42 protein-coding genes (1 of these 42 running past the window's edge) are annotated in these 57,671 nt (G+C 66.9%); 25 read left to right on the top strand and 17 right to left on the bottom strand.

Features of this window, described 5'->3' with window-relative positions:
- A partial coding sequence (locus AC1DV7_RS10295; RefSeq protein ID WP_477597026.1) for a helix-turn-helix transcriptional regulator occupies positions 1-466 on the top strand: 466 nt, incomplete at its 5' end.
- Positions 467-920: 454 nt separating this feature from the next.
- Here AC1DV7_RS10295 and AC1DV7_RS10300 read toward each other — a convergent pair.
- The 3 genes from AC1DV7_RS10300 to AC1DV7_RS10310 form a co-directional block, all read right to left on the bottom strand.
- Positions 921-1,517 (bottom strand): GNAT family N-acetyltransferase, encoded by a 597-nt coding sequence (locus tag AC1DV7_RS10300; protein ID WP_477597027.1) that lies wholly within the window; start codon positions 1,515-1,517, stop codon positions 921-923.
- Positions 1,518-1,527: 10 nt separating this feature from the next.
- Positions 1,528-3,570 (bottom strand): gluzincin family metallopeptidase, encoded by a 2,043-nt coding sequence (locus tag AC1DV7_RS10305; RefSeq protein WP_477597028.1) that lies wholly within the window; start codon positions 3,568-3,570, stop codon positions 1,528-1,530.
- A 75-nt stretch (positions 3,571-3,645) separates the two neighbouring features.
- Positions 3,646-4,407 carry an SDR family NAD(P)-dependent oxidoreductase gene (locus AC1DV7_RS10310; protein ID WP_477597029.1) on the bottom strand — a complete coding sequence of 254 codons (762 nt, stop codon included), beginning with the start codon at positions 4,405-4,407 and terminating at the stop codon, positions 3,646-3,648.
- Between the two features lie 111 nt (positions 4,408-4,518).
- On the opposite strand from AC1DV7_RS10310, the gene AC1DV7_RS10315 reads away from it, so the two are divergent.
- The 7 genes from AC1DV7_RS10315 to AC1DV7_RS10345 all read left to right on the top strand — a co-directional run bounded on the left by AC1DV7_RS10315 (position 4,519) and on the right by AC1DV7_RS10345 (position 18,583).
- Complete coding sequence (locus AC1DV7_RS10315) at positions 4,519-5,244, top strand: ZIP family metal transporter (RefSeq protein ID WP_477597030.1); 726 nt, start codon at positions 4,519-4,521, stop codon at positions 5,242-5,244.
- A 601-nt stretch (positions 5,245-5,845) separates the two neighbouring features.
- The gene (gene nrdR / locus AC1DV7_RS10320) at positions 5,846-6,358 is read left to right on the top strand and encodes a transcriptional regulator NrdR (RefSeq protein ID WP_477597031.1); all 513 of its coding nucleotides are present in this window, start codon (positions 5,846-5,848) and stop codon (positions 6,356-6,358) included.
- Positions 6,359-6,503: 145 nt separating this feature from the next.
- The gene (locus AC1DV7_RS10325) at positions 6,504-9,440 is read left to right on the top strand and encodes a vitamin B12-dependent ribonucleotide reductase (protein WP_477597032.1); all 2,937 of its coding nucleotides are present in this window, start codon (positions 6,504-6,506) and stop codon (positions 9,438-9,440) included.
- Positions 9,441-9,643: 203 nt separating this feature from the next.
- On the top strand, positions 9,644-12,454 hold the full coding sequence (locus AC1DV7_RS10330) for a hypothetical protein (RefSeq protein WP_477597033.1): 2,811 nt from the start codon (positions 9,644-9,646) through the stop codon (positions 12,452-12,454).
- Positions 12,455-12,457: 3 nt separating this feature from the next.
- The gene (locus tag AC1DV7_RS10335; RefSeq protein ID WP_477597034.1) at positions 12,458-13,963 is read left to right on the top strand and encodes a hypothetical protein; all 1,506 of its coding nucleotides are present in this window, start codon (positions 12,458-12,460) and stop codon (positions 13,961-13,963) included.
- A 13-nt stretch (positions 13,964-13,976) separates the two neighbouring features.
- Positions 13,977-15,998, top strand: coding sequence for a site-specific DNA-methyltransferase (locus AC1DV7_RS10340; protein ID WP_477597035.1), 2,022 nt, complete (start codon positions 13,977-13,979; stop codon positions 15,996-15,998).
- Complete coding sequence (locus tag AC1DV7_RS10345) at positions 15,995-18,583, top strand: DEAD/DEAH box helicase (RefSeq protein ID WP_477597036.1); 2,589 nt, start codon at positions 15,995-15,997, stop codon at positions 18,581-18,583. The genes AC1DV7_RS10340 and AC1DV7_RS10345 overlap by 4 nt, the downstream gene beginning before the upstream one ends.
- A gap of 39 nt (positions 18,584-18,622) precedes the next feature.
- On the opposite strand, the gene AC1DV7_RS10350 is transcribed toward AC1DV7_RS10345, so the two are convergent.
- The 6 genes from AC1DV7_RS10350 to AC1DV7_RS10375 all read right to left on the bottom strand — a co-directional run bounded on the left by AC1DV7_RS10350 (position 18,623) and on the right by AC1DV7_RS10375 (position 24,313).
- Positions 18,623-19,066 (bottom strand): helix-turn-helix domain-containing protein, encoded by a 444-nt coding sequence (locus AC1DV7_RS10350; protein ID WP_477597037.1) that lies wholly within the window; start codon positions 19,064-19,066, stop codon positions 18,623-18,625.
- The gene (locus AC1DV7_RS10355) at positions 19,063-20,226 is read right to left on the bottom strand and encodes a hypothetical protein (RefSeq protein ID WP_477597038.1); all 1,164 of its coding nucleotides are present in this window, start codon (positions 20,224-20,226) and stop codon (positions 19,063-19,065) included. The genes AC1DV7_RS10350 and AC1DV7_RS10355 overlap by 4 nt, the downstream gene beginning before the upstream one ends.
- A 5-nt stretch (positions 20,227-20,231) precedes the next feature.
- Positions 20,232-21,002, bottom strand: a complete 771-nt coding sequence (locus tag AC1DV7_RS10360; protein ID WP_477597039.1) for an AAA family ATPase — start codon at positions 21,000-21,002, stop codon at positions 20,232-20,234.
- Positions 20,999-22,507 (bottom strand): Mu transposase C-terminal domain-containing protein, encoded by a 1,509-nt coding sequence (locus AC1DV7_RS10365; protein ID WP_477597040.1) that lies wholly within the window; start codon positions 22,505-22,507, stop codon positions 20,999-21,001. Before AC1DV7_RS10365 ends, AC1DV7_RS10360 begins: the two co-directional genes overlap by 4 nt.
- A gap of 107 nt (positions 22,508-22,614) precedes the next feature.
- Complete coding sequence (locus AC1DV7_RS10370; RefSeq protein ID WP_477597041.1) at positions 22,615-23,241, bottom strand: PD-(D/E)XK nuclease family protein; 627 nt, start codon at positions 23,239-23,241, stop codon at positions 22,615-22,617.
- A gap of 727 nt (positions 23,242-23,968) precedes the next feature.
- Positions 23,969-24,313 carry a hypothetical protein gene (locus AC1DV7_RS10375; protein WP_477597042.1) on the bottom strand — a complete coding sequence of 115 codons (345 nt, stop codon included), beginning with the start codon at positions 24,311-24,313 and terminating at the stop codon, positions 23,969-23,971.
- Positions 24,314-24,533: 220 nt separating this feature from the next.
- Between AC1DV7_RS10375 and AC1DV7_RS10380 the strand changes: the two genes are divergently transcribed.
- Positions 24,534-25,556: a hypothetical protein gene (locus tag AC1DV7_RS10380; protein WP_477597043.1), complete on the top strand. Its 1,023-nt coding sequence runs from the start codon at positions 24,534-24,536 to the stop codon at positions 25,554-25,556.
- On the opposite strand, the gene AC1DV7_RS10385 is transcribed toward AC1DV7_RS10380, so the two are convergent.
- The gene (locus AC1DV7_RS10385; RefSeq protein WP_477597044.1) at positions 25,531-26,031 is read right to left on the bottom strand and encodes a hypothetical protein; all 501 of its coding nucleotides are present in this window, start codon (positions 26,029-26,031) and stop codon (positions 25,531-25,533) included. The two genes, AC1DV7_RS10380 and AC1DV7_RS10385, sit on opposite strands and share 26 nt — an antisense overlap.
- Positions 26,032-26,273: 242 nt before the next feature.
- Between AC1DV7_RS10385 and AC1DV7_RS10390 the strand changes: the two genes are divergently transcribed.
- The 4 genes from AC1DV7_RS10390 to AC1DV7_RS10405 all read left to right on the top strand — a co-directional run bounded on the left by AC1DV7_RS10390 (position 26,274) and on the right by AC1DV7_RS10405 (position 30,106).
- Complete coding sequence (locus AC1DV7_RS10390; protein ID WP_477597045.1) at positions 26,274-26,624, top strand: hypothetical protein; 351 nt, start codon at positions 26,274-26,276, stop codon at positions 26,622-26,624.
- Positions 26,624-26,974 (top strand): hypothetical protein, encoded by a 351-nt coding sequence (locus AC1DV7_RS10395; RefSeq protein WP_477597046.1) that lies wholly within the window; start codon positions 26,624-26,626, stop codon positions 26,972-26,974. The genes AC1DV7_RS10390 and AC1DV7_RS10395 overlap by 1 nt, the downstream gene beginning before the upstream one ends.
- A 166-nt stretch (positions 26,975-27,140) precedes the next feature.
- Positions 27,141-27,467 (top strand): hypothetical protein, encoded by a 327-nt coding sequence (locus tag AC1DV7_RS10400; protein WP_477597047.1) that lies wholly within the window; start codon positions 27,141-27,143, stop codon positions 27,465-27,467.
- A 443-nt stretch (positions 27,468-27,910) separates the two neighbouring features.
- A complete protein-coding gene (locus tag AC1DV7_RS10405; protein WP_477597048.1) occupies positions 27,911-30,106 on the top strand; it encodes a DUF262 domain-containing protein in 2,196 nt (731 codons plus the stop codon).
- Between the two features lie 32 nt (positions 30,107-30,138).
- On the opposite strand, the gene AC1DV7_RS10410 is transcribed toward AC1DV7_RS10405, so the two are convergent.
- Complete coding sequence (locus tag AC1DV7_RS10410; RefSeq protein WP_477597049.1) at positions 30,139-33,252, bottom strand: DEAD/DEAH box helicase; 3,114 nt, start codon at positions 33,250-33,252, stop codon at positions 30,139-30,141.
- A 154-nt stretch (positions 33,253-33,406) separates the two neighbouring features.
- Between AC1DV7_RS10410 and AC1DV7_RS10415 the strand changes: the two genes are divergently transcribed.
- Both AC1DV7_RS10415 and AC1DV7_RS10420 read left to right on the top strand, forming a co-directional pair.
- Positions 33,407-33,865, top strand: coding sequence for a hypothetical protein (locus AC1DV7_RS10415; protein ID WP_477597050.1), 459 nt, complete (start codon positions 33,407-33,409; stop codon positions 33,863-33,865).
- A 55-nt stretch (positions 33,866-33,920) separates the two neighbouring features.
- Entirely contained in the window at positions 33,921-34,772 is an 852-nt protein-coding gene (locus AC1DV7_RS10420) for a HEPN domain-containing protein (RefSeq protein ID WP_477597051.1), read from the top strand.
- A gap of 89 nt (positions 34,773-34,861) precedes the next feature.
- Here AC1DV7_RS10420 and AC1DV7_RS10425 read toward each other — a convergent pair whose 3' ends face one another.
- Positions 34,862-35,914, bottom strand: a complete 1,053-nt coding sequence (locus AC1DV7_RS10425) for a DNA cytosine methyltransferase (RefSeq protein ID WP_477597052.1) — start codon at positions 35,912-35,914, stop codon at positions 34,862-34,864.
- 131 nt (positions 35,915-36,045) lie between these two features.
- On the opposite strand from AC1DV7_RS10425, the gene AC1DV7_RS10430 reads away from it, so the two are divergent.
- The 5 genes from AC1DV7_RS10430 to AC1DV7_RS10450 all read left to right on the top strand — a co-directional run bounded on the left by AC1DV7_RS10430 (position 36,046) and on the right by AC1DV7_RS10450 (position 43,756).
- A complete protein-coding gene (locus AC1DV7_RS10430; protein WP_477597053.1) occupies positions 36,046-36,522 on the top strand; it encodes a very short patch repair endonuclease in 477 nt (158 codons plus the stop codon).
- Between the two features lie 40 nt (positions 36,523-36,562).
- Complete coding sequence (locus tag AC1DV7_RS10435; protein WP_477597054.1) at positions 36,563-39,691, top strand: ATP-dependent helicase; 3,129 nt, start codon at positions 36,563-36,565, stop codon at positions 39,689-39,691.
- 58 nt (positions 39,692-39,749) lie between these two features.
- The gene (locus tag AC1DV7_RS10440) at positions 39,750-41,423 is read left to right on the top strand and encodes a hypothetical protein (protein WP_477597055.1); all 1,674 of its coding nucleotides are present in this window, start codon (positions 39,750-39,752) and stop codon (positions 41,421-41,423) included.
- Positions 41,424-41,504: 81 nt separating this feature from the next.
- The gene (locus tag AC1DV7_RS10445; RefSeq protein ID WP_477597056.1) at positions 41,505-41,807 is read left to right on the top strand and encodes a hypothetical protein; all 303 of its coding nucleotides are present in this window, start codon (positions 41,505-41,507) and stop codon (positions 41,805-41,807) included.
- 380 nt (positions 41,808-42,187) lie between these two features.
- Positions 42,188-43,756 carry a hypothetical protein gene (locus tag AC1DV7_RS10450; protein ID WP_477597057.1) on the top strand — a complete coding sequence of 523 codons (1,569 nt, stop codon included), beginning with the start codon at positions 42,188-42,190 and terminating at the stop codon, positions 43,754-43,756.
- Between the two features lie 485 nt (positions 43,757-44,241).
- On the opposite strand, the gene ung is transcribed toward AC1DV7_RS10450, so the two are convergent.
- On the bottom strand, positions 44,242-45,285 hold the full coding sequence (ung, locus tag AC1DV7_RS10455) for a uracil-DNA glycosylase (protein WP_477597058.1): 1,044 nt from the start codon (positions 45,283-45,285) through the stop codon (positions 44,242-44,244).
- Positions 45,286-45,504: 219 nt separating this feature from the next.
- Positions 45,505-47,412, bottom strand: a complete 1,908-nt coding sequence (locus AC1DV7_RS10460) for a TY-Chap domain-containing protein (RefSeq protein WP_477597059.1) — start codon at positions 47,410-47,412, stop codon at positions 45,505-45,507.
- 472 nt (positions 47,413-47,884) lie between these two features.
- Between AC1DV7_RS10460 and AC1DV7_RS10465 the strand changes: the two genes are divergently transcribed.
- The gene (locus AC1DV7_RS10465; RefSeq protein WP_477597060.1) at positions 47,885-48,892 is read left to right on the top strand and encodes a TY-Chap2 family putative peptide chaperone; all 1,008 of its coding nucleotides are present in this window, start codon (positions 47,885-47,887) and stop codon (positions 48,890-48,892) included.
- Between the two features lie 102 nt (positions 48,893-48,994).
- On the opposite strand, the gene AC1DV7_RS10470 is transcribed toward AC1DV7_RS10465, so the two are convergent.
- The 3 genes from AC1DV7_RS10470 to AC1DV7_RS10480 all read right to left on the bottom strand — a co-directional run bounded on the left by AC1DV7_RS10470 (position 48,995) and on the right by AC1DV7_RS10480 (position 53,116).
- Positions 48,995-49,360, bottom strand: a complete 366-nt coding sequence (locus AC1DV7_RS10470) for a hypothetical protein (RefSeq protein ID WP_477597061.1) — start codon at positions 49,358-49,360, stop codon at positions 48,995-48,997.
- Positions 49,357-51,837, bottom strand: a complete 2,481-nt coding sequence (locus AC1DV7_RS10475; RefSeq protein WP_477597062.1) for an ATP-binding protein — start codon at positions 51,835-51,837, stop codon at positions 49,357-49,359. The genes AC1DV7_RS10470 and AC1DV7_RS10475 overlap by 4 nt, the downstream gene beginning before the upstream one ends.
- 985 nt (positions 51,838-52,822) lie before the next feature.
- On the bottom strand, positions 52,823-53,116 hold the full coding sequence (locus AC1DV7_RS10480; protein ID WP_477597063.1) for a hypothetical protein: 294 nt from the start codon (positions 53,114-53,116) through the stop codon (positions 52,823-52,825).
- 224 nt (positions 53,117-53,340) lie between these two features.
- On the opposite strand from AC1DV7_RS10480, the gene AC1DV7_RS10485 reads away from it, so the two are divergent.
- From AC1DV7_RS10485 to AC1DV7_RS10500, 4 genes are all read left to right on the top strand, one after another.
- Positions 53,341-55,179 (top strand): DNA sulfur modification protein DndB, encoded by a 1,839-nt coding sequence (locus tag AC1DV7_RS10485; protein WP_477597064.1) that lies wholly within the window; start codon positions 53,341-53,343, stop codon positions 55,177-55,179.
- Positions 55,180-55,283: 104 nt separating this feature from the next.
- Entirely contained in the window at positions 55,284-55,874 is a 591-nt protein-coding gene (locus AC1DV7_RS10490) for a pentapeptide repeat-containing protein (RefSeq protein WP_477597080.1), read from the top strand.
- A 722-nt stretch (positions 55,875-56,596) separates the two neighbouring features.
- Positions 56,597-56,875, top strand: a complete 279-nt coding sequence (locus AC1DV7_RS10495; RefSeq protein WP_477597065.1) for a hypothetical protein — start codon at positions 56,597-56,599, stop codon at positions 56,873-56,875.
- A 304-nt stretch (positions 56,876-57,179) separates the two neighbouring features.
- A protein-coding gene (locus tag AC1DV7_RS10500) for a DUF4352 domain-containing protein (protein WP_477597066.1) crosses the window boundary here: on the top strand, positions 57,180-57,671 show its 5' portion. 291 nt of this gene lie beyond the right edge of the window; only the first 492 of its 783 coding nucleotides appear in the window; the start codon lies at positions 57,180-57,182; its stop codon lies off the right edge, out of view.

A 57,671-nucleotide genomic window follows, 5' to 3' on the forward strand; every position in this document is an offset into this window, starting at 1 on the left:
GGCGCACGACGCAGCCGGGGCGGTGCGGCTCGCGGCAGGCGACCCGGCCGGGGCGCTGTCGCACCTGCGTGAGGCCCGGCGCGCCTGGACCGTGCTGCGGTGCCCGTTCCGGGTGGCGCGCTCGCAGGGCCAGCTCGGTCGGTGCCTCGCCGGGCTCGGTGACGCCGAGTCGGCGAACCGCGAGCTGACGTCGGCGCTCGCGACCCTGACCGACCTGGGGGCGGCCGCCGACGCCGAGGCGGTGCGGCGGCTGCTCGGTCCCTCGCAGCTGCCCGGCGGCCTCACCGAGCGGGAGGCCCAGGTGCTGAGGCTGCTCGCGTCCGGACGCAGCAACGCCCAGATCGCCGCCGAGCTGGTCCTCAGCCACAAGACCGTGGCCAGGCACCTGAGCAACATCTACACCAAGCTCGCGGTCACGACCCGGACGGCTGCGACGGCCTACGCGTTCGAGCACGAGCTGGCCTGACGGCGGGACACCCACCGGCCCGTTCCTCGGTGGGTGGAACGACCCACGGCGTCGTCGAGACAGATGGGCCGCTGAGCCGATGAGGCCGCACGCCCCGCGCTCGTACCGTCGGACCCATGGACGCCACGGTGCCACTGCTCGCGGGGACGGTCTCGACGACCGTCTTCGCCGGGAGCGTGCTGCCGATGCTCGTCAAGGCGGTCCGAAGCCGGGACCTGTCGTCGTACAGCCTGGCCAACCTCGCGCTGGCGAACGTCGGCAACCTGGTGCACTCGGTCTACGTGTTCAGCCTGCCGCCCGGACCGATCTGGGTGCTGCACTCGTTCTACCTGCTCAGCACCGGCCTGATGCTGGCCTGGTACCTGCGCTGGGGTCGCGCGGGAGCCCTGGACGCGGACGCAGACGCAGACGTGGACGCGGACGGGGTCGCCGCGCCCGCGGCGGGCGCAGACGGTCAGGTCAGGGTGCGGCGCATGACCAGTCGTGGCAGCTTGCTGGCCACCGCGTCGGTCGTGCCGACCACCTCGAACCCGGCCTTCTCGAACATCGCCCGGGTCCCGACGAACGCCATCGTGAGGTCCATCCGTGTGTCGCCCGGGTCCACCGGGTGGGCCTCGACCGCGGGCGCGCCGTTCGCCGCGGCATACGCCACCGCACCCTCGATGAGCGCGTGGGTGACCCCGCGCCTGCGGTAGCCCGACCGGACCACGACGCACACGATGCTCCACACCGGCAGGTCGTCGACGGGGAGCATGAGGGTCGAGCGGGCCAGCCGGGTGATCTCAGCGCGAGGGCCGATGTTGCACCAGCCGACGGGCTCGCCGTCGAGGTAGGTCACGACGCCGGGCGGGTGGTCGCGCTCGCAGAGGGCACGCATCGCCGTCTCGCGCGCGGTGGGGCCGGTGCCGCCGAGATCCTCGACCTCCTTGAGCGTGAGGCGATGGGACAGGCACCAGCAGTGCGTCGGGCGCCGGTTCTTGTTGATGACGTCGGCGAAGTCCTCGAACCGGTCCGGCGTCACGGGATGGGTCTCCCACTGCTCCTGGGCCATGGTCCCCCACTCAACCACCGCCCGGTGTCACCGGCCCGGACTCGTTCGCGGACGACAGGTCGTGCGTGGGGACGGTGACGGCGAAGGCATCCCAGCCGGGCTGCGGCGGGACGGGGTCCGGACGTGGCGCCCGGCGACGCCAGACCACCACCGCGGTCAGCACCAGCAGGAGGAGGACGACCAGGGCGCCCCCGACGACGGCCAGGCCGACCATCCTTGCCCTGTCGAGGTTCTCGCGTGCCGTCGCCAGCGCCGTCTCCGCCTCGGTGAACTGCAGGTCCTCGATGGCGGCCTCGGCGTCGGCGACCGCCTGGTCGGGTGACGCGACCGTGGCGCCGAGCCGGGTCAGGAGCCCGGGCCGGCTCACCTCCGACCGCACGGTGTCGTAGGCCCGAGCCTGGCCGACGAAGGTCGCGAGCTGGGCGGCGACCTGCTGGTACTCGTACGGCTCGTTCGCGACCTGGTAGGCCGTGCGCAGCTCGGCGGTGCTCAGGTCGGCCTCGGCCGCGACCCGCTGTGCGCGCACCGCCGGAGCGGCGAGTTCGCGGACTTGCGTTATCGCGGCGGTGGCAGCCGGGAAGTCCCAGTCGGTCATGGGCGTGCGGACCCCGAGCGGCAGGGCCCAGTCGCCGTCGAGCCCGTCCGCCTCGGCGTATGCCGCGCGGGCGGCCGCGCGCGCAGGGATGGCCTTGGCATCCTTGGCGCCGATCACCCACGTGGTCATGACCGAGCGGGTCTGGGCGTTCTTGCCGACCACCTCGAACAGGTCGTACGCCTGGCGCCAGGTGGAGGGAGGCGCAGCGGTCGTGATGTCCCCGGGCGCGTCGTAGACGGTGGCCTTGGTGGTGAGGGCACGCACCAGCGCGGGGCGCGAGGAGGGCGTGCTGCCGTCCATGAGCGCGTGCATCGCCCGCCAGGCGGCGGGGTAGCCGTAGGCCTCGCTCCGGGTGGCGACGCCGAAGCTGCCGGGCCACTCGGCGAGCGGGAACGCGCCGGGCTGGCCCGGGCGCACGGTCGGGTGCGGGCGGTCCGTCACCGAGGTCGCCGCGCTGATCCGGGTCGCGAGCTCCTGGGCCAGGCCCTCGGTGAGCCAGCGTTCGGCGAGGTTGTCGTAGTTGGCAAAGGCGTGCGAGAGCTCGTGGGCGAGCAGGGCGGCGTCGAGGTCCTCGGACACCCGGATGTGGCCCCTGTCGTAGCTCCCGTCCCAGCCGTACACCTCGCCGCTCAGGTCCTCGGTGATGGTGGTCTGCTCGTTCGGCCACTGCTGCCCCGACACCTCCTCGAGCGCGCGGATCGTCGCCGGCAGCCGGTCCGCGATGTGCTCGGCCCAGGCCTTGTCACCGGGGAAGCCCACGACGTCGAACGAGTCGTCGCCCACCGTCACGGTGCTCGTCGCCGCCTGGGCCGGGTCGCGCAACGAGGCCCTGCTCCACAGCCCGAACGGCCCGCCGCCGACGGCCACCGTGGTGCGCAGGTCGCCCGTGGAGTCCTCGGAGTCCTCGGACGGCAGACCGAGGGCAGCCTCCATCGAGCTGGGGGCGACCAGCTCCACCCGCGCCATACCGGGGTCGCCGGGGGAGTAGACGTCGAAGGCCGCGTACCCCTTGCCGACGCGGGCCCGGGTCTTCGCGCGAGGCGGGCCGCCCTTGATCGTGTAGGTGACCCGAAGGTCCCTGCTGACCCCGTAGCGCAGGGGCTCGGGAAAGGTGATGCGGGCGAACTGCTCCCCGCCCACGCGGACCACGGACACCGCCAGGGACGCCCCGGCGGAGGTCGCCCGGAGCCCGCTGCCGCCGTCGGGCAACCAGAGGGAGTAGCCGGTCAGGACGGTGGAGCCCCGGGAGGTCGGCGGAGTCACGTTCGTCAGGGACAACCGCTGTTCGACCTCTATCGGCGCACCGACGGCCGACACGACGAACCGGGCCTGGCCCCTCTCCACCAGCCCTTCCGCCGCCTGGGCCGGTGTCCCGGCGACAACTGCCGAGCCGGTCACCATCAGCGCGGCGGTCCCGACCGCCAGAGCAGCGCGCCGAACTCTCGCCCCTGACCTCATGCGGGGAGTATCACCGGGGCTGCCGGGACCGCGCCCCGCTTTCCGGACGATCTTGGCCGGACGGCGGACCTCGGGTCAGCGGGCGAGGTACCCCCCGTCGATCGGGTAGTAGGTGCCCGTGGCGAAGGAGGCACCGTCGCTGGCCAGCCAGGCGACGAGCTCGGCGACCTCCTCCGACTCACCGAGGCGCTGCAGCGCGTGCTGCGACTCGAGGAACTGCAGGGCCTCGGGGGTCAGGCTCTTCTCGACGAGCGGGGTGCGGATGAAGCCGGGTCCGACCGCGTTGACCCGGATGCCGTCCACAGCGTGCTCCCACGCGGCGGCCTGCGTCATGCCGACCACCCCGTGCTTGGCCGCTGTGTACGCGCTGGAGTTTGCGAATCCCACCGCGCCGAGGATCGAGGCCATGTTGATCACCGACCCGCCGCGTCCACCGGCCTTCATGGCGCGGATCGCCGCACGCTGGGTGTAGAAGACGCCGTCGAGGTTGACGCCGATGACCTTGTGCCAGCCCTCGTCGGAGTACTCGCCGCTCGGGTTCTGCTCACCGCCGATCCCCGCGTTGCAGACGGCGATGCTGACGTGGCCCAGCTTGTCGACCACGTCGGCCATGGCTGCATCCACGGCACTGGAGCTGCTGACGTCGACGACGGCACTGTGGGTGCGGCACTCGAACGCCTCGAGCTCGCCCAGCACCACGTCGATGGCGCCCTGGTCGAGGTCCCAGATGGAGATGTCCGCTCCTGAGCGCGCGAGCACGTGGGCGCAGGCCCGGCCGATGCCCGACGCTCCGCCGGTGATGACGGCAACCTTGCCGCCCAGTCCGTAGGTGTTCATGGGAGTCCTCTCGATGGGGTGCCTCCAGCGTCATGGCCGGTGGGGGTCGCGAGTAGGGTCCAAAGGCCCGGGGTGCCCAGGGCGTCGAGGTGGTCGAGTTCGGAGGCGTGGATGCTCGAGGCAGGGTTCTGGGGGTTCGTCGGCGGCGCGGCGCTGCTCATCGGCGCGGCGGCCGGCATCTGGCTGCCGACGTCGAAGCGCGTCATCGGCTGGGTCATGGCGGTCGGGTCCGGGGTGCTGGTCAGTGCGCTGACCTTCGAGCTGGCCGGCGAGGCCTATGACAAGGCCGGGGGAGTGTCGACCGTCGTCGGGCTGCTCGCCGGGTCGGTCGTGTTCTTCCTGGGCGACTGGTGGATCGACACCCGCGGCGGGCACCGGCGCAAGAGCCCGTCCGGGCCGCAGGCCGGCGCGGCCGGGACCGCGCTCGCGCTCGGGGCCCTGCTCGACGGCATACCGGAGTCGGCGGCGATCGGCGTGAGCACGATCGGCGGTGGAGGTGTGGGCGTCGCGGTCGTGGCCGCGGTCTTCCTGTCGAACATCCCCGAGGGGCTCTCGTCGTCGGCCGGCATGAGGTCGGCCGGACACAGCGCCCGGTTCATCATGGGGATGTGGCTGGCGGTGGCCGCGGCGTCGACGGTGGCAGCCGCGCTCGGCCGGGTGCTGCTCGACGGGTCGGACCCGGCGGTCGTCGCGACCATCCAGGCGTTCGCAGCGGGAGCGATCCTCACGATGCTCGCCGACACGATGGTCCCCGAGGCGGTCGAGCACGCCGGCCGGCTCGTTGGGTTGCTCACCGTCGTGGGGTTCAGCGCGGCGTTCCTGCTGTCGATGGCCTGAGCGGCGGGTCCCGCCGCAGGGAACGCCCTGTCCGCGCCCCTTCGCGGACAGAACGCCCTGCGGCGGCAGTCCTGCTACAACCCCTGAAGCAGGACTGCCGCGCCGTCCGGCGAAAGGCTCGAGGCCTTGGCCGGTCCCCGCGAACGGTGCCCTGCAACCCCTCGATGGTCGCGCCGCGGGAGCCGGAGCGGTTCCACCAAGTGGCGTAGAGAGCGGCTTGGGGGTGGGAATCGGGGGACCCACCACATGTGGGGACGGGCCATCGCTCCAGACACCAGATCTGGGTGCCTCTGACGTCCCACCAGTCACACCAGCACCAGTTTCGGCGTGTCGCGCCGAGCCGCCACAGGCGCCTGACCTGCGGCGTTGCACACTGCACCATCAGTTTGGGCGATCCGCTTGCGTCGCAGGTCACATAGAGGCAGACTATCCCTACATCTAGTGGTTACACGGCTGTAGTTCGTCCACATGTAGTGCACAGGGCGAGGCCAGTTCTCCACAGCTTGTCCCCAAGAGGTCCACATCCTCGTCCCCAGAGCGGGCCCCGCGCACACCACGCGGGCCGCGCCGAGGGGCCGTCCAACCAGGGAGGAGAGCCCGCATGCACTGCCCGTTCTGCCGGCACACCGACTCCCGAGTCATGGACAGCCGCACGACCGACGACGGCAGCTCGATCCGCCGGCGTCGCCAGTGCCCCGAGTGTGGGCGTCGCTTCACCACGATCGAGACCGCGAGCCTCACGGTGACCAAGCGCTCCGGCGCGAGCGAGCCGTTCAGCCGTGGCAAGGTCCTCGCCGGTGTCCGCAAGGCCTGTCAGGGCCGCCCGGTCACCGAGGACGACCTGGCAATCCTCGCCCAGCGGGTCGAGGAGTGCATCCGCCAGCAGGGGCAGGCCGAGGTCGAGGCCCACGAGGTGGGCCTGGCGATCCTCGGACCGCTGCGCGAGCTCGACGAGGTCGCCTACCTGCGGTTCGCCAGCGTCTACCAGGCGTTCGAGAGCCTCGAGGACTTCGAGGGCGCCATCACCTTGCTTCGCGCCGAGCGCGACGCCACCGGCACCGAGCCAGAGCCTCGGTCCCGACCACAGACCCAGGCCGGTATGCCGCCCGGCTGAGACCGCGGCATACCGGCCTTCCCGCAGGGGACCTTCCCGCAGGGGACCAGGGCACAGAAGCACCACCGGGCACTGTCAGTGCCCCGCAGGACAATGGAAACAACCTCAAATCACGCATCACCAGGGGCTAGGGAGGCCACCAGAAATGACTGAGACCGCAGGTGCACGTGCAGGTGCACGAAAGAACGCCGGCAAGGGCGGCGTCAAGGTTGAGCGGATCTACACCACCCCTGGTGTGCACCCGTACGACGAGGTGACCTGGGAGAAGCGCGACGTCGTCCAGCAGAACTGGAAGACGGGCGTCACGATCTTCGAGCAGCGCGGGGTCGAGTACCCCGACTTCTGGTCGGTCAACGCCTCCACGATCGTCACCACCAAGTACTTCCGCGGCGCCCTCGGGTCGCCCGCGCGTGAGCAGTCCCTGCGCCAGCTGATCGACCGGGTCGTCCTGACCTACGTCAAGGCGGGCAAGGACCATGGCTACTTCTCCAGCGCCGAGGACGCCGAGATCTTCGAGCACGAGCTGACCTACGCCCTGCTGCACCAGGTGTTCAGCTTCAACTCGCCGGTCTGGTTCAACGTCGGCACCAAGAGCCCCCAGCAGGTCAGCGCCTGCTTCATCCTCGCCGTTGACGACTCGATGGACTCGATCCTCAACTGGTACAAGGAGGAGGGCAAGATCTTCCAGGGCGGCTCGGGCGCGGGTCTCAACCTGTCGCGCATCCGTTCCTCCAAGGAGCTGCTGTCCTCCGGTGGCACCGCGTCCGGCCCGGTCTCGTTCATGCGTGGCGCCGACGCGTCCGCGGGGACGATCAAGTCCGGTGGCGCGACCCGTCGTGCGGCCAAGATGGTCGTCCTCGACGTCGACCACCCCGACATCATGGAGTTCGTCGAGACCAAGGCGCGCGAGGAGGACAAGATCCGCGCGCTGCGTGACGCCGGATTCGACATGGACCTCGGCGGCAAGGACATCACCTCCGTCCAGTACCAGAACGCCAACAACTCGGTCCGCGTCAGCGACGAGTTCATGCGCGCCGTCGAGGAGGGCAAGCCGTTCGGGCTGCGCGCCCGCCAGACCGGTGAGGTCATCGAGGAGGTCGACGCCCGCGAGCTGTTCCGCAAGCTGGCCGAGGCCGCGTGGGAGTGCGCCGACCCGGGTCTGCAGTACGACGACGTCATCAACGACTGGCACACCAACCCCGAGACCGGCCGCATCACCGCGTCCAACCCCTGCTCCGAGTACATGTCGCTCGACAACTCCTCGTGCAACCTGGCCTCGCTCAACCTGCTGAAGTTCCTCAAGGACGACGACACGTTCGACGCCAAGACCTTCCAGAAGGTGGCGGAGCTGGTCATCACGGCGATGGACATCTCGATCTGCTTCGCCGACTTCCCGACCGAGGCGATCGGCGACACCACCCGCGACTACCGCCAGCTGGGCATCGGCTACGCCAACCTCGGCGCGCTGCTCATGGCGACCGGTCACGGCTACGACTCCGACGGTGGCCGTTCGCTCGCCGCGACGATCACCTCGCTGCTCACCGGTGCTGCCTACAAGCGTTCCGCCGAGATCGCGGCCGTGGTCGGCCCGTATGCCGGGTACGCCCGCAACGCGGACGCCCACAAGCGGGTCATGCGCAAGCACCAGGCTGCCAACGACCAGATCCGCACGCTCGACACGATGGACAAGTCGATCCACCAGGTCGCCACCAAGGCGTGGGACGACGTGGTCAAGCTCGGTGAGAAGAACGGCTACCGCAACGCGCAGGCCTCGGTGCTCGCGCCGACCGGCACCATCGGCTTCATGATGGACTGCGACACCACCGGCATCGAGCCCGACTTCTCGCTGGTGAAGTTCAAGAAGCTCGTCGGTGGCGGGTCGATGCAGATCGTCAACCTCACCATCCCGCGTGCTCTGAAGAAGCTGGGCTACACGGGCGAGACCATCGAGGCGATCGTCGAGTACATCGCCGACAAGGGTCACGTCATCGACGCTCCCGGCCTCAAGACCGAGCACTACGAGATCTTCGACACCGCGATGGGTGCGCGCTCGATCAGCCCGATGGGCCACGTGCGCATGATGGCTGCGGTGCAGCCGTTCCTGTCCGGTGCGATCTCCAAGACGGTCAACCTGCCTGAGGACGCCACGGTCGAGGAGATCGAGGACGTCCACATGCAGGGCTGGAAGATGGGCCTCAAGGCGATCGCGGTCTACCGCGACAACTGCAAGGTCGGCCAGCCGCTGTCCGATGGTGGTTCGACCGCCAAGGACGCTGCGGCGGACAAGGTCACGGCTGCTGCCGAGGCCAAGGTCGAGAAGGTCATCGAGTACCGCCCGGTGCGCAAGCGCCTGCCGAAGCGTCGTACCTCGCAGACCACCTCGTTCGCGGTCGGTGGCGCCGAGGGTTACCTCACCGCCGGCACGTACGAGAACGGCGAGCTGGGCGAGATCTTCCTCAAGTTCGGCAAGCAGGGCTCGACCCTGGCCGGTGTGATGGACGCCTTCTCGATCGCGACCTCGGTGGGCCTGCAGTACGGCGTGCCGCTGGAGACCTTCGTCGAGAAGTTCACCAACCTGCGCTTCGAGCCGGCCGGTATGACGGACGACCCGGACGTGCGGATGGCGCAGTCGATCATGGACTACGTGTTCCGTCGCCTGGCGCTGGACCACATGGACTTCGAGACCCGGTCGTTCATGGGCATCCACACGGCCGAGGAGCGGGCGCGTCAGCTCGAGACCGGTTCGTACGAGCTGCCGTCCGTGGACAACGAGTCCGACGAGGAGCTCGAGGACGAGCTCGAGGGCTTCAGCCAGTCGGCTCCGGTCTCCAAGCCGGCCGCCGCTCCCGCCGCTCCCGCGGTCGAGGGCAAGGCGCTCGACGCCGAGGCCGTGAAGTCCGGTGCTGGTGCGGCTTCCGCTCGCGAGGTGTCGGTCGAGGTGCACTCGTCCGCCGAGCTCCTGGAGAAGTTCCAGGGCATCTCCGCCGACGCCCCGATGTGCATGACCTGCGGCACGAAGATGCGTCCCGCTGGCTCCTGCTACGTCTGCGAGGGCTGCGGCAGCACCAGCGGCTGCAGCTAGTGTGGTCGGTCAGGCAATGACTCGCTAAGGCGGTCATCGCTTGAACCCGAACGGTCAGCAATGTCCTGACTTCGGTCACGGCGACATATCGAACGCTAGTGCGGGGCCTTGGACTATTCGTCCAGGGCCCCGCACTTTGTCTGTACGGACCACTTCCGCAGCGACGGCCGGTGGTGCGATAACCACCGACGTGCCCCGAATAGTTGGTATTCATCCTCATTCGCCTGCGGGAGAACTGTCAGTCGGCTAGGTTCAATGGGACGGTTTTCGAAGGGATTGGTGTGGGGAGCAAGTCGCTCGGTGGTGGTTCGAGTGCTGTGGCGGCGTCCTCACACGCAGCCTGCGCACGGTTCCGCGGGACCGACCCGTTGATCACCGGAATGAGTCGCCGCGGTCTTGCCAAGGCCGTGGGCTTTCACGACGAATACGGCGGGATACCCGACGCGCGCTGGATGAGGGCGATGACGTTCGAGCGACTTGTTCGCGACGAACGGTTCGCCAGCGAGGTAGCGACCACCGCTGTCGGTCGACTCGAGCTGGCCCGGCCGGCCTCAGTCGTCATCGCCAACGCGAGGGTGAATGTCGATCGAACGGCACAGCTTCTCGCGGCCGCACATCGGAGAGCAGTAGACGACAGTGCCGCAACAATGCTGCACGGTTTGGCCGTACCCTTTGTCGGCTTCGAGAACGAGCGCGCAACCGACGTGAAGCCCGACTTTGCCGTCGTCGCTCCCCAAACGGGCAACGCGGACGAGAGGCCAACGAGAAGTTGGCTCATCATGGGTGACGCCAAGGACTATGAACGGGTTCGGTCCCGGATTGACGACGCACGCCTGCTGAAGGGATTCCTCCAGGTCGCGCTGGGAGCTGAGTCGGCGCGGAGCTGGTCACAGCTGCCGGTCGACATGGACGTCCACGACTTCGGCGCCCTCGCCGTTCCGCGTAACGCCTTCCTTCAGCCTGAGGCCCTTGTCGAAGACCTCTCGGACCATCGGGAGGAGGTGCGCATGCGGGTCGCCGAGCGACGACGTGAGGCGTCGTCAGTCGTGTACGACGAAGACCACACACCCCTCGTCGAGCATGTCCGCCACCTCCGGGCCACGTTCGACCCTGCGACCTGCGCTTCGTGCACCCTGTTCTCCTTCTGTCGCAATGAACTGCGCAGGTCGAAGGAGCCGACGGACCTGCTCATCGAGATCGGTGTTCCCGTCCACGAACGCATCCTGGTGGCAGGGCTTGTTGACGGTGGCGACGACACTGGCCACGGGTCTCCCTCAACCCGAGCTCGCGTCCTGGCCACCGTCCGTGGCATCCCAGGGTCGACGGGACAGGCACGAATCGACCAAGCGGGCGCCGCCGGCACAGTGAACGTCGTCATAGCTAAGTCCGATAGCGCCGCGCTTGGTGTGTACGGAATCGCGACCCAGCGCGTATCCCTCAACGGTGCCGCCGACTGGCAAACCACGGTCTTCGATGATCCCCAGAGCTCGGCTACGCGCCGGTCCATCATGCGAATCCTGGGCAAGGACCTGACCGCAGTGATGAAGGACCGCAGGCAGGCGAATCCCGCTGAGCCGGAGCCGGTGCACCTGGTCGTTCCGGACAAGGCCACAGCCGACGTTCTCGCCTCGATCGCGGACAACCTCGCAGGCATAGAACTGAGTCGACTCCGGTGGACGTGGGACAAGCACCAGGGGCGCACGCCGCTCACCTTCGACGGAGCCGAGGCGCAGATTCCAGTGGCCCTGACGGAGGGAGAGCGAACAGCGGTCTCATTCCTGCTCGAGGAGGACCGCGCCCGGTCCCTGTCTCTGCGATCACCCGTCGTCGATCTGCGGGCGGCACTCGCCCGACATGTGGTCGCGGGTGGGCCCGAAGCGAGTTCGCTGCGTCTGGACTACCTGGTCCCATGGGGCTCGGTTACTCCCGGCACGCCGATCGACCACCGGTCGCTCAGCGACTCGATCGAGGGCGAGGACCACACCCCGGGCGCACGGCTGACCAACAGAAGATCCAATGCCATTCATCTCGCGTTCGTTGGTGCGAGAGGCGCCGAGGCGAGGCCAGCCAGCCCCGCCGAGTACGACTCATTCGTGCGCGACGAACTCCACTACAAGACCGAGTGCTTCGACACAGCGCTGGCGGCACTGGCGCGGTTCACCGACTCCCGGCTTCGCTCCGTCTACCGCGCGATCGAGGGCGACGCACAGGCAGTGTGGCGACGGCGTCTGACCCTGCACGCGTCGGACCTCGTTCGCTTCGGCCGAACCTACAGGCACTGGCGTAACTCCCTCGTGCCCACCATCGAGGCCGACTCGCGGTGCGCCAAACAGCTGCTCGCTCTGGCCAACCCGCAGGCCGCCCTTGAGTCCGCCAGGGACGCCGGCACGCGCGACCTCGCCGCTGCGAGGGTGAAATCCGTGTCGCCACTCGTGGTCGAAATCGACTCCCGTCGAATCGGGGACGGCGATCGGATCGTCCTGCTCCACGTCAACGAACGGAGTTGCGTCGAGGAGGGTGCAGTCGATGTGAAGTTCCAGAAGGGCAGTTTCAAGCTCGCCGGGCTCTCACTCGGCCCTCTATCAGCCATCGACTCGGAACCTCGGCTCTTCCACTGGAAGCCAGGGCTGGAGCCGAACCTGAGCGTGGGGGACGAACTAGTCGTCGCCAACGTCGCCTGGTTTTCCAGTTTGCAGAGCAACACTCAGCTCAACGTCGAGCGACCCAAACCGGATGAGGTATCGGCGCCAAAAGCCGACTGTACCGACGCCGCCTACGCCGACGATCCGGCTGGCCACCAGTACTGCTGTCGCCCCCATGAAATCGCCGAAGCAGAGTGGGCCGACACCCTCGCCGGGCGGCGCGCCCGCGGGGAGTTGAACCCCCAGGTTTGGCCCCCAGTCGTCGACTCGGATGCCTTCGAGGTCAGCGCGACGGGTGCTTCGATCGGTGTCAGTACAGCGGGCGACAACGTGCCGGCACCCGAAGACGTGACCTTGGACGATCTGGAGTAGTCGATGGACGTTCACCTCACTCCGCCTGCGCAGCCAGCCCCCGATGCCATCCACCATGCCCGTGCCGCCGCCCTGAACGGCGCAGTAGCCGAGGAGGCGATGGGACAGCTTCGCGACGCGTTGTCAGGATCGGCGGACCTCGAGCGCATCCTGCTCAAGGCGGCTGCCGGGGCGGGCAAGTCGTATGTCCTCAAACGCCTTGTCGCCGACGCAATCGACCACCCACGCTGTCTGCGTGTGGGCGTTATCGCCTTCCAGAACCGACAACTCTGGCCGATCGCTGCCTCCCTCGGGCGCGAGCTGCGCAAGGACCGCGTGTGTCTGTTCTCCAGCCACAGTGCGTACGACAAGATCCCGGACGACGTGCACGAGGCCACCACCGTCGCGACGACCTCGTCACACATCCCGGATGACTGCGTTGTCGTGCTCGCAACTGCTCACAGGCTCGGCGCCATGGGGGAGAGGAGGCGTCTCGTCGACCACCTCGGCACCGGGTCCAACGGCACCGAGCCATTCGACGTCTTGCTCGTCGACGAGGCGTGGCAACTGCCGCACCACCTGTTCGACAAGGTCGCGACTCTCGCGCCCATCGTCGTCGGAGTTGGTGACGTGGGACAGCTTCCACCGATCGAGATCGGCACCAACCCGTGGCGCGGAGACCCGGGCTACAACCCCTACCGTGCGTGGCCAACCGACTTCGACAACGACGAGCACACCTGGTCCACCGAGCTGCCCGCAGTGTGGCGTCCCACCGCCGAGCAACTCCCCCTCTGGAGGGCCTTCTACCCCGAGTGGGGCGAGCTCAACTGCGTAGCCGCACCGGGCGATCGAGTGGTTCACGTGGACGGATTGAGTGGAGCCGCCAGCACGATCTGGGCTCAGGTAGCTTCTGGTGTGCCGCTCATGCTCGAGGTGGACGGACTCCCAGAACCTGAGGCGCCGGATGTTGACCTCCCCCTCATGGGCTTCGTCGAAGACCTACTGGACGACCTGTTCGATCGGGGCTTTGAGCTGACGCAGGCGATCTACGACGACGCTGGCTCCCCGACCGGTGAGGTAAGAAGGGCGACGCCGGGTGACGATGCTGGCGACCCGCTGGTGGCCATCCTCGCAACGCGCAATCAAGCGGTGGAGGATGCCACTGACGCGGTCGAGAGGATCAGGAAGAAGCACGGCCTGACCGAGAAGGACATCCTCGCGTCGACCGTTGACTCATGGCAGGGGCAGACCAACGGCATCACGGTGGCGCTTCACCCCCTCACCGGCGCCTCCCAACTCGACGAGTTCAACTCCGCGTTTGGCCGGCTCGCGGTTACCTGTACCCGTGCGACCCATGGTCTGTTGGTCGTCTCGCGGCCGGGACTCGACCAGCTACTCAGCGAGGCCCCTGTAAGGCCCGGTACGCCGTTCGGAGAGCCCGGTAACCGCCAGCTTCCCCGGCAGACACACCAGCGCATCCTCGCCGCATTCACTCGCGGGACCGTTACCGTCTCTCAAGCACCGAACTGAAGGAGAAGCCACCTTGTCACGGCTCAACGATCTGCTGCGCCAGGTCGGACTCAACAACGAAGCACTTGCAGCCGACCTTCAGCGCGAGGTGGCCGCTCTTGCCGATCGACGTTCCTTCGGCCTGAACTTCGAACGGCACGTACCGGAGGCGGTTGAACTTCCCGGTCGTCCCATTCGGCGGGGTGACAAGGTCCGCTGTCTCCCTGAGCGCGGTCAGCAGCCAACAATGGAAAACGAAAAGCTCTACCGCGTCACGAACATCTACACCGAGGACGGCGAGCGGTGGAGCAACATCGTCGCTCTGGACGACCCCGAAGACGAGTGGTCGGTGCTGGTGGGTGAACTGGTCGTCGTGGCCGAGTTCCGTGACCCGATCTACCCCGGGCTTATCTCCACGGGAAAGGTCGAGCAAGGTGGCGACAAGCCGTTTCACACCGTCATCAACGCCGAGAACTACCACGCGCTACAGGCCCTTCTGTTCACGCATCGGGGCAAGGTCGACTGCATCTACATCGACCCGCCTTACAACACGGGCAACGAGGGTTGGATCTACAACGATAAGTATGTCGCTGACGACGACCACTACAAGCACAGTAAATGGCTAGCCTTCTTGGAACGGCGCCTGGAGCTTGCCAAGGAGCTCCTGAAGCCGACTGGGGTGATCGTCGTGGCGATTGGCGACGAGGAACATCATCGTCTTCGGCTTCTCATGGATCAAATATTCGACGAGCAGAACTTCATTTCGGACGTCGTTTGGCAGGGGGGGAGAAAGAATGACTCCCGCTACGTTTCGAACGGTGCTGACTACATGCTCATCTACGCTCGCGATGAATCAGCGCTTCAAGCCGCTGGGGTTCGCTGGCGCGAACAGAAGCCGGGCTTGGAGCTAATGCTCGCGGCCGGTGAGAGGGCATGGGCGGAGGCAGCGGGTGACCCGACGCTAGCGACGCAACTATTCCGCAAGGAAATCCGCGCCTTCAAGAATAGCGTCGAGCCAGCGGTCTTTAGGTACGACCAGATTGATGACGCTGGGCGCATATTCCAGGCTGACAATCTGGGCAGCCCTACTCCTCGGCCAAACCTCCGGTACGAGGTGCTTCATCCGGTAACGCGTACGCCAGTCAAGATGCCACCCAATGGCTGGCGGTACGACGAAGCTGTCATGGCGCGGCTCATCGCCCGAGACGGGGTTGTCTTCGGACCAGACCACGCGACCACCCCCCGGATGAAGAGCTTCTTGTCGAATCAGGAAACGCGGGTGGCTTCCTCGAGTTTCGAACTGTCGCGGATGCCAGGCTCGAAATACCTCGAGCGCGTTCTTGGGGATCGCCGTTTCCCGAATCCGAAAGACCATAGCGTCCTTATGCGTTGGTTGCGGATGATCGTTCCCCAGGATGGGATTGTTCTTGACTTCTTCGGCGGTTCAGGATCTACAGCAGAAGCCGTCATGCGTCTCAATGAAGAGGACAGTGGAACGCGCTGTGCCATCCTGGTCACCAATAACGAGATTGCGGCTGGGGACTTTCGCAAACTACGCCAGTCTGGTCTTAGGCCGAGGGATGCAGGCTGGGAAGCATTCGGTGTCCACGAATATGTGACTAGACCCCGACTAAGCACAATCGCTACCGGAGTTCGTACAGATGGAACGACTTTCTCAGACGGGCTTAGCCAGAACCTCGAGTTCTTCACGCTGACCTACGAGGCGCCACTGCGCGTCGCAAGCCACCGGGATTTCGAGCGCATCGCTCCGCTGCTGTGGATGCGCGCGGGGTCTCGAGGGCGGCGCATCGATGACGTGACACAGGGGTGGGACGTCGCGGAGGCTTACGGGGTACTGGCTGACCTCGATCAGGTCGATGTCTTCGTGAAGTCGGTCATGGAGCAAGACCGGCTGGATCTGGCCTTCATCGTCACGGATGAGGATCGCCTCTTTGCGTCGGTGGTGCGCGAACTCCCCGACCATGTGGAACCGGTCCGGTTGTACGAGGCATATTTGCGAAACTTCGAGATCGAGTCCGGGCGGGGTGCGCGATGAAGTTCACGCTGCACGGCTACCAAGCGAATGCGGTAGATCAGGTGCTTCGCCGCCTCGATCAGGCGAAGACGATCGACGATCGGGACGGTCAGCCCACCTCGTTCTCCCTTACGGCGACGACGGGCGCGGGTAAGACAGTCATGGCTGCGGCCGTGATCGAGGCGCTCTTCTACGGGAACGAGACCCTTGATTTCGACCCAGACCCGGGCGCCGTGGTTATCTGGTTCTCGGATGACCCGAACCTCAACGATCAGTCGCGTGGGCGGTTGATGGAGGCGTCGGACAAGTTGCGCTTCACAGATCTCGTGACAGTTGCGCCTCCGTTCGCACGGCCGAAACTCGAGGCCGGGAAGGTGTACTTCCTCAACACCCAGCGTTTGGGAAAGAACTCCCTGCTCACCCGTGGCCACGACGAGGACCCCGAAGCTGAGTCCCTCCCCGGGATGGCTGCTCAACCTGACCTTCAAGGGTGGACGATCTGGGAGACGATTGCCAACACGATTAACGACGACGAGCTGACCGTCTACCTGGTCCTCGATGAGGCACACCGCGGCTTCAACCGGACCACTGCGGCTTCGGAAAAGCCGACGATCGTCCGCAAGCTCATCAGTGGGCACGCCGGTTACCCACCGGTTCCGATCGTGTGGGGAATCTCGGCGACAATCGAACGGTTCCAAGACGCGATGGCGGCCGCCGACGCCGATCGAACTCGTCGCGCGCTGGATTCGGTGATCGTGGATGGATTCGCGGTCCAGGAGTCGGGCCTCGTCAAGGACAACATCGTTCTCGACATCCCGGCCGAGGCCGGTGACTTCGACACGGTCTTGGTCAAGCGCGCCGCTCGCAAGCTCCGTGAGTCCACCGAGCGCTGGGAGACCTACGCCAAGTCACAGAACGCCGCTGATGTGGTGCGTCCGCTGCTGGTCTTGCAAGCGCCGAACACTCCGGATCCGGACCAGATCGGGCGTGCGCTGGACGCGGTCTTCGAGGAGTTTCAGGAGCTGAGCGGTAATGCGGTGCGTCATGTGTTGGGCGACCACTCGACCCAGACGTTCGGCGGGTGGGAGGTCGACTGGATCGAGCCGCAACGCGTTCAGGACGAGCACCGGGTGCGTGTCTTGGTCGCCAAGGACGCGATCTCGACCGGGTGGGACTGTCCACGCGCCGAGGTGCTGGTGTCGTTCAGGCCGGCCAGGGACCACACGCACATCACCCAGCTGCTCGGGCGCATGGTCCGCAACCCACTCGCCCGCCGCATCCCGGGGGACGACAAGCTCAACTCGGTCGACTGCATCCTGCCCTTCTTCGACCGAACGACCGCTGGCAACGTCGTCCGGTTCCTAACGGGTCAGATCGAGCAGGTCGATCGCCCAACCCGAAGGGCGATCATCGAGGAGTGCCTGCTGGTGCCGAATACGGCGCTCGGGCAAGGCGTGTGGGCCTGCTGGGATGCACTCCCCACGATGACGCTCCCGCAGCGTGGTGCGTCGCCGGTCAAGCGCCTGACGTCCCTGGGACTAGCCCTGTCCAGCGACGGGCTTCGCGCCGGCGCTCTCGAGGACGTCAGGACGGAGATGCACAGCATCCTGGATGACGAGAGGAACCAGCGCGGACATCAGGTGAAGAAGGCTGCCAACGAGGTTTGGGCGGTGCGGGGACAGTCCATCGCGGGCCGCGCCGGGCAGGCTTACCTGACGTACGAGGAGTTCGAAGAACGCGCCGACGACCGCGCGATCCAGGTCGCATTCGCGGACGCAAAGAAGGCGTTCGGCGGCGACATCGCGCAGTCCTACGTCAACCATCTGGCTGACGTGAACGACGACGACGATGGGGATCTGCGCGACGCGTTCGTCCTGACGTCCGCTCTGGCCACCGTTCCCGCCGTGCGGGAGCGGGTCGACCGGGAGGCGGACGATCTTGCAACGCGGTGGTTCCGGGAGTACGACGCCAAGATCGCGGGTCTGAACGACGACCGTCAGCAGGAGTACGAGGTGATTCGCGCTCTGGCCACGGAGCCTCAGCTCGGTGAGCTCAAGCGCCCGCGCACAAGGGTCGAGGACTACATCGAGGTCGTTGAAGGCGAGCAGCTGGTCAAGGCGCCCCTCGTGGCCCGGCACCTGATGGCTGACGATGACGGGCAGTTCCCGTTGGGCTCGCTGAACAAGTGGGAGCGCGAGCTGGTCCGCAAGGAGCTGTCGCGGAAAAACTCGGTCGGCTGGTACCGCAACCCGCCGCGGCAGGCGGTGGACTCTCTCGGGGTTACCTACCGGGACGAGGTGGGCAACTGGCGCTCGATGCACCCGGACTTCGTGTTCTTCAACGAGGTCGACGGTGCGGTGAAGGCGTCGATCGTGGACCCGCACGGGCATCATCTCGAGGACTCGATGGTGAAGCTGCAGGGCTTGGCGAAGTTCGCGGCGGAGTTCGGAGACGGGTTCGACAGAATCCACGCGGTGACCAAGGTGGGGCTGTCGTGGCGGATCCTCGACCTCAAAATCGGGTTGGTTCGCGAGGCGATTCTCGGCGGCCGGAAGTCTCCGTTGGAGATGTACGAGTCCGACGTGGCCATCGAGTACGACCTCTGACACCCGGGCTACTGCGGTGGGCGTGGGCGACCTCACGATCTAGGGGAGGTCGTCCACGTCTGAGAGGTTGTGGGCAGCTGTCGGTGACAACCGCAGGCCGGCAGCGGTGGATGTGCGGACGAGTCCCGCCTTGAGCAGTGTGGGAAGGACCGTCTGGCGTTCGAGCCCGGACAGGCTCCGGGAGACGTCGGCGGTGGTTTGTATCCGGCGCAGCAGCCGTGCCTGACCCACGTCGAGCTCCTGATCGCCGGCCGTGGGTGTCACGCGGGCCGCGCCGGGCCCCATGGGCGAGAGCAGGCTGACCGGCGGTGCCTCGAGAGCGGCACAGATGCGTTCAAACTCACGGATGGTGAGTCGGCCGTCGTCGCCACCTGCCTCGAGGCGGCTGATGACTTGGTAGTTGAGCCCCGCCAGAGTGGCGAGTTTCCTTTGGGAGAGTCCTCGCAGGGTGCGGGTTTCGGCGAGGGCGGCGGCGTTGATCACGTCAGCGGGTGGAGCGTGAGCCCGAGCCGGCGGAGCCAGCGAACGGGGTGGGAGTGGCGTTCGGCGGTGCGGCCGTGGACTCGGATTCCGAGGTCGGTGACGGCGTCGTTCAGGCTGCTGGACACGGCGCGTTCGGGGATCCCGAGAAGGGTCGGCTTCGCCTCGTGCAGCGGAGTGCGCAGGTGGACCAGGGCCCGCAACGCTCGGGAAGCGTGCTCGGGGAACTCGACCTGCCGGCCGGGACCCAGCGCGACCGTTCCATTCGCGTTCGCGGCGGTGAGAGGCAGTTGGTGGATGGCGCGAACCCCGACCTGGTGCATGGCGAGGGTGACCGCCACTGCGCGGTGGGGTTGCCGGTAGGCGGTGAGGGCGGCGTCGACCGTGTGGGGGTCGGTGAGCTGGCGTTCGGGACTGATCAACAACGCGGGCAGGTCGGTCTTGAGGTAGAGGTCGCAGTGCCAGGCGGCTAGCTGGAGCGCGCGAATGTCCACGGTGAGCAGGTCGTCTTCGGGTGCAGTGCCCAGGATCCCTTCGGCCAGGCGCGCGATGACGTCTGGGCCGCTGTCGTCGCGGCGGAGGGTGTCGTAGCAGCGGGTTGCCGTGGAGGTGTGACGGAGGCGGACTCGGTCGGCGGCCTTCTTGCCGAGCGTGGTGTCGCAGGCGGTGCGGAACTGATGGAAGGGTGCGTCGGGGAGCTTGACGCCCAAGGTGGGTCGCTGCCCGGGCGCGGTCGTTCTCGGGGTGGGCGGCGGGACTTCGTCGAGGTGGCGGGGGTGGGCGCCGCGGCGGGCGAGGGCGCGGATGAAGGTGTCGCTGTGCTCGGCACGGTGGAGCAACCACAGGGGAATCTGCGCGGTGTTGGCCCACGAGATGACCTTGGGAAGAACGGTGGGGTGAAGTCGTTGCGCTTCGGTGATCACCAGGGCGGTGATGTCGTAGGCGCGCATCCAGGCGATGGCCAGGGTGACGTCCTGGTGTTCGTTTCGTCCCTTGCCTGCGACGTCGCGGCGTTTGCCGAGGGCGGCGAGGATGTCGCCGGCGATTACGGCGCCACGGCGCAGGTCGGGTCGCACCTGCACCCACAGGGCGCTGCCGCCGGCGGCAGGCCCGGTGGGCAGCTCGAGGGGGATGTCGGTGACGTCGACGTGGTGGGTGGGCATTTGGTCTATCGCTTCTTGGGGGTGGGCAGCAGGGGCAGGCGGGCCGCTACCTTCTTGATGAAGGGCAGGTCGAACTCCTCAGGTTCTCTGCCCGCCTCGGCGTCGAGGCGGTGCAGGTAGAGGGCGGCCTGAAGGAAGCGGGCCCAGTTCTTGATCAGGCCCTTGCAGATCTGGGTGTCGATGAGGTGGATGAGCCCGGCGTCGGCGGCCAAGAACATCGGGTGCAGGCTGCCGACCGCCGTGAAGAGCGCGTCATCGCGCAGCGGTTCCACCTCGACCCACGCGATGACTTCCCCGTGCAGGTTCGCGGAGGTCTTGAGCGCCCTCATCGCGTCGGTGGCACCGAGCAGGACGAGGGTCCAGGTCGCACCGGGCTGCCGGTGAAGGTAGTGCAGCTGTTCGGCGGCTTGTGCGGTGAGCTGTTCCGCGCCGTCGATGAGGATGATGCGGGGCTCCTGGGCAAGGACGGCGACGAGCTCGTCTTGCATGTCGCGCAGGGCGAACACGTCGTCGTCGGTGGTCACCGCCTCGTACAGGAGCCGGATGATGTCCTTCGAGGTGGGGTTCGGCGGGACGACGATGTGGTGGTAGGGAATGGCCTGTTCGGTCAGGCAGGTCAGGACGGCGAACCGCTTTCCGGTGCCGTGGTCGCCGGTGACGAGCAGGGTGGAGCGGAACGTGGCGGCGAACTCGAGCTGGTCCGCGATCTGGGTGAACGCCGCGGTGCGCACCGGGACGGCGGCGGTCTCGAGGCCGGGGAGCATGAGCAGGTTCACAGCAGCGACCCCTGGCCGTCGATGCGCTTGCTGCGGGCCTGGTCGAACGTCTTGTCGAGGTCGGCGAGCAGGTCGACGCGGGTGCCGGTCGCGATGCGGGTCTTCTTGCGGCCGGCGCCGGTGACTTCGACCAGTTCGATGGCGCCGGGGTGTGCTGCCCGGGCGCGGGAGGCGGCGGCGAAGTGGCGCTGGGTGTCGTGCTGGGCCTGCCGGCGGGCCTGGAGGAACGCGAGCTTGTCATCCGGCCGCAGCGAGTCGGCGGGGTAGCAGGTGGTGACGTGGGTGCCGTCGTGGAAGACCTCGATGAAGTCGCGGGTGTGCGGCAGGTAACGGACTTCCACACTGCGACCGATGAGCTTGTGAAGGGCTCCGTTCAGGTCGACGTAGTCCACCTTCTTGTGCCGCACCCCGGTCTTGGTGACCTTGTGTACCTGCTTGCTGAGCAGGAAGTCCTGCCACAAGCGGTCCCTCGGGATGTCCCGCAGGGGGGTGCGTCCCTCCTGCCACGCCTGCAGCGGGGTCATGTCGAGGGTGCGGTTCTTCAGTTCGGTGTTGCGCCGGTCGATCCAGGTGTGGAGCTCGTGCAGGAGGGCCTCCTCGCTGAGGGCGGTGGTGGCGAGCAGGTACGCGCCGCGCACGTCGACGCCGCTGTCGCTGTACCCCGGCAGAGGGGCCAGCCCGTTGCTCTTGAGGTGGCGCCAGAACCGTTCGAGGCTGCCCTTGAGGTGCGGGCTGTAGGCGGGCAAGGCGACCGGGGTGACGCCGAGGCGAGCGCAGGAGTCGGTGACCAGGTCGGACAGGAAGTCCAGTCCTCGGTCCCACACGGCGCGTTCGGGCAGGCCCCCCACCGGCGTCTGCCCGTCGGGTGCCCAACGGATGTCGAAGGCGCGCATCAGGGCGGCGCGGACCTCCTCGGACGTCGGGACCCCGTGGGTGGTCAGCACCCAGGACAGGACGTACCTGCTCCCGGCGTCCATGACGACGGTCAGCCACGGGCGCCGCGCCGTCAGGGTTCCGTCGGGGATCACGAAGATGGGCAGTTCGGTGTGGTCGAGCAGGTAGCTGGCGCCGCGCTCTTCGCGCTCACTGGGCAAGTGGACCCGGACTTCGCGGGCCACCTTGGGTCCCTTGCGGGCTACGGCGATCGAGTGGGCGCCCAGGTGCTCCCAGACCCGGCGGCGGAAGGTGCTCAGGCTGGGCAGCGGGTTGGTCCCCCGGTACTCCGGGTGCTGGTTGAGGGCGTCCCAGGCGCCGGCGATGTTGCCGCACATGGTGAAGACCGCCTCGACCACGGTCTGGTCGACCTCGAAGCCCTTCTTCGCGTCGCTGGGTGCGTCGTCGTGGCGGGCGATCATGCGCTGCAGGTGCCGGACGGTGTAGCCGCAGTCCTGAGCGACGAGTTCGTAATGGAACCGGGTCAGACGTCCGGTCGCGTTGCGGGTCTCGAGCAGCAGCTCGACGGCGTGGTCGCGCGCGGTGCGCTGCATCTTGTGCTTGTTGGCCATTGGTTCTTCTCCGATCGTGGGCGGGTGGACCGAGGCTGTGGCCGCGTTGCCTGCAATGGTGCGGGTGGGGTCGCTGGTTGCGCGTGGGGCGATCGGGGGGTTCTGGATCAGGTGACCTCCCCCATTTGGGGGAGGTTGAGCTGGGTGTGCGTTGGCCGTCCTGAGGCGAGGAGCTCGATCAGCGGTCGCTCTCCCATGCGCGGCCGCCAGGTCGTCGAGGGCCGCTGCTCCGGTGGGAGGAGGGGGGCGAACTGACCGGCCGGGCTGGTGAGGTAGAGCGAGTTGCGGGGCCGAGTCAGGCACAGCAGTCGCACCCCCACCACATGGGGACCGAAGAGGTCGCGGGTGGCGTGCAGGTAGCGCCGGGCTTGCTCGTGGTGCTCCCTTGTGCCGAAGAAGGCCCAGTGGCCGGTCTTGAGCTCGTCCACGAGGAGGCGCCCGTCTGCGGCCTTCCACAGCAGGTCGACTCGGCCGCTGCCGAGGTGAACCTCCGACCCGAGGAACCGCCACGGATGGCCGGGGGCCAGCTCGCGAAAGTAGGTACCTGTCAGTCCGGTGAGGTTCTGGCGGTGGGCGCGTCCCTCGTTCTCGGCCAGGTGACGCAGGTGGCGGCGGACTTCCTGCTTGATCTGCTCGAGGGAGGGGTTGCGGCTGCGCTGCGCGAGGTTGGCGATGATGCGGTGGCACGCGGCCCCCACGTCGCGGTGGCGGGCCATGGTTTCGGTGTCGTCCATGACGGGGCACGGTTCGACAGGGCCGATCGTCCGCAATGCCCGGTGGCGGACCTCTCGACAGGCCAGCGGCACTGGGCCTGGAGGCCGACCGGCCGCTGCCCTTGCCGAGTCCTGGGAGGCGGCGACGGATCGGGTGGACGTCGGGGAGCAGGGCCGTGCCCGCGAGGGGCTGCCGGTCACCGCGCGAGTTGAGCAGCCACGACTGCTCGGGGGCTAGCGTGGACAGCACCCGGACGCCGAGGACCCGCACGCCCGAGCGTGCGGCGTTGGCAGCAGCCAGGTGTCGACGTGCCTGCTCCAAGGTGCTGTTGGAGGCTGAAGTGGTCCGCCCCGTCTTGATCTCGTCCAGGAGGATCCGCGCGTCGGGGGTGCGCCAGGCCACGTCGGGGCGCTGACCCACCAGGTACGGTTCGACCTCCAGAAGGTGGCACCCGGGCGGGGGCAGCAGCCGCTGGAAGTAGATGGCCGCGGCTGCGGCGATCGTCAGCCGGTGGGCCCGGTCCTCGATCAGTGGAGGCACCAGGAGCCGGTCCACGAGCGCCAGGGTCTCCGTCCAACCGAGCGTTCTGAGCCGGTAGGCGGGCGTCTGGGTCAGCAGCTCGCCGATCACTCGGTGCGCCAGGGCGCCGACGAACGCGTGCCGGGCGAGCGTCACGTCCGGTGGCGCCCCTACCGTCACATCGACCCTTACGTTCGTCAGGATGACCACTCCCTCAACGGGGCCCGGTCACCCCTGTGACTGGCCGGATGGTCGGGGGAGGTCAAGGACGGCCCAGGTGAGGGCGGCCATGACCCGCAGCCGAGCCCAGGTCTGCCCGTGCTGGACAAGGCTGAGGGTTTGTTTGGAGAACCCGAACCGGGTGGTGAGGCGGTGGGCGCGGCCCCTGTCCGGGTACGCCCACAGGTGATAGGCCAACTCGTGTTGAACCTGGGCCACGGCCAGCGAGACGCGGTCACCGCCGTCGGGGGTGACCCAGACCGGAGACCCGTGGCAGCCGAACAGGTGTGGTTCGGCGAGGTAGTCGCGGGGGCGGAGACGGAGCTGGTCCAACGGGTGGTTTGGGTGCGGCATGGCGGGGACGGTGCGGGCACGCTCGCCCCCAGCATTCGACTCGATCCCTGCCTCCCTGACTGCCGCGTCGGCATTTCCGAACGACACCACAGGTGGCTGCCGGCACACACCGGATCGACCGCGTCGTCCATGGCCGCCGTGTCCACGTTGGACAAAAACGCTGCCGAGCCCGCGCCGGGGCCGACAGCGGGAGACTCGGCCCTGCCGGAGGGAGGGCGGTGTGATCAGGTCGTCCCGGAGTCCCAGCCAGTTCGTGGCGTTCGGGGGCCGACGCGCCCCGGTGCTGGGGGAGGCGCCCTGGCCCCAGGTCAGGGACTTCCAAGCGAAGCGGTACGACCGGACCCGCGGCGAGCCCGACGTGATGGCGCTACTGGCCGCCTGCAGCGACCTGCAGGTCCTCCAGCTCGAGGAGGAGCTCCGGCAACCGTCGCTGCTCGAGGGCTCGTCCGGACCCTGGTCGCGAGCCTGGCTTCCCCCGTGGCTCGCGGAGTTGGTCACCGAACCGGTGCGCGCGCACCTGCTCAAGTCCGCCTACCGTCTCGACGCTCAACTGGGCACGCCCGCACTGATGCCCGACCCCGCGACGTTCGCCGACGCCGTGGTCCGACACACCCTGACCCTGGCCGCGCGACACTGGGCCGCATTGCTCGGGCTGGACCTCGCGCTCGAAGCGCTTCCTGCGCTGCTGCACGTCCGGCACCACGGTGTCGCCGAACTGTGGGAGCACGAATCTGCCGACGCCCTGACCGACGAGGCCGCTCTGGCCGCCCGTGGCCTGGCCTGCTGCGCACCTACAAGTTGGGGTACCACAGCCGCCGCCATGACCTCGACGGCGACGTTCGAACGACTGCGCTCGGCCCGTCCGGAAGACCTGGTCACCGGCCTGTCCCTGGCCGCGTGGCGCCTCGGCCGTCCGGCGGTGGGAGTGTGCGCGCCCGCGACGGCGGCGGTCGCCCGCGCCAGGCGGGCCCGACGCGATACTCCCGGCTGGGTGGTGGTCGGAGGTCGCCGGTGCCAGCTCGAGCCCCTGGTGCGGGCGCTGTCCGACGGGCGCTCGCGCGCGGTCGTGCTGTGCTGGCAACCGGTCGCCTACCGCCCGGTGCGGGAGACGCCAGTGCTGCTGGCGGGGGTGGTGATCGACACGGACGGTTCCGCGCGGGTGCTGGTGCTCTGGCACGCAGCGGTGCTCGCGGTGCCGCTGCCGTGGGTCGTCGGCATCAGGGAGCCCGGTCCGTGGCGTTGAGCGGTCCCACGCCCCCACCCTCTGTGACGGCGTCAAGACCTGCCCCGCCCGGTGATGCCGGGCCGAGCAGGGCGTCCACCGCGGACCGGAGCTCCCAGAAGGCGGTCGCGTAGAACAGCGGCGTCAAGTCCTCAGGGCGGGCCTCGTCGAAGGACCGCATCAGCTCGGCGACCTCGAGCGCCGCGTCGTGTCGGGCCTGCGAAGGGGGAGGTGCGGCTCGGGCGCGGGAGGTCCGGCCGGACCCGTGGCAGTGGGGGCAGGGCTCGGTTCCCAGAGCATCCGCGTCCAGAACGTCGGTGACGGTGTACTCGCCACTGTCGGCCAGGGCCTGGGCGCAGGCGGCGCAGTAGGGCACGTTAGGTTCGGCCTGGTCCCCGTCGTCGAAGATGCCGAGCGCGGCCGCGGGCAGCAACCGGTGCCCGACCGAGACGCACAACGGCCCGGCGTTGCGGTCAGGCGCGGATGGTCCGGTCACGGTAGGTCGCCCCCCGGGAGAACAGGCGGTGGGTCCGACGGTGGCGGGCGGAGTCGGGCGGTGTCCGAGTCTCGCTCCAGCCGGTACTCGAAGGTTGGCACGCAGGCGGTCACGTCGTCATGGTGATCCCACTCCGTTGCTTTCAGGGCGCCCGCCCCGGACTGTCCAGCCGCGGCGCCGACAGACTGGACGACCGTCAATACCTGGTGCGTGCGGGCGATCGGTCGTGGTGCGGTGTTGTCATGGACGACTCGAGTGGCACCGTGCACTGGCGCACGCGCATGACGATCGGGCGAACCGGCCGGTGGCGCGTCCACACCGAGGCGTCGGTCCACGAACTCGACTTGGACGCCCGCGTCTGGATCCGGCACCCCCGAACGAACGCCACGCCGGTCACCGGAACCGGCCCCCTGGCCATCAACGTGTTCGAGAGCGACGGAACCCCGGTTCCCCTGACGGAGGTCCTGGTGTGCCGGTTGGGTCACCCCATGCTGCTGCTCGTGGACCTGGCCGGCGACGGGGTTCCCAGCCGGACACGATCCACCATCGTGACCTGCATCGAACGGATCGCGGACCGGTCTGGAGCTTTCTGATGGCCGATCACCAGGACGCCGAGGTGGTGGAACTGCCGATGGTGTGCACGTGCGACCCAGGACGGGCAGCCGCCGCTGCGGATTCAATGGTGCGTGTTCGTGCTCGGCTGGGACCCCGCCGCCCGGTCACCGCAGAGAACTTCCTGACCGAGGTGTGCCGGTCGCTGCGCTGGGACTTGCAGGCCCACGTCGACCTGCTGCTGCTGGACCAGTGGTTCGTGGTGGGTATCGAACAGCTGGTGGACCCCGATCACGAACGGCTCATCAGGGTCCAGGCCGACGAAGCCGAGCATGGGCTCGCGGCGCTCTGGGACTACCTGGACGCGGAGCGAGACAGCCAGCGCAGCTGACCCCCCGCTCGCAGCAGGGCCGCACGCGCCCGACCCACCACCAAGCCCGCCCTGAGCGCGCCGCCCGCTGTACGGCGGGAGAGGTCGGTTGCGCTAGCCGCGGGACCCGGCACGGTGCTCGTCGACCCCGGCTGAACCGGGACCGACTAATCCACCGGGAGACGAAATGCCCACCCCCAACACGCCAACTATTCACAACCTGGAGGCTCTGCACCTCGCCGCGGTCGGGCGCGAGCGCGTCCGCCTGCACGGCACCATCGTCAGCAGCGTCGACGGGTGGCGCAGCCGGTACCGGCAGGCCCTGATCACCATCGACATCGGGTGCGCTCAGGTGCAGTTCACCGCGTCGTTGCGTGGGGCCCTGGCGCAGTTGCGACCGGACACCTCCATCGTGGTCGACGTGAGCATGACCGGGCTCGTCAACGTGGCCGAGGGGCTCTACGTGGGGGAKCGGGTTCGCCTGATCGAGTCGTGCCCTCGTCCGCGGGGCTGATGCGCGATGAAGCGGGTCGAGCCGCGTAGGCGCGACCCGCTTCAGCGCATTGTCAGCGGGTCCAGGAGTGACCGGACTTTGCCGACATCACGCACCTCCGTTCGAGTTTCCAGCGGGTGGCCGGGCGGGTGCGCTCCCGGGGTTGCCGGTCCTTCGGTGACCGACCGGCAGACACCGACCGCACCCAGCCCGACCCGTCGGCAGCGGGGTGCCGGTACGGGCTGCGAGATGGCTCAACGGCCCCTCTTGTGCTGGTTTCGCCGCGTCTGCGGCAGGGCGGGGGTAGTGTCCGGCTTTGTATGTTCTGGTCGTGGCTGGCGTGTGGCGGGGCACGACGCAACAGCGACGGGTGTGGGTGCTAGCGGGAAGCATCGAAGCTTCGCCAGTGCACCGGCACAGGATCTCCTTAGGTGGCCAGTGGACACCTCTGCGTTAGGAGCACGATGAAGGCGACACCGTTGACGCCCGCGGAGATCTTCGGCAACCAGATCCGGTATGTCATCCCGCTGTTCCAACGCCCGTACGTGTGGAACGAGCAGGACCAGTGGGCGCCCTTGTGGGAGGACATTGTCCGAGTGGCCGAGACGGTGCTCGTCACACCTCCACCTCCGTTCGGACCCCGAGCCGTGCCACCACACTTCCTGGGGGCGGTGGTGGTGGAACAGCAACACGTCGGCGTGGACTACATCAGCGTGCGTGGGGTGGTGGACGGGCAGCAGCGGATGACCACCTTGCAGCTCTTGATGGACGCAGCGCAGACGGTCGTCGCGCAGCACGGCGACAGCAAGGATGCGCAAGCCCTCGAGGTGCTGGTGCTGAACCCGGCCCAGCTGTCGGCCAACATGGACGAGCGGTTCAAGGTGTGGCCGACGGACCGGGACCAGGATGCGTTCCGGTCCGCGATGGACGACACCGCAGCGGTTGCCCCGGAGTTGGAGAAGTCGAGCATCGTCGGTGCCCACCGGTTCTTCGCCGCCCGCGTCAAGGAGTGGGCGCAGGAACCGGACGACCCCGCGCAGGTCGTCGGCCGGCTCAACGCGCTCACGGTGGCGCTGCGCGACTTCCTCAAGGTGGTCGTGATCGATCTGGAGCCGGGTGACAACGCCCAGGTGATCTTCGAGACGTTGAACCACCGCGGCCAGCCGTTGCTTGCGGCAGACCTCATCAAGAACCTGGTGTTTCAGTCCGCCCAAGCGCAGGGGTTGGATGTGCGGGCCCTGTACGAGAAGTACTGGGCGCCCTTGGACACCGACTACTGGCGCACCGACATCTCCCAGGGTCGAAGGTTCCGGCCACGCATCGACGTCTTCATGAACTACTGGCTGACCATGAAACTGCTGCGGGAGGTTGCCACCGACCGGGTCTTCACCGAGTTCCGCGACTACCTCAGGCTGACGAGCACACCGACCCTGGACCAGGTCCTCGCCGAGCTGTCGAAAGACGCCGCCACGTTCAGCGACCTGGACAAGGCCCCGGCCTCGAGTGTCGTCGGGTTGTTCCGTTACCGGGTCCTGCAGGCCCTGGACTCCGCCGCCGTCACCCCGTTCTTGCTCTGGGTGATGTCCCGCCCGGACGGGGCCCTGCCGGACGCCCAACGGGACCGGGCTCTCAGCGCTCTCGAGTCGTGGCTCGTGCGCCGGGCCTTGTGCCGGTTCACCGCCAAGAACGTCAACCAGATGCTCATCGACCTGCTCCGTGCCGTCGACACGGCCGATGTGGCCACCGCCGGTGACGTCACCCAAGCCTTCCTCGCCCGTCAGGAAGCCGATGCGCGGTTGTGGCCCACCGACGCTCAGGTCATCACCGCCCTCACCACCACGTCCGTCTACAAGAATCTGAGCCGACCCCGCGTCCGCATGCTTCTGGAGGCGCTCGAGGACGACATTCGGCGCGGCGACCCCAAGGCCGAGGACGCGCCCTGTCCCCAGGGACTGACCGTCGAGCACGTGATGCCCCAGTCATGGGGGACGCACTGGCCACTCGAGGACGGCGACGACCCCCTTGCCGCCGGTCGACGTGACGCGGCTGTCCAGACACTGGGGAATCTCACCCTGGTGACCAAGTCGCTCAACCCGGCCATGAGCAACGGACCCTGGTCGGACGTGGCCGCGACCGACGCCGGGCTCCTCGAAGGGAAGAAGAGCGCTCTGCTGCACTCGATCCTTCGACTGAACTCGGATCTCAACAAGCACGCCGAGTGGACCGAGCAGGCCATCGCCGACCGGGGGCTGGCGTTGGCGACCCGTGCTACGCAGGTGTGGCCGCGGCCGGCTCCGACCCAGGTGTCCTCAGGGGCCCAGACCGACGACCAACCCGAAGCCTCCCGTGAGCCGACCCCCGATCCCACCGTCGAGTCGCTCGACCAGCAGGCCGGGACTCCGGTCGAGGCGGCGACCCACAGCGGCAAGTACGTCGACCTGTACCGCTGGCTACGCGACCAGCCAACAGACGAGGTGCGGGCAACATTCGATCAGGTGGAAAGAGTCATCGGATTTCCTCTGCCCGACTCCAGCCGCACCCATATCGCCCACTGGTATGGATACGACGGGTCGGCCGTCGCCCGGGCCATCGCCGACGCCGGCTGGAAGGCAAGCTCGGTCAACCTCACCGCCGAGACAGTCGTGTTCGTCCGCGCATAGGGCCCGCAACACCGCCTTGCTGCGTCACCGGGTCAGAACGCCGGCCCGCGGCCCGTGGCCGGATGGCACAGAGGACAGAGCTGCGGGACATAGTCGCGCTCCTTGGCACGCATGAGAACCGTCGGGTGACCACGAGGGCACGTGGGGTCCTGCTCCCCGTCCGCAAACGCCGGGTCCGCCGTGCGTTTGAGCAACCGAAGCAGCGCCTGAGCCAGCGGGGCCGACTGGGTACTGAGCCAGACCTGCTGATCAGCCATGGTCAGCAGGGAGTATGGGCTGGACAGAACCGCGGACCCCACAGCGAGGTGTTCCGTCACCCGAGGCAGGTAGCGGACGCTGACACCCCGTGCCTGAAGGTCACGGATAACAGCGGCTCGGTCGAGGGTCGTCGGGACCTGGCAGCGGAGGTACACCGCTGTCCCATTGACGCGGGCGCGTTCCAGGGACTGGCGCAGCTCGGCCGCGATCTCCTTCGGTGCCTCGGTCGTCCAGATCACGACGGGCCCGCTCGACTCGTCGAGCAGTCGAACCAGCGGGTCACCGCCAGCGCGTCCGCGCCCGAGCCGCGTCGTCCGGCCGCTCATCAGCAGCGCTTCGAGGTTCACCGGTTCGCCGTGCCGTTCGACGAACGCCAGAGCGCGTCGGGCGGTAGTGGACTCGTGAAGCTCTTTCGTGAGGTGTTTCAGGTCCGCCACAATGCCGAGCTGGTCGCGTGCTCGCGACAGCGCCACGTTCATCAGCCGGAAACCCTCCTCGTGTGGCCGCGTTGCCTGGAACCACGAGTTTGTTCGGGTTTGGCCTGCCGCACCCAACGTGGTGTCCCACAGCATGATGTCGCGCTCGCCGCCCTGGAACCGGTGGACCGTGGACGCGCTGCGCTGCGCGTCGTCGCGCCCCAGGACCGCCTTCAACAGTCTCGCCTGGGCGGCGAAGGGGCTGACCATGCCGAAGGAGCTATCCGGAGGGAGGTGGTGCAGCAGTTCCGCCGCCACCTGTGCGTGCATCGGGTTGAGGCGCGACCATCGGCCAGCGCGTCGACCCATCCAAGGGTGCAGTGCGGAAGTGTCGAACAGCAGGAGTTCCGCCGTCGGGAGGCCGGTTAGCCCAGTGGGTGTCCTGGCCGCGATGTGGGCGCTGCCTCTGAGGCCGATTTCGGGGTAGAACTGGGTGCCGATGAGGGACTCGATGGGCAGGCGCATGCGGTGCTGTTCGCGCAGGGCGACCAGGCCCGGGCGCAGTCGTCCGGTCGAGACCTCTTGGGTGATGCCCACCTCCTCGAAGATGCTCTGGCGCAGCCACCGGTGGGCCGGGGGGCTCTCGGCCAACGCGATCGGGCCGAGCTGGCGGAAGTCCCCTGCCACCACGATGCCGCTGCTGCTCATGGCGGATGCGATGAGAGTCAGGTCGGTGGAGACCATGCTCGCTTCGTCGATGATGACGTAGTCGAAGCGCTGCCCTTGAAGGGTTCGCAGGTAACAGCGGTGCACGGTGGCGAAGGCGATTCGTGCCGTGTCCACGACGGCGGAGTGCAGGCGTGACAGGAGCTCCTCGAGCGTGTTGCGTCGCTCGATGAGGAATCCGACCTCGGGGGCGATGGCGCGGGAGCCGTCGAAGTGCCGGTCGCGGCGCCGAGCGATGTCGAGGTCGTCGGGGCTGTCGACCTCAGCGGTGGCTGCGCCGCGGCGGTGCGACTCGATCAGGGCGAGTTGTTCGACGTTCTTCTTGCGCAGTGTCTCGATCTCCTTCTTGCAGCTCACCAGGGCCCGCGCGATCGGGTCTCCCCGTACGGAGCTGATCCGATCGACCACCACGGGGGTGGGGAGCTCCGCGACTTCCTGCAGTGCGGGTTCGCCGAGGCGCACGACTTCGCCGAGGGCGTACGTGGGCGAGAGCGCGGCGTATTTCAGGAGGGCGGTGTCGACGGCCGCGTTGGTGTTCGACACGAACAGCACCCGCTTCCCGGCCGCGCTCAGGGCCGTGAGGAGGTGCGCCAAGGCGGTGGTCTTGCCGGTGCCGGGAGGCCCCCACAACCAGGTCAGGTCGTTGGTCAGTGCCTCTGCGACGAAGCTCCTTTGGTCGCCGGTCAGCACCGAGGACTGGGCCGTGACTGCTGAGAGTGACCTGGCGGAGTCGGTTGACCGCAGCCGAGACAAGGCGCCGCCCAGGTCGAGGCCCGTGGTGCCCGAGTCGGCGAGAAACCGTCGGCGCAACGCGAGCAGGAAGCTCGCGTCTGACACGATTGTCGCCGTAGGGCTGGGAGGTGTTTCGGTGCGAACCCAGAGCTGGACAGTCTCACCTGCCACGGTGATGACCTCAGCGTCCAGGGCGCGACCGTCGAAGTTGAGCTGGACTTGCGAGCCGTCGGCGAGGCCGAGGTCTCGGTCGAGCTCGTAGGAGACGGTGAACCCTTTCTGGCTTTGGCCGAGGACCACGCCTCGGGACGCGTGTGCGCGTCCGTCCAGGAGTCGCTCGTTGGCGGCCTTGATCTCGTCGTCCAGGGCCGCGAGCACGTCGCCCAGGCACTCCTGCCAGGCTTCGTCGACTTCCTTGACTTGGTTGACTTCGCCGGCGGCCGCGGGCTCCGCCCTTGTCGGCTCGACGAAGGCGGACGGGGTCTCCTCGAGTAGGTCCGTGATCGACTTCGGAAGGACGGAGACGTCCAGGCCCTGCCAGACCCGGGGTGTCGGGCGCACAAACGCGCGTGGCCGATGTGTTGTTGTGCGGGCAGGTGGTGGAGCGGTCTTGGGTCTGAGGTCGTCCGCCACTCGTCGAACGCGTTCCGCGAGCATGTCGTGGTCGAAGTTCCAACCTTTGGCCTGGAGCACGGAGACGGCCTCGGACGGCTCGTGCGACCTCAGAACCAGCTCGATGGCCTTGTCGATGGTGGGTGGTAGCGCGGTCACGCGTTCCTCAGGGGTTGTAGTGCTTACCGGTAGGGGTGGACAGCCCTGCAACGCGGCGCGCCACAGCGCGACCTCTCGGTGGATCCGATCGTGGCCGACGATTAGGGCTGCGAATCGTCGGCCGAGCGTATGGATCCACCCCACGCCGCCGAGGGCGGTTTGCCCAGATTCGGGACAAACAGATGAGGCCGACCGATGCCCACCTGGTGACGGACCGGCGTGGACACGGCGGCGGGACAGCATTCCGTATTGCGCGCGAGCCGGCCGTGGAGCAGAGAGCAGGGGGTGCGCTGCCCGACTCGAACGAACGGCGCAGATCCTGCGAAAAGCATCACTTTCGGATGACTTGACCCATTAGCCTCCGGAATCCCAACCGCAACACTGGAGGCGCACGCACATGTCCAAGCACACCACCGCAGTCATCATGCCGAGCCCGGCACGGCTCGGACCGTGGGGCGACGACAGGTGGCGGTTCGCCGGAGCGATCCAGTATGTCTCCAAGGGACCCGACTTCCTGTGGGCGAAGGGCTCTGACCTCGACGGCGACGAGCGCGGGGCCGAGTCGAGGTTCGGGTCGATGACGGTGCGTGACAACCCCGCCGACAAGGCGGCCGACATCGCAGTCATGGTCTTCGCGGTGCTACAGGTCGAGGAGTGGCGGCAGCTGCACCCGTGGTGGGAGAACGCCGACGACCGGAGCTCAGTCCGGCCCGTCCTGGACGACCTTGTCGACCGGTACCGGGGCCACTTCAAGTTGGCCGTGGTCCAGGCGGACGAGGGACTGGAGGACGCAGTGCTGAAGGAGCTCGCCACCCTCGGCTTCGACGTGCGCACCTTCAAGGAGTGCGAACACTGAGTACGCGCGCTACGGGTTCCTCACACTGCCCCGCCGATCACTCCGATAGGACCTCATGGCTCGCCAGACCAAGCCGGACCCCTTGCAGGCGTTCGCCCTCAACATGGATGATGCACGGCAGCTGACCCGCCTCGCCGAGGCCCTGACCAATCAGCGCACACGACGGCTTCGCGCCGAGATGCGCGACAAGCTCGGTCAGGCGTTGCGGATTCCTGTGTCGAAGCGGCCGGAACTGGACTGCATCCGCAGCGGTGACGCCTACGTGATCCTCACGCCCGGGTCTCAGCTGTCCCGGGCGCAGCTGGAGGACCTGCGACCCTTGCTGCGGCAGGCGGTCGTTGCCGGCGCTGCCGCGACCGAGACGTACATGGCGGATATCGCACTCAAGCACGTCGGCACCTTGGTGCGGTCCGAGGCGAAGGCGAACGACAAGGTGCGCCGTATCCCGATGTCGGTGGGGGACTGGGTCTACATCGAGCAGCACTACCAACACCGCCGGCGCGGCCTACGCTCCCGGGTGCTCGAACCGTATATTCGCGAGTTCTCCAGCACCTCACCGACCAAGGTGGGCGAGCTGCTCGCCCTGTTGGGCCTGAAGAACTGGTCCAAGACCGTGGATCACCTGCGTCGCCGCCCGGCCCAGGACACCGTCCAAGCGCTGGAGCGGATCACTGCGCGCCGCAACAAGATCGCGCACGAGGGCGACCGGCGCGGCTACGGGCGAGCGCACATCACGATCGAGGAGGTGGTGCGCGACCTCGACACCCTGGAGTCCATCGTCCAGGCGATCGACAAGGCGATCGGTGACCAGTTCACCAAGCCGTCCGCGACCGCGACGACGGACGGGTCGACAGGCGCAATCGTGCCGTCGGCGCGAGTGCAGGTGGCTCCGTCGACCGGGAGCTGAGCGGGGACCGGTGGACTCACGTGGGGGGGGCCCACCCGTCGGCACCTGCGTCGCGGGGTCGCCGGGGCGGCAGATCCGGCGACCGCTTCTCAGAGGGGCGCGTCGGCGAGCACGCCGGCGATGGCGCGCCCCAGCGGGGGAGGGACGGCATTGCCGATTTGCTTGGCGATGGCTGTCTTCGAACCGACCCATCGGTAGTCGTCGGGGAAGCCCTGGATCCGTGCGGCTTCGTGGTGGGTCAGTGCCCGGTCCTCCGTCGGGTGCAGGTAGCGGCCCTTCTCCGGCTTGAAGAACTCGGTGCGGATCGTGACTGACGGGGTGTCCCACCGCAGCCGGCCCATCACATCGGCGGATCCGGAACGATGCCTCCTCCAACACGGAGACAGCAGTCGGTCGGGGATGTCGAACCTGTTGCCGCCCGCCGGGATATGGCCGAACCGTTCGAGCGAGAGGTCCTCGTAGAACCGGGTCAGGTGGAGTTCCGCGGTCTCGAACGCACCGGGGAGCGGCCTGCCGTTCACTTCGACCCACCGGGGCGGCAGGTCGCGCCGCGTCACGGTCTCAGGTAGCCCGCCCAACACGTCCTTGAGGGTGCGCCACGTGGCCCTGTGGTGGGTCGGCTCCGGGAAGCCGGGGAAAGGCAGATCCCGGTGGTGACCGATCACCACGACGCGTTTGCGTACCTGGGCAGTTCCGAAGTCGGCGGCGTTCAGGACTCTGGCCTGGAAGGCGTACTGACCGAGCCGACCGCTGGGTCGAGTTTGACGTCGGAACCGTTCGAACTGCACGGACTCGACGAACCGAGGCACGTTCTCGAGCACGAAGTACTTCGGCGTGCATCGGCGGATCGTCTCGGCGTACCGCAGCCACAGCTGGTTGCGTTCGTCCAGCACATCGCGTTTGCCCAGGGCCGAAAAGCCCTGACACGGTGGCCCGCCCACGATGAGGTCGACCGTCGGGCAGTCGCCCGCCTTGAGCCAGTCTTGGATCGTTCCGCTGAAGACCGTCGCCGGGTCGTGGTTCTGGGCGTAGGTGGCGGCAGCTGCTGGGTCGTTCTCGACGGCCTTGACGGTCGCGAAGCGCGGAGACGCCTGGTGGAGCCCGTGACTCAACCCGCCGGCGCCGGCGAAGAGGTCGAGCACCGTGATGTTGCCTCGTGCCGCGGACCGTGGTGCTCGAGTCATGGTCGCACCCTAGCCGGCCACTGGCCGCGCCACGGTCCGCGGGGGTCGACAATGGCGGTGTGTCGTCGTCGCGCGAAGAGTCGCAGATCGTGACTGATCCTGCGACCTCTGCACGGATGTCGGCGCAGCGGCGACGTGACACGCAGGCCGAGCTGGCGGTCAGGAGGGTCCTGCACCGGCGGGGTCTGCGGTACCGGGTGAACAGGCCACTGCTGGGGGGCTCCCGGCGGCGTGCAGACGTCACGTTCCCGACCGAGCGGGTCGTGGTGTTCGTGGACGGTTGCTTCTGGCACTGCTGCCCCGACCACCAAACCTGGCCCAAGACCAACAGCGACTGGTGGGCGGACAAGCTGCGCCGGAACGTCGCCCGCGACCGCGAGACCGACGACCAGCTGAGCGCGGCCGGCTGGGCGGTGATCCGGGTCTGGGAACACGAGGACCCGGGGTCGGCTGCGGACCGGATCGAGTCCGTGGTCCGTGAACGGCGTCGACCTTCGCGCCGACCGCCAGGTCGGTCGCCCGAGGGTGATCCCTCGAAAGTCCCGACCTGTGTCGGCGGGCCGTGATAGTTGTATCCGGAACATTCAGACCATAGGGGGACGCAGGGTGCCGGACACCGACAAGGCGGACGTGAAGGGTCTGCTTCTTGAGGGACTGAGTGACGAGGCCGCCGCCGTCGTGCAATCCCAGGCGCGCAGCCTGCTGGTCGTGGCCGGGGCGGGCGCCGGGAAGACCGAAGCGATGGCGCGTCGCATCGCCTGGTGGCATGCCGTCGACGGCGTGCCTAAGGACCGCATCGTCGCGTTCACCTTCACCGAGCGGGCGGCGGAGGAGATGAAGTTTCGGGTCCGTCGCTTCATGGCGAAGGTGTCCCCGGACGGTGAAGACCCGAGCCTGGGCGGCATGTACGTGGGGACCATCCACAGCTACTGCCTCAACCAGCTGAGGGCCTTGTGGCCCCAGGAGTTCCACAACGACGAGATCGTCGACGACGTCGCGCGCTACGCGCTCATCCAACAGGGCTTCGACTTCACCCTGGGCCTGCCGGGGTTGCAGCAGGCGTTGGGGATCGGCAAGAACTACCCGCCGTCGAGGGCCGACACCATCGAGTACTTCCTACGCGCGTATGACCTTCTCAACGAGTACAACCACCTCGAGGTCAAGCTCCCCGACTCACCCAGGCCAGACTTCGGACAGGAGTCGGAGTGGTGCAAGGAAGCCGCGCTGGCGGAGCCGGTCGGGGACGACGCAGTCGCGCAAGCCTTCTCCAAGTCCGCCGCGCGGTACTACGCTTTCCTGCGCTGTCGCCACTTCCTGGACTTCAGCACCTCCCAGTCGGAGCTCATCCGGCGCCTTGACACAGACCCCGCCAAGCTGGCGCAGCTGCGAGCCGCTACCACCCACCTCGTCATCGACGAGGTGCAGGACGTCAACCAGGTCCAGGACGACCTGCGCCGCATGATCGTCGGCGATGCCGGTCACCTCACCGCGGTCGGTGACCACCGACAAGCCATCTACGGGTTCCGCGGAGGCCGGGTGGACCTGATGGCGGACCTGGCAGCAGAGGTCGGGTCCGCGACCGACGGCGACCTGCTGCAGATGACCGCCAACTACCGGTCGACTCCGCGCATCGTGCAACTGTCTAACGCTTGGAATGGCACGATCCCCCCGCCCGGAACGATGTCCTCCGCAGACATGAGCGCCGGCCGCAAGAACCGCACAGATCTGGACCCGACTCACGTCATGACCGTGGAGTTCGCGGAGCGGAGTGACGAGGCAGCCTGGATCGCGCAGACCATTCGGCGGCTCGTCGACGGCGACCAAGGCGCCCATCACGACACCCGCGACGCGGTGCGGGGGATCACCTACTCCGACATCGGGGTTCTCGTTCGGTCCTCGACCGACGCCCGCACGTACCAGGAGGCCCTCCGCGCCGCCGGCGTCCCAGCCGTCGTCCGCGCCGGGCCCGACCTGTTCGCCCAGCCGGAGGTGCTCCTGTTCGCCTCCGCCCTGTACGCCAGCGTCGGGCGCGACGAGTTCCCGGCCTCCGGCTGGAACAAGAAAACCATCGGCAACCGGGTGAACGACGAGCTGGGAATCGTCACGGCCAGTGCCCGAGACGCGATCCCGGCCGCCTACACGCGTCTGGCCCACGAGGGTCTGTCAGTGGCTCCAGGGGTAGCCGAACGCGTCCTGGCCGCCGCCGACGCCATCGCCGCCCGCCTATCCGGTGAACGCGTCGACGAGGCCGCCCTCGCCGCGATCAGAGGCAAGGAGCTGCGCGACTTCCTCAAGCGCCGCGAGGACGTCCGCCGCGTCTTCCCACAGTCCATCTTCCAGTGGCTGCTCGCTGAGGGGGAGGTGGCCGACTGGGACGACGACTCCCAGCGCGGTCGCATGGCCATGTTCCACCTCGGCCAGCTGAGCAGCCTGGTGACCGGGATCGAAACCCCGGGCTGGTCCAGCCCGGGCGGCTTCCGCTACCAGGTCCAAAGCCTGATGCTGTGGGCAAGCAAGCAGGCCAGCCCGGAAGAAGCACCGCTCATGGTTGCCCCTGACGCGGTCACCGTCTCAACCATCCACAGCGTCAAGGGGTTGGAGTACGCGGCCGTCTTCGTGGCCGACGTCGTCTCCCGCCGATTCCCGAGCCAGTTCGCCGGCAGGGGCCCCGACCTTCCGTACAGCCCCGAGCTCGCGGCCAAGCTGTCCACCCAGTACCTCGCTGACAACGCCAACAAGGACGGCGAACGACGCCTCATGTACGTCGCCCTGACCCGGGCCGAGCGGTACCTGTTCGTCACCTCCAGTAAGCCGTCCCCGTTCTTCAAGGACCTGGCCATCCTGGCTCAAGCCGTCGGCGGCACTGCCGCCGTCGGCACCCATGCGGCGCCGCAGGTGACGCTGGAGACCGCGACCGCCAGCAACGAGTCCCGCCTAGTCACGTCGTTCTCCGACCTGCGCTACTTCCTCGAGTGCTCGCACGACTTCTACCTGCGCAAGGTGCTGGGTTTCACTCCCACCATCGACCAAGCCTTCGGTTACGGGCGCGGCGTACACAACCTGATGCGCGAAGTTCACCTGGCACCGGCGGAGTGGGCTGAACTGGCCCAGGACCCCAGCGCCTTGGAGGCGCGACTGCGAGAGATGGTCTCCTCGGGCATGTTCTACCTGCGGCACACGACCGGTGAACCAGCCCGCCGAATGCGGGAAAAGGGCGTCAAGATCGTGGCCGACTACGTCACGACCTACGGCGATGAACTGTCACAGCTGGAGTTCGAACCCGAGCGCGAGTTCGAGGTCCTGCTGCCTGAGGAGAACGTCCTCATCACCGGGGCCATCGACGTGGTCCGCCGGGACAACCCGCCACGCGTGTCGATCATCGACTTCAAGTCCGGCGAAGTCGACAGCGACCGTCACCAAGCCCTCGATCACGACGAAATGCGTCTGCAGGTCTCGATCTACGCGGTGGCCGCCAAACAGGAACTCCAGTACGAGCCTGAGCTCGGTCTGGTCCGGTACCTGGCCGAGACCGACCCGGACAAGCGCGAGATGCAGGTCCCGCTCGCTGACGGAGTGATCGAGGAGAGTCGCAAGCAGGTCGCCCAGTTGGCCGCTGCAATCCAGAGTCGGCAGTTCCGTGGTTCACCCACCGCTCCTGATCCCACCGACGCCAAGGAGCGGTGCAGGAACTGCGACTTCGAGCACCTCTGCTCGTTGTCGCTAGCGCGCAAGTAGCCATCGAGGTACACGTACCCCGCGACAACCCCCGTGTGAAGACGAAGCGAGGACACCCATGACCGACGAACCCGAGACCGAGCTCGAGACTGAGCCGCATCCTGGCGGCGAGTCAGGCGACGTCCACGAGAGCACCGACCCTTCGACTGCGCTCGTGCAGATTGCGGACGACCTGGCCGTCTTCTTTGGCGACGCCGTCCCGACGGGTCTCGAGCTCATCCCTTTCACCCTGGTGGACGAGGCCACCCGCGCTTCGCTGTCCAACACGATCGCCGACGCGGCGGGTTTCGGAAACGCCGTGGCTCAGGGCGTGAACGGACTGATGCAGGCGCATGGTCTGGTCCGACTCGCGCCGCAGACTCTCGAGCAGCTCAAGACCGCCGCACCGCTGGTGAAGGACGGTTGGAACCTGGGGACCCTCGCCACCGAGGGCAGGTTCGTCGCCCAGGTCAGGTGGCTACCCGCCGGTGGGGCAACGGCGGCCTCGGTGGTCGCGTCGATGGGACCGGCCCTGACGCTGATGGCCATTCAGTTCCAGCTGAACCAGATTGCTGAGCTCGCCAAACACAACCTCGAGCTGACGTCCAAGGTGCTCCAGGTGGTTAGGCAGGAGCAGTGGTCCGAGGCAACGGGGTACTACAACACACTGATCAAGGAGCTCGGCAACGCCCGCGAGATCGGTGTCGTTACCGATTCCATCTACAAGGAGATCCGCGGGTACCAAGGACCCCTGTCGACCCAATGGGATCTGTTCGAAAGGGCTGTTCAAGGACACGTCACGGGGCTTCGAGCAAGGCACGGGCACAAGCAGCGTCAGCAGTACCTTTTGGACAACGGGCAGGCGATCCTGGCCGACGTCCAGGCGTTGCTGTTGGCGCAGACATCGTGGTTCACCTATCAGGCGATGCGTGCCGGCCACCTTCTCGACGGCGCGGCATCGAACCCTCGGGACGAGGCGCTGCTGAAGAAGCTCGTGACCGACGCTCGCCAGCTGCACAGCAAGACGTTGGACGAGACCGACTGGCTGCTTGAGCAGCTCGCCCGGGAGTTCGCCGTCATCGGCGAGCTGCCTGGCAAGCGGAAACTGAAGATAGGTAGCAGCGAGAGCGCCGCCAAGGAAGTCGCGCAGATGGTGCGGCAGCTGCAGAAGGCGCTTGCGGCTATCAGGGATGCGACGGTCCACACGGATCCGGCTACCTTCGAGCTGCCCGCGATCCGAGTCTTCGAAGCGGGTGTTCCAGGTGAGCTGAAGCGCATCCTGCCCTTGCGTCTCGAACGGGGGGAGCAGGTTCTCGCGTTGGCAGAGGCGTCGTGCGACCGATGGGACTGGAACTTCCGCGACTCGGGATGGGTGGCTGTTACCGACCAAAGGGTGCTGATTACCAAACAGGACTCACTTCGACGGGTCGGTGCCATCGACATCGCCCTGGACCTCGACGACCTTCGCTATGTCAGGAGGCCCCACACACCCAGGGACAAGAGCCCAACTCTCGACGTCATCACCAAGGAGACGAGTCTGACTCTGAAGTTCGGTTCGTGGGCCAAGGACGGAGAACACCGTGCCGACACCGAACGGTTCGGGGAGTTGTTGGCGAGCTTCATGCGGCTCCCACCGTCTGAGGTGCCGACAGTGCTCATCGCGCAGGGTGCGCCTGCCCTCGAAGCATCCGTGACAGATATCGAAACGTCGCGGCCAACCACTCCTACAACCGAGCCGGAACCCAGGCCATGATTCGACGACCCGTGCCGCTGCCGCCAGTTATGGACTCTGTGGCAGTCCGACGTCCTCGCAACATCGAGGCACCCTGACGCAATGGAGGACACGATGGACGCCGCTTTCACGTCTCTGTATGACGAGGCCCGATCAGCGCTCGTCGAGGGCTACCGGAAGGCCGATCAGAGTGTCCTCTCTTTTGCCATCGAGCACGACACCTCCACATACGAGGTGTGGCGCCTCATCGGAGATGAGGCGTCGCTTCAGGGCGATCGGGCCATGGAGTACCTCGCGGAACATCCGCTTGAGGCGCGCCCATCGACCCTGTCGGTAGAAGCCGTCGCGAAGGCCCTTGGGTGGGCGTGGGAGAAGTGGTCAACTCGAGGTCGTGGGCAAGGCTAGGACGCCCCGCGCGGCCCGCGGCCCAGCACTCGTTTGTGTGAGCCCCTTGCTTGGACTTACCGAGCGTGATGCGGCCGCGAACCCCTCGTGCTCTTGTGGGGAGGTGCCGTCCCGATCGAGCGTCTTTGCCCTCGCCTCGTGGGCCACGGACTCTTTGACGCTCGCTTGAATCGGCCGATCGGGCCGATTACGGCACCCATTGGTCCTGTTTGATCGGTTTCTGGTGCCTGTGTCGGTACCGCCTTCTAGTGTCATCTGCCAGGACTGGGGAGGGGTTTCTTGTGACGGTGATAGCGAGCCAGGGTGCAAAGCTGGTCGGATCCGAGAGTGAGGCGCGGGCCCTCGCCGCCAGTCTCAACAGGCCGGATCGAGCCCGTCCCGTGGTTGTCGTCAGCACGGCGGCCGGCCAAGCCGCCCCGTACGTCGATGTCGATGAGATTGCGGAAGCATTGGCCGACCTCGCTGAGATCTACATCGTCCCCACCGGTGACGTTTCCTGGGCGTTCTCGGTCGCGATGCCAGCGCAGACCCAGGTGTACGGGGGAGCGAGTCGGGTCTACCCCACGGATACGTCTTGGGTGACCCGCCCATCGGCGTCGCCGCTGCGGTTCGCGTTTGGGATCCACGACCGCGTACGAATGACTGAGCTGCTCATTGCCGATGCCATGGGGATGGCTCTCGCAGCAGGGTTGTTCAAAGCGCCAAGCGCCGGGCGGCTGGTGACGGCCGGCGGTGCGGTGTTGGGGACGGCCGGCGGTCGTGCGTTGGTGGACACCGACAGGGGGATGGCCTCGGTATGGCCAGAGCTCACGGTTCCGGGCGTCGCTGCTGAACGTCTGTTCGTCAAGGGCATGACCGTGACCGGGGACCTGGATTCGGAAAGCCACCGTCTTGATGTGCGTGCCTCCATGCGGTCGACCGCGAGCCTTGCGCAGGCGTATTCCGCGGGACAGACCGTGCTCGGCCGGGTAGCCCGCGTCGACAAGGGTGGGTGCCATCTCGAGCTGCTGCCTGAACTCAGGGTGTTCGCGGACCGCAGCGTCGTGGTCGCGGACCAGAAAGTGGCCCTCACCGAACTGCTGACAATGGGGGAGGTGGTCAAGGCCACGGTCGTCACCGTGGGCGCGACCACCGGCAAGGGATGGGTCCTCGACCTGATCGACGTGGACCCGGAGGCCGAGCCCTACGCACCCGCCTTGTTCGCCGGAGGGCCCCCGTGGCTCGCTCTCGCTGAGGCCGTCGCGCCGCCGGTGGAGGTCGAGCCGCCCGCGAATGCGGTCGTGACTGAGGAGCCGCCTGCACCTGTCGCGCCCGGCGGCGGCAATGCGCAGGAGTTGGCGTCACAGCTGGCCGCGATGAGGCAGGAGCGAGACGGGTACCTGCACGAACTCGCGTCGGCCCGGACACGGCTCGAGCGGCTGGAAGTTGAGCGCACACGGCTTCGCGCGCAGGCGCGCGAAGCCAGCAACGTGGCCGACCGCAGGGCGCGTGAAGCCGATGGGCTCGCGGCCCAGCTCGCGGTGTCCGCCAACGACGGACACCTGTTCGCACACCCCGTCGACCAGCTCGAGTTCGAGGTACGTCTGGCGTGGGCACGGCGCACGACTCCCGACGAGAAGTCGTCACTGCCCCTGGCCGCCTACGAGTTGGCAGAGGGATTCATCGCCTCACTCGACGACGTTGACGGCATCAGCCGTCAAAAGGTGGTCGACGTGGTCGTCGACGTGCTCACCGGTCGAGTGCACGAGCTGGGAAGCCGCGACAGCCACCAGCTTCGGGAGTCGGACGGTCCCAGCGCCGCCTACGTCAAGCGTGCGGATGGGTCCACCTGCTGGCGGGTCGCGCTGCAACGCAACACCCCACAAGCTCGCCGCCTGCACTACTGGCAGCGCCCAGACGGCTCGGTGGAACTCTCAGCCGTACGCAAGCACGACGACATGCGGCCATAGCCCTTCTTGGTCTGAAGGCACTAGGAGCCGTCGCACCAAGTGAACTCAGGACCGAGGCGGATCTGTTCGCCAATGCCGTCCTAGGGATCGCAAAGTGTCGTGTCAGGACGTCTCAGACTGTCGTCTGAAAACGTCGCAAAGTGTAGTTCGCGCAGGTCAGCGCCATAGCGTCCGGCACCGCCCAGCGTCTCCCAGCAGGGGCAGAGTGCTGCGTGCTGGCACTGCAACAGTGGCTAGCCCAAGCCGCGGCAAGTCCATCGACGCCGCTGGACCACGGGACATCAGTCGGTAACGGTTGAGGCGCGACCCGCCCTGACGCACCCTGATGCAGTGGACTGCACACCCCGACGCAACGACGTTCCCACCAGGAGGCTCGCGACAACCGTCAGTGTGATCCGGAAGCCGCTAACTATGCACACATCTGAGCCAGCCAATGGCGCTCCTCGACATGAGGCGTCGCCGGCCCAGCGCATAGCGTCGAAGCCCTAGACCCAGTCGATGCCCTCTTGACCAGACTTTTCGAGCAGCTCATTCGTTCTGGTGAAGGGCCGGCTGCCGAGGAAGCTGCGGTTTGCCGAGAGGGGAGAGGGGTGTGACGAGCTGATCACGGCATGGCGTGAGAGGTCCACGCGCTTCGCTTTGCGCGCGGCGTCCTTGCCCCACAGGATGAACACGACTCGGACCGGGCGGGCGTTGATGGTGTCGACGACCGCGTCGGTGAATGTCTCCCATCCCTGCTGGTTCCATCTCCAGCGCCGGTGAACCATCCGGTCCTCCTTCGAGCCAGCGCGTACGGTCGCCACCGTGTTCAGCAGGAGCACGCCATCCTTGGCCCAGGCTTCCAGGTTGCCGTGAGCGGGCGCAGGGACACCCAGATCAGACTCGAGCTCCGCATGGATGTTCTTGAGCGACGGGGGCTTCGGAACTCCGACCGGTACCGAGAAGGCGAGTCCATGCGCTTGCCCCGGGTTGGGGTAGGGGTCCTGTCCGAGAATCACGACTTTGACCGTGTCGAAAGGCGTGAGCTCGAAAGCCGCGAAGGTCTTGGAAGGAGGAGGGAACACGTCGTGCCTCCCGCGTTCGTCCTCCACAAACTCCAGGAGCCTGGACCAGTATTCCTCCTCGAGTTCGCCGCCGAGTCGATCGGCCCAGCCTCCGCGCAGGACGTCTTCTCCACGGTCGTATGCCCAGCTCTCCGGCTCCTCGAGCCCAGTCTCCTCGGGCCAAGGCGGAATCGATCCCGCTGCCATGTAGACCCGGCCGTTGGTCGGCACCACCAGCGGACCGCCGCCTACCATCACCTCATCCGAGTGGTGCGGGTCCTGATGCCCAACGATCCACAGCCCCTGGAGGGGGTTCGGCAGCGCCGAGACAGCCACATCGGGCATTCCCTCCTCGCGGAAGTACGCAGTCGCCTTCCTCATCGCCTCAGCCCGCGTGAGCATCGGCCGAGGTGGGATCCCGGCGCGCTGCTCTTCCTGCGCCGTGAAGGCCGCGTCCCAAAGGGAGTCCAAGTCACCGTCGACCATGCCTCCGCCCTTTCGTGTCGCCCGCGCCCATGGACCTCCAGGCAAGTCCGAGCGTACGGACGCCGTGCGACACCGTCCCGGGAACGGGCGTGGCTCGCCTATCGACCGTCGGGTCCGCCACGCTGGTTGGCCCTACGGCCAGGTTGCTTGTCCGCCGCCGCTCAGGCCCAGTAGTACTGACGGGCGGGTGATACGACGATCCCGGTCGAGCGGCGCAAGTTACTGGCGTTGGCCGCCGCTGGAGATCACCCCCTCGGGTCCGATCTCGCCTCTCAGCAGTGCGCGTAGGTCACCTATATGGGTCGGGTAGGCGCCTGCGAAGGTCTTGGGTGCGGTACTTCCGGTCGGATGCCAGAGGTAGACGACCAGCCGTTGCTGTCCTCCGACGTTGACCAACGCCATGTTGTCGCCCTCGCGCCAGTGCTCGCCCTTCTGGAGCCCGAAGGCCGGCCCGAGCGGCCAGATGCCGGAAAGGAGAGTGCGGGACCGTTGGCCCAGGACGACGACGAGGTCGGCGGGGCTGAGATTCAGAATGCTGTCGAGGTGCCGGTCGGCGCAGGTGAGGGCCGCTTGGGCGACTCCCGCTTCTGCTTTTGATTTGCAGTGGACGACTTCGGTCATGACGTAGTCGTGCGCGGGGCTCGCCGGGCGTTCGAGCAGTTCCTCGGCGCGGTGGCGGATGTTGTTCCAGAACGCCACCGGCTTCGGTGAGAGAGTGCCGTCCTTTCGTCGGAAGCGGCCGTCCTCCGTGGCCCATCCGCTGGGTGAGTCGAATCGGTGTCGTACGAAGTCCGTGATGTCTTCGTCGGCCCAGTCGGCGGTCGGGTAGAGCTCGGCGACGTCACCGCTTTGATGGTCACCGGCTTCGCTGATCGATGGGTTGGACGAGAGGAACACGATGCGCCCAGTTTCGAGGTTGCCCGCCCACGCCTCGGGTACCTGGAACCGGTTTGGGGCGGCCGGTTGGAGGTTGACGACTTTCCGGCAGGGGTGTCCGGACTGTGTGCGTGCGGCGTCTACCTCGAGGCAACGCGCCACGCTGAGGGCGACCGCCGACGGGGAAGGGGCACCGGCCCGTTCGATCGTCGCCAGCCAGGACCGGAAATGGTCGTCGTTGCCGATGCTGAGTTTGACGTGGTCGGGCACGACGTGAGCGGCCAGCGCGGCTGGGGCCAGTGAGAACTGCCCACTTGTAGCCCCGTAGACGGCCTTGAGCGTGAATCTGAGGGTCTCGGCGATGGCTGCCGCGGCGACATGCGCCGGCCAGTGCTGCCAATGGTTGGGCGTGTCGTCGTCCGGTGTGGACCAGCCCAGTGTGCGCAGCTGCTCCAGCTGGACATCGGCCAGTGGTGAGTCGAAGAAGGCGCTGCCGGGTACCTCCGCGTAGACGCTGCCGTCGTCGTGCCCGAGGGCTTGTGCGTACACGCCATCACCGTCAGGCCAGGTGGGTACGTCCAGAACGAACCGCGTCCCGGGCTTCTGGCGCAGATGCTCCACGCATCGCCCCAGCACCACGGCCAGCAGAGTGGCCGGGGCAGTCGGAGTTGCCGGCATGGTCGATTCCCGGGCCCGGCCAGGCGCTGAGGCGCTACGGACACCGGCCAGTGACCGCTCGGGGCGATGCAGGGTAGGGACACTGACAAGTCTGGGGAAGTGTCCGGCCGCGAGGGGGTAGGTTCCCAGCTCGCCGAATCCGTGGATCTCGACCGTCACCCGGGTGCCGCCCGGTTCGGCGAGGGGCACCAGCTGCATCAGCGCGTGGTACCAGCCCCCGTAGCCCAGGGACCGTAGGACCAGCCGCTCGCCACTGGCGGACAGGTGGACGGGTGCCTCCGGAGACAACGGGTGGGCCGAGTGGTCGGCGAGATGGAGGGGGTCTCCACCGCCGGTCCACGTCGACCGCCACGCGGAGGTCTCCTGGACACGGCGGACCAAATGCGCCAGGTCCTCCGGCCGGTCGGTCAGTCGGTCGTCCGCGACTTCCAGGTGCCAGCGTCCGCCCGTTCTCAACCAATGGTCCCCACCCAGGATGCCCCAGGCAGCGAACTCGTCGACGCCGGCACCCCACCACAGCTCAATGAGGCGTCTGGCGCGCTTCGTCGCCTCGTTGCCGCCGGTCGATCGCATCAGGCTCGGCATACTGGCGCCGGGATTCGGCAGCCCGAGCCCGAACCGAGACAGGTGCACCAAGGGGGTCCACCAAATGGACTTGGTCCATGGGTCGGCTCGGTCAGGTGGTCGGGCCGGGAACTGGTCGGCGAATGCGTCCGGGTCGGGCAGCGCTGACCACATCAACGAGATGAGCCGGGCACCGGCGGCATCGCCCCACGGGTCCACCGTCGCCGCTGGCCCAAGATCGCGAGCGACTGCCCAACGACTCACGTGCACACCTGCCTTCCGAGCGTCGCGATGGTCGCTGTCATTCAACCGGAGAGGCCAGTCGCTGTGGTCTGCGTTGACCAAATGTCCTGCAGCTTCTTCTTCTTGGCCGGTAAGGCGGCAGCCCGAACAGACCCAGGAGACTGAAGCGCCGTGGTCGTGAGGGCTGGCTGGGTAGCATCCCAGCACGTGCCGCATTCGCGCTGCTGAAGGAGGGGTCATGCAACTGCGTCAAACGGAGGCGGCAGCATGGAGGTTGGCGGCAGAACTGGTCCGATGGCACCCGACTTGGCGGGTCATCGCAGGCTACGTCGGTGACGGTCCGCAGGAGGCTCTCTGCCTGATCGATGTCGACACCGCCACCGAGGTGCTGCAGATCGACCCACGCACTGCAGTTCGTTTCCCGTCCGGCGACGGTGCGGCGCCCTGTCCGACACTGGACACCTCGGTGGTGTGGGAAACCCTGGCTTCGCCCGGGGGCGTTGGGCTCGTAACGAACACGATTCACGAACACCTCGGAGTCACCCCGCCCAAACGACACCCACAGAGCACCCCTGAAGGGATTGGCTACCGGGTCATCGGCGCCGTCCTTACGGCCGACGCCGCAAACGCGAAACCGATGATGGCGTTCAACGGGCGCAGAGGGGAGAAACCCCGCGACAGCCACCTGCGCGCCCGCCCAGAGACGGCCGCCTACCGGCCAAAGCAAGTGTGGATGCTCGTGCGCGACGGCACTGTGGTGGCCCACTTCGCCGGCGGCTTCGTCTGGACAGCCTCCGGTGAACGTCTCAACTTGGCCGACCGACGGGCCCGCGGGCACAGCATCGCCACACTGGYTGCCGCTGTGAATGACGGTGCGCAGCCGACGCGCAGGGGTCGGATCCCCGGTGGAGACGGCTTCATCGAAGTTCCCCCCGTGGACGACATCAACGTCCTCAATGAGTTCGCCCACACCTACGACGGATACGAGCTGCTGGCCCGCGACCCGCACCGGCTGTACGACCAAGTGGGTCCCATCCTTGAAGTGGTGAAACGCGGGGGCAGGGTGCCTGACCATGTCGGTTTGGACATGGCGCGAGGGGCTCTCTTCTACCTAGCCCGCGAAGCGCACCACGTCGGATGGCTCACCGAGAACGATCTTCCGGTATGGGTCCCCATCGTCCAACACATTCGAGCGCTCTCCGGTGGCCGGGTCGCCGTGCTGTATCCGCCGCGTCACGCGAGCTAGGGCAACGCGCTCATCACCATGTGGCAGGGTCCCCGGCTCATCAGGGTCGTCGTGACCGTCGAGCGGTCCTTTGATCGACGGCGGCCAAGGGTCGCTCGGCAACTAGCCCGCGTTGATCGCCGCCCTGTCCGCCCGCTCTGCCAGTCCGCCCACGACCTCGACAAGGTGCAGAACCTCGACGTGGCCAGGAGTCAGTTCATACGCGTGCTGATGGCACGCTTCGCTCAAGCGCGCCCAGGCATACTCGGCCCGTGTCGCGAGCGCTGGCTCTTCTTCGCGATAGAGGGATTCGAGGCAGGTCAGCCTGGCTCGTCCGCTGGCCATGGGGCCTGGGTCGACGCCCTTGGCCTGGAGCAGTTTCGTCACAACATCCTCGAGCGCTGAGCGGGCGAACCATGCCGCTCGGCGGTTGGCGTGGGAGTCGTCTTGACCGAGCTGGGCGACCGCAAGGGCGAGGAGGGTGCTCACGCGGTGGCCTTGAGGTCCTTGATGAGCCGCTCGACGTCCTTGGCCACCTCGCTTGGGTCGAGTTCGGGTTTGAGACCGTTGTGCATCGCCGTCCCGACATTGCGTAAAGCGAACTTCCGGTAGGGCGCGCTGGCCCAGCTGTCGAGCTCGTGATCGGGGCGTAGCTCGCTGAAGACGGCGAGCATGACCTTCTTGCGGGTCGTCCCGGCTGCCTGCCATTCGTCCTCGACCTCGGTCACCGCTGCGCCACCCTTGATCGCGCGGCTGAAGAACGTGTCCTTGGCCGCCGCCTCGGTGGCGAAACGGAGCAGTCCGGGCAGTGTGCGGCGTACAGCGAGCTCGGGCAGGCGGTCGGCTTCGTGCTCGGCGATCAAGCCAAACGCGTCCTTGAGGTAGCGCGTCGACGGGTCGGTGAGGGTGCTGACCGAAACACGCGAGCCGTGGCCGCGGGTGACCTCGAGGATCGTGGCATCGAGACTGGACCTGCGCACGGCTGCAGGCAGCCGGTCATCGTGGGAGAACACGACGATCTGGCGATTGCGCGCGAGTTCGCCTAGTAGCTCGACAAGCCCGTCAACCTTCGCGGGGTCCATTGCCTGGATGGGGTCATCGAGGACGAGGAAACGGAAGGGCGAGTCCGCCATCGTCGCGCGCGGTATGAATAGGGACAGTGCTAGCGCGTGGAGCTCGCCTTGGCTGAGCACCGCGATGCTCCCTGCGTCGGCACCGTCAATGGTGGCCGCGATCTGCACCCGGCGCTTGGTGGCTGAACCCTCAAGGGAAAGCGTTCCGATCTCGACGTTGCTTTCTTGACGGAGTCTGCTCCAGGCGTGTTTGGCGCCCTCGCTAATGGGACGAAGTCGCTCGTTCTTTAGTTTGAGGTCATTGTCCTTCAGCCACTTCTCGGCGGATGCGAGCCGGTCGCGGACCGGCTCGGTACCCATAACCTCGTCCCAAACGTCGCACCACGCGGCGATCCGGGAGGCGAGGGGCTGCCAGACGTCGTTGAGGCGGTCGAGCTCCGCGCCCGCGGTCGCGCGCAACGTCTCGAGCGAGCCGAGAAGTGCTCCGACATGGGTCTCGACGTGATCCGCGCAAGCCAAGTGCGCACCCATGTCGTCCCCGATCGGGAAGTCAACGAAGAGGTCCCAAGCGGCCCGGGCGGCGCCGACGGCGTCCTCGGTGGACGGGACCGGAGAGTGCTGCAGCGCGACCGGTCTGTATGCCCGCAGCTTGGCCAGCTCAGCCAACGCGATGCGTAGAGTCTGCTGGGCACTGGCAAGGTCGCTCATCTGGCGACGGAGATCGGCGGCCAACCCCGCGCTCGTTGCCCGCCACTCGTCGTCGAGCTCGGTGCGCCGGCAAACCGGGCATGTCATGTCGCCGTGGTCGGCGTGGAGCTGCAGCGCCGCCTCCAGGACCTCCAGCCGACCGAGTTCGCGCTGTGAGACCGCCACAGCGCTATCCGCGACGCCGGTGACTGCCGATCGCACCTGCTCAGCTACCTGCGCGACGCGGGCGGCGCTGGTTGGGAATGTGACGGCTGTCAGCGCCTGCAGCGCGCCGATCGGCCCGGCCGGTCTCGTCGCGACACCCGTGGCAAGGGCCCGGAGAGCCGCGCTGTCGGGCGAGGTTTTTTTCAGCAGTGCCGCAGCTTCGCCAGCCCGCTCGTCCTGCAACCGGGCAGCATCCGTCAGCAGCACCCTGCGCTGGGTGTTGGCCGTCGACTGCGGAGCCCTTAGGTCCTTGAGACGACCCTGAATCCTTTTGAGTGCGTCGGTGATCTGCTCGACGCCGAGGATGCTCGCCAACGCGTCGTACAGCTTGCTCGGCCCTTGTTCAAGAAGGCCCCCGAGCTCGTCGTAGGACAGCATCGGGCGGAACTGCTCTAGGGGACGCGACCAGCCAAGGTCGCCCAGGCCGTCCTGTTGAGGCTGGATCTGTCCGTCCAAGGTGCGCTGGGTCCGCGTCTTGCGGGATGTCAGTTCGGTCTGGTCATCGGTCCATGACGTGACTACTGTGACCGGCCCGCGTGCCTCCTCCACCAGCCCAATGTGGACCTGCGCGTGGGGGTGATGCAGGTTGCGCCACCTCTCGCTCCACATCGTCGGTTTGTTGCGCCACCGGTAAGTCTCGCCGGTGAGGACGAGCTCGAGCGCCTCGGCAAGGCTGGACTTGCCGGACCCGTTGCGTCCGGCCACGATTGTGAGCCCGGGGCGGGGGTGGAGTCGCAACGTCGTGGCGGGACCGATCCCGCGAAAACCTTCAACCGTCACCGACATAAGGAACGTGCCGCCCGCGTCCTCCACCGAAGCGCTCAAACTGGCTCGCTCACGGCCCGCGGAGGCGCCCTCGGCGAGGTAGGCGTCGAGCTCAACGTCGCCGTCTAGGGCGGCCAGGATGAGCAAACCCACCTCGTCGTCGAGGCCGGAAGCGGTGATTTGATCGTCGACCCACGTCACAAGTTCGGTGTTCACGTTGGACACCGTWGGGGGCGGCGCCGACACGGTCCGCCGAAACATCGCAACAACCCAAMTCGACTCTAGGTCGAGTCGCGTTGTGGTTGCCGACAAGGAACCTGGCTCGGGAGCTGTGGCGGTCGCGTTGGCGTGTGCGGCCTTCGGGGCACTGGCAGACTGGCTCAGCCGGGACCGGAACCGTGACAACGAAGACCTCGTCAGCCTGTGGCTGACCCGCTACCCGGACGAACTGACGACCCCTAGCCGGAGGCGCGCCGGACGTTGTCCGCGTCAGTCCGGTCAGGTTACCTGGCCAACTGAGGTGGTTGGCAACAGTCGGCCGGTCGAAGGTCCGACTCGGCAAGCTGCCCGGGCGTGTGGATGACGCGCTCGCCCAACACGGCTTGCTCCGCACCCTCCCAATCCCCGGTGACGTTGAAGCAGTCGGGATGGTGGTAGACCCCCCTGCCCCCACGGATGCTTACGAACGACCCAGCCGGTACCTCAAGCTGTTTCGTCCCGCGCCGGTAACTCGGCTCAGGCGGCCAACAGAGCGCACAGCGCTGCATGTCGTGGAGGTCGCAGCGCCGTAGTGGGCCTTTCGCCTGGTCGGGCACCTAGGCACTGTAATGCGGCAGTCTGAAGTGATGGGCGACTTCAACCCCACTTACCTCAAGTCCTGTGACCTGCCGGAGACAAGTCGCGGTGCTTAGCAATGTCGCTCTGACCGTCGGATGGTCATTGTTTGACCGACCACACTTCAGGTCAGTCTCGGCGGGTTCAAATCCTTTGAGTAAGATTCCTGAGTGCCCACGCGCCGTGTGGAACCCGCATGCGGGTTCCCATGTGCACCGAAGGATGTGCCCTATAAATGTTTGACAGAAATTTACAGGGCGCCGCATCAGCCATTTCCGTTGCAACATATATTGGAGCCGACCCCATCCAGCAACAAGTATTGGCGCCATCGATACCGGCCGTATATGCCTGGATATTCGACTTCCGCCTATTGTTGGGCCGCCCCGAAGATGACGTTGATCAGGCCCTTGGGCGATTCATGTCCCTTCAGGGAAGGATCATTGCTCCTAGCACTGATCCCTTCCTGCGAGCGCAGTGGAGGGCCGCACGACCAGCCCTGCCACTGGATCGGCGGGAGGTCGTCGTCGGGCACCTCGCTGCAGCAACGGAATTTGGCCAACAATTGGCAGACATGGGAAATCGCCTTCAGCGTCCGTCCTATTGCGGCATCTCTGAAAATTTGCAAAGGCGTCTGACAGAGCACCTCGATCAACAGAGTCACCTAATAGATGATCTCGCGCCCGTCCGAGCGATAGATTGTACGGTGCTCTGGGTGCCTGTAGATGTTTCCACAGTGCGGAAAGATGACGGCGGCGAGGACGATTTCGATGAAGGGCGTGCGCTGAGAATATTTGAGTCCTTCCTAATACGGACGGCCGCCCCCCTGCTTAACGAAGTAATGGACTCTTAAGGAATCTAATGACGAGCGAAATATTTGCCCCTCCCGTGGCCGCGCAAACGCGCGGACCATTCCTCTCTCTTCGCGGCGGTTTCGACTTTGGAAGCGCGAAGGTACCCTTCTGGGCCGTCACGCTTCGTGCGGAGGATGCGGTCAACTACATCCGGCTTCCCAGCGACATTCCAATTAGTGACTCGCGTCCCATCGATATCAACGAACTCTTCCAACGCGAACTGGACGAGTCGAGGGTTCAAGGTGAACTGCGTGCCTACATAAAGTCTGCCGACGAGCCCAGATTCTTCAATTCTCTTACAGTGGCCCTCCTGCCGCTCATCAAGGAAAAGGATGACGGGCACCTTCATCTGGCCGATTCCTATGCCGTGACAGGCCGGTTTGCTCACCCGCCTGTGGCGGGGTATGCCCTGAACGACATCGGCCAAATTGCCACCTATGACCACCCCACTGATCCTGGCCACGGGTTCATCGCTTGGGATCCATCGTCGACCATGCCTGTTGTCTTGGACGGCCAGCATCGCCTCGCAACGCTGAAAGACGCTCTGTCTGGTGCGGCGTTCCCTGGCAAGGCCGACCTTGCTGGCTCCCGAATATCGATCCTATTCCTTGTACTTGACGCACGAGCGGGATTCACTAACGGCCCCGGGTCAAGCGTCCTATCAGCGTGTAGATCTGTCTTCATCGATCTAAACAAGCATGCGAAGAGCGTGTCCAAAGCGAGGCAATACCTTCTTGATGACAGAGATGTCACGGCGTCAGCATTGCGAGCCGTGTTGGATGACACTGTTGAAGCGAATCCCGAAGGTAGTGTGGCGGAGCGCGTAGGGACCTCTGCAAGGTTGCCTCTTGCCCTGGTGGATTGGCGAAGTGATTCAGCGAAGTTCGATGGCGAGAGCCCCTATCTAACAACGATCTTGGCCCTTCATGGCGTCATAGAAGCCATCGTTGCAGCAAAGGCGCCCAACTCGGACGAGTATGAAGAGCTGCGAGGCTATTGTCAGCGTATCGTCGCGCGCTTGCTACCTTCTGACGAGGCCCCCGCCGTGCAGGAGGAACTACTGACTGCCCTAGAAGTGGCTTCGGTCATGGAACGCCCGTTCTCGCTTCCTCTCAATGTTGTCAAACGATTGGCGGAGGGATTCAGGGCGAAGTATGGAGCGCGCATCGTCCGGCCCCTGACCGAGATCGCTCCCTATCGCGCCATCATCGGGAAATTTGAGTCGAGTGGGTGGTTATCTACTAGAGTTGAGCCGTGGTTCTCGCTTGATCCTGTTGGCGCCTCACGGTTGATTGAGGGATTGGAGATGGCGGATCCCGGGCCGAGCGTGCATGCCGCGAGTCGAAGTCTCAAGGCTGACAACTTGGCTTTTCAGGTCGTCTTTCAAAGAGGCCTTCTTCTGGCTCTTCACTCAATTTTGGCATTCCCAGGCGAAATATGGACCGAGGGGTTTGGCCTTGAAGGCGTTGGTGATCCTGATCGTTTGATTTCGGAGTACATCAAACGAGCCGACGAGCGGTTGGTGCCGAGCCTTGAGGCCGGAGCCCGAGCTGACTCACCATTCGTGGGGGCTGGTGTGCGTAGCGATGGCACGATCGATTTCCGAAAGACCCGGATAGCGGGGATTGTCGGCGTTATGACCTTGGCGGTGATGGCCCCGCGCGGCGCGTCAAGAGATGAGCTGGCCAATTGGCTCTCGGACAACTGGACCAGACAGAACGGTGCTGTGACGCCCGTACAGCAGTTGCTAGCCAGCCACGGGAGCGCGTGGCGCCGGGGACTCGCAGATGTCCTGCGGGCTCGCGGTGTTGATGTAGAGGAGACCACCATCCTTTCTCTCGCCGCCGACCAACTTTCCCGCCTTGTTCCATGAACCAGAAATCGATTCTGCTATTGGGTGCGATCGTTCTCGGTGGCCTAGCGCTGCTTATTGTGGGGGACTCGCCAACAAAGTTCGCTGATGTGGGCGTCGGGGTCATGACCGGCGCGGCGGTTGGGGTAGCACTATTGGTTGCGGAGGCAGACCGAGCGAGGCGTGACAAGGAAGAAGAGCGGCGCCTCCGCCGTGCTTCGGAGGATGAGCGGCGAGAGCGAGCGGAGCGGCGTGAAGCGGATCTGAAGTTCGAGGAAGCACGCCGCCTCGAGGACCAGAAGCGTCAGGAGGCCGCGATTCGTAGTCTCTTGGTGCAGCAGCTTGTTACCACGACTCGCTCTTTGAAGGGTCTTCGTCTTTCTGGGGAAAGCTTGCCTGGTCTGTATCTTGCTGGTCTGAACGTGGATCATGGGCACTTCAATGGAACGGACTTGATGCGCGCCAATTTGTCAAATGCGCAGGTTAGGAATTGCGACTTTGCCTCCGCGAAGCTCCGTGGGTGTTCCCTCGAAGATGCCACGTTCACCAACTGTGATTTCCAGGGTGCCGATATGACCGCAATAGCATTGGGGGGTGCTCACTTCATTGAGTGCAACTTCCGAGGAGTGCTTGGAGACGGTGCCGTTGGCTCAGCGCGATTCCAACGTTGTGAGTCGCCCCCAACCGAATGGGTCGGCGCGGACACGTCCTGGTAACCGTCTCCCCGTGTCGTTCCTCCGCGCGTGCAGTGCGGCGGACGGCTTCGCGCTCGGGCCTTGCCCACGGCAGCACCTGGCCGATCGCCGCCTCGTTCGTCAGGGCGCTGCTTAGGGAGTGGGGGTTATCGGCTGAACTCACTGCGTTTGGTTGACTCTGGGGTGACATGGGGGCGCGGCGGGTGCGGCTCGCCTGGCATCGGCGAACGATGCACGACGGTTGGAGCGCCGAGCCCAAGTCGGCTGGGGTCGCCGAGGCGGAGTTGAAGGGTCTTTCGCGGCTGAGGTCGCGTGGTTGCCGAAGCCTGGACGGCCCCCGGATCAACGGATGGCGCCCAGGTCCGTGAAGGGCAGACCTTTGATCGGGGCGTGATCCGCGGCCGCTTTAGCTGGAGACCTCGCGCACCCAGCGGAGGGTCGTCTACGGGAGCCGTTATGACAGCAACACCCGGCGGGCGAGGGCCCTGTGGGTGGCAAGTGGACAGCCCATCAACAAGGAGAATCCACGATCAAGGCCCGCGTAGACACGTGCGTCGGGATGTCACGGGAGGCACGACCGAGCCGGGGCCACGGCGCTTGCCATCGCCGCCGCAGTCAACCGCGGCGGAGGCGGAGGCGTAGAAGCCAAGCCGTGCGGAGCCCTGGCCGGCCATGAAGTGGCGGACCACGGGCTCCATCGATCGACGGAGGCGAAACGGGTTGAGCGGGCGCACCATCGCTTCATGGGTGACGTGGACCGGATCGATGCGGGGACGACTTGGGTGACCTACGAGGGGCCGCCCTATGTCGACCCGCTTGAGGGACACATGGGGTGGTTCGTGGATATGTGCCTTGAGCTCACCGAGCCCGAGCTGACGCAGCTGTGCGGCTACTGGGAGTGGCGCGCGGACCTGGCGACCCGGGACATCGACCGCTGGTGGTGCTGGACAGTTGTCTGGTTCGGCCGACGCCTCCTCGCCGGGCGTCGCGAGAACGGCTTGCACCCTTTCCTGCCGGCCTGAGCCAACGCACCGCGCCCGCGCGGAGGCGCCGTTCCTGAGCCGACTCACACCAGCGGGCAGACGCCACGACGTCGTGCTCAAAGATCATCCGTTCGGCTGATGCCCCGAGGGGCCCAGCAGAGCCCGAAGGAGCCCTGTCGCGAATCCCGTTGTCAGTGCTGGGTTCTAGCGTTGTTCTCAGCAGGAACGAGGGGGTTGCGCCGCTCTTGGCGCAATGGGGTCGACCAGCTCACGGAGCCCACGCGGGCTCTACTTGTGATGCCTTCTCTCGCTTGCTGTCCGCATCAACAGGAGGAGAGCACCAATGAGTACGACACCCGCAGGCTGGCATCCCCAGCCTGACGGCCGTCAGCGGTACTGGGACGGCCAGCAGTGGACGGAGCACTTCGCTCCGGGAGCGCCGGAGGCAGCTGCCCCGGTGCACGTCGCGCCCAAGCCCAAGCGGGCCTGGTACGCCAAGAAGCGCGTCCTGATCCCGGCCGGGATCGTCGCGCTGTTCATCGTCGCCGGCGCGCTCAACGGCGGCGGCGGAGACGGCACGACCCCGGTGGCGGCTGACGCGAAGCCGACGTCCTCGAGCGCCCCCATGGTGACGCAGGGCGCGGCTCCAGCACCGTCCAAGACGGCTGCCGCGAAGCCGGTGGCCGCCGCGCCCAAGTCGGCGGCGCCCAAGCCCGTGGCGCCGAAGGTTGCCGGCATCGGCACCAAGGTCCGCGACGGCAAGTTCGAGTTCGTCATCCGCTCGGTCAAGTGTGGGATCGCCAAGGTCGGCACGAACGAGTACCTGCAGAAGAAG

The organism is Pedococcus sp. P2_E4 (assembly GCF_056403935.1).

What these genes read in the sequence shown, in the direction of transcription:
- AC1DV7_RS10300 (WP_477597027.1), bottom strand. Translation starts at nt 1,517, where the DNA reads ATGGCCCAGGAGCAGTGGGAGACCCATCCCGTGACGCCGGACCGGTTC.
- AC1DV7_RS10305 (WP_477597028.1), bottom strand. Translation starts at nt 3,570, where the DNA reads ATGAGGTCAGGGGCGAGAGTTCGGCGCGCTGCTCTGGCGGTCGGGACC.
- AC1DV7_RS10310 (WP_477597029.1), bottom strand. Translation starts at nt 4,407, where the DNA reads ATGAACACCTACGGACTGGGCGGCAAGGTTGCCGTCATCACCGGCGGA.
- AC1DV7_RS10315 (WP_477597030.1), top strand. Translation starts at nt 4,519, where the DNA reads ATGCTCGAGGCAGGGTTCTGGGGGTTCGTCGGCGGCGCGGCGCTGCTC.
- nrdR (WP_477597031.1), top strand. Translation starts at nt 5,846, where the DNA reads ATGCACTGCCCGTTCTGCCGGCACACCGACTCCCGAGTCATGGACAGC.
- AC1DV7_RS10325 (WP_477597032.1), top strand. Translation starts at nt 6,504, where the DNA reads ATGACTGAGACCGCAGGTGCACGTGCAGGTGCACGAAAGAACGCCGGC.
- AC1DV7_RS10335 (WP_477597034.1), top strand. Translation starts at nt 12,458, where the DNA reads ATGGACGTTCACCTCACTCCGCCTGCGCAGCCAGCCCCCGATGCCATC.
- AC1DV7_RS10345 (WP_477597036.1), top strand. Translation starts at nt 15,995, where the DNA reads ATGAAGTTCACGCTGCACGGCTACCAAGCGAATGCGGTAGATCAGGTG.
- AC1DV7_RS10355 (WP_477597038.1), bottom strand. Translation starts at nt 20,226, where the DNA reads ATGCCCACCCACCACGTCGACGTCACCGACATCCCCCTCGAGCTGCCC.
- AC1DV7_RS10365 (WP_477597040.1), bottom strand. Translation starts at nt 22,507, where the DNA reads ATGGCCAACAAGCACAAGATGCAGCGCACCGCGCGCGACCACGCCGTC.
- AC1DV7_RS10370 (WP_477597041.1), bottom strand. Translation starts at nt 23,241, where the DNA reads ATGGACGACACCGAAACCATGGCCCGCCACCGCGACGTGGGGGCCGCG.
- AC1DV7_RS10375 (WP_477597042.1), bottom strand. Translation starts at nt 24,313, where the DNA reads ATGCCGCACCCAAACCACCCGTTGGACCAGCTCCGTCTCCGCCCCCGC.
- AC1DV7_RS10390 (WP_477597045.1), top strand. Translation starts at nt 26,274, where the DNA reads ATGGACGACTCGAGTGGCACCGTGCACTGGCGCACGCGCATGACGATC.
- AC1DV7_RS10395 (WP_477597046.1), top strand. Translation starts at nt 26,624, where the DNA reads ATGGCCGATCACCAGGACGCCGAGGTGGTGGAACTGCCGATGGTGTGC.
- AC1DV7_RS10405 (WP_477597048.1), top strand. Translation starts at nt 27,911, where the DNA reads ATGAAGGCGACACCGTTGACGCCCGCGGAGATCTTCGGCAACCAGATC.
- AC1DV7_RS10410 (WP_477597049.1), bottom strand. Translation starts at nt 33,252, where the DNA reads ATGCTGTCCCGCCGCCGTGTCCACGCCGGTCCGTCACCAGGTGGGCAT.
- AC1DV7_RS10415 (WP_477597050.1), top strand. Translation starts at nt 33,407, where the DNA reads ATGTCCAAGCACACCACCGCAGTCATCATGCCGAGCCCGGCACGGCTC.
- AC1DV7_RS10420 (WP_477597051.1), top strand. Translation starts at nt 33,921, where the DNA reads ATGGCTCGCCAGACCAAGCCGGACCCCTTGCAGGCGTTCGCCCTCAAC.
- AC1DV7_RS10440 (WP_477597055.1), top strand. Translation starts at nt 39,750, where the DNA reads ATGACCGACGAACCCGAGACCGAGCTCGAGACTGAGCCGCATCCTGGC.
- AC1DV7_RS10445 (WP_477597056.1), top strand. Translation starts at nt 41,505, where the DNA reads ATGGAGGACACGATGGACGCCGCTTTCACGTCTCTGTATGACGAGGCC.
- ung (WP_477597058.1), bottom strand. Translation starts at nt 45,285, where the DNA reads ATGGTCGACGGTGACTTGGACTCCCTTTGGGACGCGGCCTTCACGGCG.
- AC1DV7_RS10460 (WP_477597059.1), bottom strand. Translation starts at nt 47,412, where the DNA reads ATGCGATCGACCGGCGGCAACGAGGCGACGAAGCGCGCCAGACGCCTC.
- AC1DV7_RS10490 (WP_477597080.1), top strand. Translation starts at nt 55,284, where the DNA reads ATGACCGGCGCGGCGGTTGGGGTAGCACTATTGGTTGCGGAGGCAGAC.
- AC1DV7_RS10495 (WP_477597065.1), top strand. Translation starts at nt 56,597, where the DNA reads ATGGGTGACGTGGACCGGATCGATGCGGGGACGACTTGGGTGACCTAC.